Annotated in this window: 56 protein-coding genes (2 of these 56 only partly in view); 24 read left to right on the plus strand and 32 right to left on the minus strand. The window is 71.3% G+C overall.

The window, feature by feature from the left end:
• The 4 genes in view from FHR33_RS08965 to FHR33_RS08980 are tightly spaced (at most 10 nt apart) and all read right to left on the minus strand, a layout consistent with a single transcriptional unit that may run on beyond the window.
• Window positions 1-789, minus strand: partial view of a carbohydrate ABC transporter permease gene (locus tag FHR33_RS08965; RefSeq protein WP_183645495.1) — the 5' portion only. It extends 21 nt beyond the left edge of the window; 789 of the gene's 810 nt are visible here — the first part of the coding sequence; the start codon lies at window positions 787-789; its stop codon lies beyond the left edge, outside the window.
• The gene (locus FHR33_RS08970; protein ID WP_312895430.1) at window positions 786-1700 is read right to left on the minus strand and encodes a carbohydrate ABC transporter permease; all 915 of its coding nucleotides are present in this window, start codon (window positions 1698-1700) and stop codon (window positions 786-788) included. The genes FHR33_RS08965 and FHR33_RS08970 overlap by 4 nt, the downstream gene beginning before the upstream one ends.
• 10 nt (window positions 1701-1710) lie before the next feature.
• Entirely contained in the window at window positions 1711-3114 is a 1404-nt protein-coding gene (locus FHR33_RS08975) for an extracellular solute-binding protein (RefSeq protein WP_183645496.1), read from the minus strand.
• Between the two features lie 4 nt (window positions 3115-3118).
• On the minus strand, window positions 3119-4381 hold the full coding sequence (locus FHR33_RS08980; RefSeq protein ID WP_183645497.1) for a PfkB family carbohydrate kinase: 1263 nt from the start codon (window positions 4379-4381) through the stop codon (window positions 3119-3121).
• 131 nt (window positions 4382-4512) lie between these two features.
• On the opposite strand from FHR33_RS08980, the gene FHR33_RS08985 reads away from it, so the two are divergent.
• Entirely contained in the window at window positions 4513-5271 is a 759-nt protein-coding gene (locus FHR33_RS08985) for a DeoR/GlpR family DNA-binding transcription regulator (protein WP_183645498.1), read from the plus strand.
• Window positions 5272-5320: 49 nt separating this feature from the next.
• Window positions 5321-6673 (plus strand): 6-phospho-beta-glucosidase, encoded by a 1353-nt coding sequence (locus FHR33_RS08990; protein ID WP_183645499.1) that lies wholly within the window; start codon window positions 5321-5323, stop codon window positions 6671-6673.
• A 57-nt stretch (window positions 6674-6730) separates the two neighbouring features.
• Here the strand turns inward: FHR33_RS08990 and FHR33_RS08995 are convergent, their stop codons facing one another.
• A complete protein-coding gene (locus tag FHR33_RS08995; protein ID WP_183645500.1) occupies window positions 6731-8188 on the minus strand; it encodes a chymotrypsin family serine protease in 1458 nt (485 codons plus the stop codon).
• Between the two features lie 109 nt (window positions 8189-8297).
• Here FHR33_RS08995 and FHR33_RS09000 point away from each other — a divergent pair, with 109 nt between their 5' ends.
• From FHR33_RS09000 to FHR33_RS09030, 7 genes are all read left to right on the plus strand, one after another.
• A complete protein-coding gene (locus FHR33_RS09000) occupies window positions 8298-8960 on the plus strand; it encodes a hypothetical protein (RefSeq protein WP_183645501.1) in 663 nt (220 codons plus the stop codon).
• A gap of 89 nt (window positions 8961-9049) precedes the next feature.
• The gene (locus FHR33_RS09005) at window positions 9050-10750 is read left to right on the plus strand and encodes a serine/threonine protein kinase (RefSeq protein WP_183645502.1); all 1701 of its coding nucleotides are present in this window, start codon (window positions 9050-9052) and stop codon (window positions 10748-10750) included.
• 81 nt (window positions 10751-10831) lie between these two features.
• Complete coding sequence (locus FHR33_RS09010) at window positions 10832-12307, plus strand: SDR family oxidoreductase (protein ID WP_183645503.1); 1476 nt, start codon at window positions 10832-10834, stop codon at window positions 12305-12307.
• 65 nt (window positions 12308-12372) lie between these two features.
• Entirely contained in the window at window positions 12373-13290 is a 918-nt protein-coding gene (locus tag FHR33_RS09015; protein WP_183645504.1) for a MerR family transcriptional regulator, read from the plus strand.
• Window positions 13291-13375: 85 nt separating this feature from the next.
• Window positions 13376-13855 (plus strand): RNA polymerase sigma factor, encoded by a 480-nt coding sequence (locus FHR33_RS09020; protein ID WP_183645505.1) that lies wholly within the window; start codon window positions 13376-13378, stop codon window positions 13853-13855.
• Window positions 13852-14784, plus strand: coding sequence for a YbgA family protein (locus FHR33_RS09025; protein ID WP_183645506.1), 933 nt, complete (start codon window positions 13852-13854; stop codon window positions 14782-14784). The genes FHR33_RS09020 and FHR33_RS09025 overlap by 4 nt, the downstream gene beginning before the upstream one ends.
• A 51-nt stretch (window positions 14785-14835) precedes the next feature.
• Window positions 14836-15312: a TspO/MBR family protein gene (locus tag FHR33_RS09030; protein ID WP_183645507.1), complete on the plus strand. Its 477-nt coding sequence runs from the start codon at window positions 14836-14838 to the stop codon at window positions 15310-15312.
• Window positions 15313-15335: 23 nt separating this feature from the next.
• Here the strand turns inward: FHR33_RS09030 and FHR33_RS09035 are convergent, their stop codons facing one another.
• From FHR33_RS09035 to FHR33_RS09045, 3 genes are all read right to left on the minus strand, one after another.
• The gene (locus FHR33_RS09035) at window positions 15336-16064 is read right to left on the minus strand and encodes a hypothetical protein (RefSeq protein WP_183645508.1); all 729 of its coding nucleotides are present in this window, start codon (window positions 16062-16064) and stop codon (window positions 15336-15338) included.
• Between the two features lie 120 nt (window positions 16065-16184).
• Window positions 16185-17069, minus strand: a complete 885-nt coding sequence (locus tag FHR33_RS09040) for a hypothetical protein (protein ID WP_183645509.1) — start codon at window positions 17067-17069, stop codon at window positions 16185-16187.
• Window positions 17066-17398, minus strand: a complete 333-nt coding sequence (locus tag FHR33_RS09045; protein ID WP_183645510.1) for a PadR family transcriptional regulator — start codon at window positions 17396-17398, stop codon at window positions 17066-17068. Before FHR33_RS09045 ends, FHR33_RS09040 begins: the two co-directional genes overlap by 4 nt.
• Before the next feature lie 84 nt (window positions 17399-17482).
• On the opposite strand from FHR33_RS09045, the gene FHR33_RS09050 reads away from it, so the two are divergent.
• A complete protein-coding gene (locus FHR33_RS09050; RefSeq protein ID WP_183645511.1) occupies window positions 17483-18409 on the plus strand; it encodes a helix-turn-helix transcriptional regulator in 927 nt (308 codons plus the stop codon).
• 39 nt (window positions 18410-18448) lie between these two features.
• Here the strand turns inward: FHR33_RS09050 and FHR33_RS09055 are convergent, their stop codons facing one another.
• From FHR33_RS09055 to FHR33_RS09065, 3 genes are all read right to left on the minus strand, one after another.
• The gene (locus FHR33_RS09055) at window positions 18449-19195 is read right to left on the minus strand and encodes an NAD(P)H-dependent oxidoreductase (RefSeq protein WP_183645512.1); all 747 of its coding nucleotides are present in this window, start codon (window positions 19193-19195) and stop codon (window positions 18449-18451) included.
• Between the two features lie 304 nt (window positions 19196-19499).
• On the minus strand, window positions 19500-19793 hold the full coding sequence (locus FHR33_RS09060; protein ID WP_183659962.1) for a helix-turn-helix domain-containing protein: 294 nt from the start codon (window positions 19791-19793) through the stop codon (window positions 19500-19502).
• A gap of 713 nt (window positions 19794-20506) precedes the next feature.
• Window positions 20507-21067 (minus strand): LysE family translocator, encoded by a 561-nt coding sequence (locus FHR33_RS09065; RefSeq protein WP_221241025.1) that lies wholly within the window; start codon window positions 21065-21067, stop codon window positions 20507-20509.
• 219 nt (window positions 21068-21286) lie between these two features.
• Between FHR33_RS09065 and FHR33_RS09070 the strand changes: the two genes are divergently transcribed.
• On the plus strand, window positions 21287-23359 hold the full coding sequence (locus tag FHR33_RS09070; RefSeq protein ID WP_221241026.1) for a SpoIIE family protein phosphatase: 2073 nt from the start codon (window positions 21287-21289) through the stop codon (window positions 23357-23359).
• A gap of 153 nt (window positions 23360-23512) precedes the next feature.
• Here the strand turns inward: FHR33_RS09070 and FHR33_RS09075 are convergent, their stop codons facing one another.
• From FHR33_RS09075 to FHR33_RS09090, 4 genes are all read right to left on the minus strand, one after another.
• On the minus strand, window positions 23513-24526 hold the full coding sequence (locus tag FHR33_RS09075) for an SCO7460 family lipoprotein (RefSeq protein WP_183645514.1): 1014 nt from the start codon (window positions 24524-24526) through the stop codon (window positions 23513-23515).
• Between the two features lie 58 nt (window positions 24527-24584).
• Window positions 24585-24785: a mycothiol transferase gene (locus FHR33_RS51660; protein WP_221241668.1), complete on the minus strand. Its 201-nt coding sequence runs from the start codon at window positions 24783-24785 to the stop codon at window positions 24585-24587.
• The gene (locus FHR33_RS09085; protein WP_183659963.1) at window positions 24749-25129 is read right to left on the minus strand and encodes a VOC family protein; all 381 of its coding nucleotides are present in this window, start codon (window positions 25127-25129) and stop codon (window positions 24749-24751) included. Before FHR33_RS09085 ends, FHR33_RS51660 begins: the two co-directional genes overlap by 37 nt.
• Before the next feature lie 189 nt (window positions 25130-25318).
• Window positions 25319-25849: a CGNR zinc finger domain-containing protein gene (locus FHR33_RS09090; protein ID WP_312895431.1), complete on the minus strand. Its 531-nt coding sequence runs from the start codon at window positions 25847-25849 to the stop codon at window positions 25319-25321.
• Window positions 25850-25964: 115 nt separating this feature from the next.
• Here FHR33_RS09090 and FHR33_RS09095 point away from each other — a divergent pair, with 115 nt between their 5' ends.
• Window positions 25965-26843 carry an SCO6745 family protein gene (locus FHR33_RS09095; RefSeq protein WP_183645516.1) on the plus strand — a complete coding sequence of 293 codons (879 nt, stop codon included), beginning with the start codon at window positions 25965-25967 and terminating at the stop codon, window positions 26841-26843.
• Window positions 26840-27364, plus strand: a complete 525-nt coding sequence (locus tag FHR33_RS09100; RefSeq protein ID WP_183645517.1) for a GNAT family N-acetyltransferase — start codon at window positions 26840-26842, stop codon at window positions 27362-27364. Before FHR33_RS09095 ends, FHR33_RS09100 begins: the two co-directional genes overlap by 4 nt.
• Window positions 27365-27427: 63 nt before the next feature.
• Here FHR33_RS09100 and FHR33_RS09105 read toward each other — a convergent pair whose 3' ends face one another.
• Window positions 27428-27835, minus strand: a complete 408-nt coding sequence (locus tag FHR33_RS09105; protein ID WP_183645518.1) for a tautomerase family protein — start codon at window positions 27833-27835, stop codon at window positions 27428-27430.
• Window positions 27836-27949: 114 nt separating this feature from the next.
• On the opposite strand from FHR33_RS09105, the gene FHR33_RS09110 reads away from it, so the two are divergent.
• The gene (locus FHR33_RS09110) at window positions 27950-28627 is read left to right on the plus strand and encodes an HxlR-like winged helix-turn-helix transcriptional regulator (RefSeq protein ID WP_183645519.1); all 678 of its coding nucleotides are present in this window, start codon (window positions 27950-27952) and stop codon (window positions 28625-28627) included.
• A gap of 12 nt (window positions 28628-28639) precedes the next feature.
• Here the strand turns inward: FHR33_RS09110 and FHR33_RS09115 are convergent, their stop codons facing one another.
• Entirely contained in the window at window positions 28640-29212 is a 573-nt protein-coding gene (locus FHR33_RS09115) for a TetR/AcrR family transcriptional regulator (RefSeq protein ID WP_183645520.1), read from the minus strand.
• 84 nt (window positions 29213-29296) lie between these two features.
• Here FHR33_RS09115 and FHR33_RS09120 point away from each other — a divergent pair, with 84 nt between their 5' ends.
• Window positions 29297-29791, plus strand: a complete 495-nt coding sequence (locus FHR33_RS09120; protein ID WP_183645521.1) for an FBP domain-containing protein — start codon at window positions 29297-29299, stop codon at window positions 29789-29791.
• A 44-nt stretch (window positions 29792-29835) separates the two neighbouring features.
• On the opposite strand, the gene FHR33_RS09125 is transcribed toward FHR33_RS09120, so the two are convergent.
• Window positions 29836-33126, minus strand: a complete 3291-nt coding sequence (locus tag FHR33_RS09125; protein WP_183645522.1) for an AfsR/SARP family transcriptional regulator — start codon at window positions 33124-33126, stop codon at window positions 29836-29838.
• Window positions 33127-33212: 86 nt separating this feature from the next.
• On the opposite strand from FHR33_RS09125, the gene FHR33_RS09130 reads away from it, so the two are divergent.
• Entirely contained in the window at window positions 33213-34724 is a 1512-nt protein-coding gene (locus tag FHR33_RS09130) for an MFS transporter (protein WP_183645523.1), read from the plus strand.
• Between the two features lie 23 nt (window positions 34725-34747).
• Here FHR33_RS09130 and FHR33_RS09135 read toward each other — a convergent pair whose 3' ends face one another.
• Window positions 34748-35608 (minus strand): alpha/beta fold hydrolase, encoded by an 861-nt coding sequence (locus FHR33_RS09135; RefSeq protein WP_183645524.1) that lies wholly within the window; start codon window positions 35606-35608, stop codon window positions 34748-34750.
• Between the two features lie 29 nt (window positions 35609-35637).
• Entirely contained in the window at window positions 35638-36303 is a 666-nt protein-coding gene (locus tag FHR33_RS09140) for a DUF5919 domain-containing protein (protein WP_183645525.1), read from the minus strand.
• Window positions 36304-36380: 77 nt separating this feature from the next.
• Between FHR33_RS09140 and FHR33_RS09145 the strand changes: the two genes are divergently transcribed.
• Complete coding sequence (locus FHR33_RS09145; protein WP_183645526.1) at window positions 36381-37469, plus strand: phosphorylase family protein; 1089 nt, start codon at window positions 36381-36383, stop codon at window positions 37467-37469.
• Here the strand turns inward: FHR33_RS09145 and FHR33_RS09150 are convergent.
• Window positions 37457-37696, minus strand: coding sequence for a DUF397 domain-containing protein (locus FHR33_RS09150; protein ID WP_246451717.1), 240 nt, complete (start codon window positions 37694-37696; stop codon window positions 37457-37459). The two genes, FHR33_RS09145 and FHR33_RS09150, sit on opposite strands and share 13 nt — an antisense overlap.
• Window positions 37697-37813: 117 nt before the next feature.
• Here FHR33_RS09150 and FHR33_RS09155 point away from each other — a divergent pair, with 117 nt between their 5' ends.
• Entirely contained in the window at window positions 37814-38005 is a 192-nt protein-coding gene (locus FHR33_RS09155; protein ID WP_183645527.1) for a DUF397 domain-containing protein, read from the plus strand.
• Here FHR33_RS09155 and FHR33_RS52495 read toward each other — a convergent pair.
• The 4 genes from FHR33_RS52495 to FHR33_RS09175 all read right to left on the minus strand — a co-directional run bounded on the left by FHR33_RS52495 (window position 37991) and on the right by FHR33_RS09175 (window position 45077).
• Entirely contained in the window at window positions 37991-38365 is a 375-nt protein-coding gene (locus FHR33_RS52495; RefSeq protein ID WP_312895432.1) for a DUF397 domain-containing protein, read from the minus strand. The genes FHR33_RS09155 and FHR33_RS52495 overlap by 15 nt on opposite strands.
• Window positions 38316-42524, minus strand: coding sequence for an FxSxx-COOH system tetratricopeptide repeat protein (gene fxsT / locus FHR33_RS52500; protein WP_183645529.1), 4209 nt, complete (start codon window positions 42522-42524; stop codon window positions 38316-38318). Before fxsT (FHR33_RS52500) ends, FHR33_RS52495 begins: the two co-directional genes overlap by 50 nt.
• Window positions 42521-43570, minus strand: a complete 1050-nt coding sequence (locus tag FHR33_RS09170) for an AAA family ATPase (protein WP_183645530.1) — start codon at window positions 43568-43570, stop codon at window positions 42521-42523. Before FHR33_RS09170 ends, fxsT (FHR33_RS52500) begins: the two co-directional genes overlap by 4 nt.
• A 76-nt stretch (window positions 43571-43646) precedes the next feature.
• Window positions 43647-45077 carry a VMAP-C domain-containing protein gene (locus FHR33_RS09175; RefSeq protein ID WP_183645531.1) on the minus strand — a complete coding sequence of 477 codons (1431 nt, stop codon included), beginning with the start codon at window positions 45075-45077 and terminating at the stop codon, window positions 43647-43649.
• A gap of 259 nt (window positions 45078-45336) precedes the next feature.
• Here FHR33_RS09175 and FHR33_RS09180 point away from each other — a divergent pair, with 259 nt between their 5' ends.
• Window positions 45337-45588 (plus strand): hypothetical protein, encoded by a 252-nt coding sequence (locus FHR33_RS09180; protein ID WP_183645532.1) that lies wholly within the window; start codon window positions 45337-45339, stop codon window positions 45586-45588.
• Between the two features lie 6 nt (window positions 45589-45594).
• Here FHR33_RS09180 and FHR33_RS09185 read toward each other — a convergent pair whose 3' ends face one another.
• The 6 genes from FHR33_RS09185 to FHR33_RS09210 form a co-directional block, all read right to left on the minus strand.
• Window positions 45595-46044, minus strand: a complete 450-nt coding sequence (locus FHR33_RS09185) for an NUDIX domain-containing protein (protein WP_183645533.1) — start codon at window positions 46042-46044, stop codon at window positions 45595-45597.
• Window positions 46045-46111: 67 nt separating this feature from the next.
• Window positions 46112-46906 (minus strand): carbon-nitrogen hydrolase family protein, encoded by a 795-nt coding sequence (locus FHR33_RS09190; RefSeq protein WP_183645534.1) that lies wholly within the window; start codon window positions 46904-46906, stop codon window positions 46112-46114.
• A 118-nt stretch (window positions 46907-47024) separates the two neighbouring features.
• Window positions 47025-47267 (minus strand): RNA chaperone Hfq, encoded by a 243-nt coding sequence (locus tag FHR33_RS09195; protein WP_183645535.1) that lies wholly within the window; start codon window positions 47265-47267, stop codon window positions 47025-47027.
• Window positions 47267-47413: a hypothetical protein gene (locus FHR33_RS09200; RefSeq protein WP_183645536.1), complete on the minus strand. Its 147-nt coding sequence runs from the start codon at window positions 47411-47413 to the stop codon at window positions 47267-47269. Before FHR33_RS09200 ends, FHR33_RS09195 begins: the two co-directional genes overlap by 1 nt.
• A gap of 120 nt (window positions 47414-47533) precedes the next feature.
• Window positions 47534-47779 (minus strand): hypothetical protein, encoded by a 246-nt coding sequence (locus FHR33_RS09205; RefSeq protein WP_183645537.1) that lies wholly within the window; start codon window positions 47777-47779, stop codon window positions 47534-47536.
• Window positions 47780-47921: 142 nt separating this feature from the next.
• Window positions 47922-48551: a TetR/AcrR family transcriptional regulator gene (locus FHR33_RS09210; RefSeq protein WP_183645538.1), complete on the minus strand. Its 630-nt coding sequence runs from the start codon at window positions 48549-48551 to the stop codon at window positions 47922-47924.
• Window positions 48552-48665: 114 nt separating this feature from the next.
• Here FHR33_RS09210 and FHR33_RS09215 point away from each other — a divergent pair, with 114 nt between their 5' ends.
• From FHR33_RS09215 to FHR33_RS09235, 5 genes are read left to right on the plus strand one after another with little or no spacing between them, the layout of a single operon-like run.
• Window positions 48666-50204 (plus strand): acyl-CoA synthetase, encoded by a 1539-nt coding sequence (locus FHR33_RS09215; protein WP_183645539.1) that lies wholly within the window; start codon window positions 48666-48668, stop codon window positions 50202-50204.
• 10 nt (window positions 50205-50214) lie between these two features.
• A complete protein-coding gene (locus FHR33_RS09220; RefSeq protein WP_183645540.1) occupies window positions 50215-51396 on the plus strand; it encodes an acyl-CoA dehydrogenase family protein in 1182 nt (393 codons plus the stop codon).
• Window positions 51397-51402: 6 nt separating this feature from the next.
• Window positions 51403-52767 carry an MFS transporter gene (locus tag FHR33_RS09225; RefSeq protein ID WP_183645541.1) on the plus strand — a complete coding sequence of 455 codons (1365 nt, stop codon included), beginning with the start codon at window positions 51403-51405 and terminating at the stop codon, window positions 52765-52767.
• Window positions 52760-52897 carry a hypothetical protein gene (locus FHR33_RS09230; protein WP_183645542.1) on the plus strand — a complete coding sequence of 46 codons (138 nt, stop codon included), beginning with the start codon at window positions 52760-52762 and terminating at the stop codon, window positions 52895-52897. Before FHR33_RS09225 ends, FHR33_RS09230 begins: the two co-directional genes overlap by 8 nt.
• Complete coding sequence (locus FHR33_RS09235; RefSeq protein WP_183645543.1) at window positions 52894-53151, plus strand: hypothetical protein; 258 nt, start codon at window positions 52894-52896, stop codon at window positions 53149-53151. Before FHR33_RS09230 ends, FHR33_RS09235 begins: the two co-directional genes overlap by 4 nt.
• A gap of 588 nt (window positions 53152-53739) precedes the next feature.
• Here the strand turns inward: FHR33_RS09235 and fxsT (FHR33_RS09240) are convergent.
• Window positions 53740-55556 carry the 3' portion of an FxSxx-COOH system tetratricopeptide repeat protein gene (gene fxsT, locus FHR33_RS09240; protein ID WP_183645544.1) on the minus strand. It continues 940 nt past the right edge of the window, so only the last 1817 of its 2757 coding nucleotides appear in the window; the start codon falls outside the window, past its right edge; its stop codon occupies window positions 53740-53742.

The raw sequence follows: 55556 nt of genomic DNA on the forward strand, positions 1-55556 counted from the left end.
GAGCAGTCCGCGGATGAAGTGACGCTGGAGGAACAGATAGAAGATCACTACCGGGGTCGCCACGATGACCGATCCAGCCGCGAGGAGGGTGAAGCCCGCGGTGTACTGCCCCTGGAAGAAGGCCAGTCCCAGCGGCGCGGTCCGCAGCGACTCGCTCGTCACCATGATCAGCGGGATGAGGAACTCGTTCCACGTCCACATGAAGACCAGGACGGTCAGGGTGACGATGGCCGGCCTGGCCGGAGGCACCAGCACCTGCCACAGGATGCGCCACGTGGAGGCGCCGTCGATGCGGGCGGCCTCGACGATCGCGCGGCTGCTGGTGCGGAAGTAGGCCCGCATCCAGAAGGTGCCGAACGCCACCGACATCGCGACCTGCGGCAGCGCGATCGACCAGAACGTGTCCGTCAGGCCGAGACTGCGCAGGTCGAAGTAGAGCGGGACCGCGATGGCCTCGCTGGGCATCATGATCCCGAGCAGGAACAGGTAGAACAGCGCCGCCTGTCCCGGGAAGCGCATGGTGCCGAACGCGTAGCCGCTCAAGATCGACAGAACCACGCTGACGACCACGACGAACGACGACACCGCCAGGCTGGCGCGCAGGTAGGAGCCGAAGCGCCCGATCTCCCACGCCGCGGCGAAGTTGTCGAGGGGGCCGGATCCGGCGAAGCCGGGGCTGTCGTTGGGGCCGAGCGCGGCCGACAGGATCGTCACGATCGGGAACAGCGCGAACGCGGCGAACGCGGTCAGGATGAGGTAGTTGGCCAGGCGCTCGCCTCGGGAGATCACGAGACCTCCCTGTCGGCCACGCGGTTGATCACGAACGAGATCGCGAAGATGACGACGGTGAGGGTGACGCCGATGGCCGCCGCCGAGCCGACCTGGCCCAGCCCGAAGGCGCGGTGGTAGACCTCGTACGACGGCACGGAGGTGGAGTTGCCAGGACCGCCCCGCGTGGTGACGTACACCAGGTCGAACGTCCGCAGCGCGGCGATCACGGTCAGCGTCAGCGCGACCGCGATCTCCCCACGGACCGAAGGCAGCGTGACGGCGAGGAACTCCCGCAGCGCGCCGGCCCCGTCGAGCCGCGCGGCCTCGTACAGCTCCGGCGGGATGCGGCTCATCCCCGCCAGGAGCAGCACGGTCACCAGGCCGGTCTCGAACCAGGTGCCGACCACGCCGACCGCCGGCAGCGCGAAGGTGTGGTCGCCCAGCCAGCCCCTGGTGAGCGAGTCGAGCCCGAGCGCGCCGAGCAGGCCGTTGAGCGTGCCGTCGGGGGCGTACACGCGCCGCCAGGCGACGGCCACCACGACCATGGCCACCACCTGCGGCAGGAACACCACCGTCCGGAAGAAGCCGAGCCCGCGCACCTTGGCGTGGTTGAGTATCGCCGCCAGCGTCAGCCCGATGACGAGCGGCCCCACGGCGTAGAACAGGACGAGGACAAGGGCGTGGCCGAAGGCGGCCCGCAGCCCCTCGTCCTCGACGATCGCGACGTAGTTGTCCAGCCCCGCCCAGGTGCCGAGGCTCAGCCCGTCCCAGTCGAACAGCGACAGGTGCACCGCGCGGCCGATCGGATAGAGCAGGAACACCGCGTAGACGGCGAAGGCGGGCAGCAGGTAGAGGAAGGCGACCCGCCGGGGCTCGCCGGGAGGATGGCCTGCCCGCGCCCTCACCGAGGACGAACGGGTGCGGATCACCTCGCTCCCCTCATCCGTTGCTCTCGACGAAGGTCTTGTAGTCCTTCTCCAGGGTGGCGAGGAAGTCCTGCGGCGCCGACTTCTTGGCCAGCAGATCCTGCAGCGCCGCGCCCAGCGTGTCGGCGAAGGTCGGGGTGGCGTAGTCGAGGTAGGGCACCAGGCCGTTCTCCTTGGCCGCGGTGCCGAACGCGGTGAACATGTCCTGCTGAGGGCCCTGCTTCACCTTCTGCTGCTCGGTGTCGGCGATCGGCAGCAGGCCGTTGGCCGTGAGCACCTTCATGGCGTCGGCGTTGGTGATGAAGTCGATGTAGGCCGCCGCCGCGTCGGGGTTAGGGCTCTTGGCCGTGATGGCGAACGGCAGGCCGGTGCCGCCTGTCGCGACGGGCCCGGGGGCCGACCCCGTGCCGGGCGGCAGGACGAAGCCCAGGTCCTTGCCCATGACCTTCTCCAGGTCGGCGATCAGCCAGCTGCCCCCGATCAGGAAGACGCCCTCGCCCTTGCCGAACGCCTGCCAGGAGGCGTCGTAGCCCTGGCCGTTGAAGCCCTTGTTGAAGTAGCCCTTGTCGACCCAGCCGACGATCTGCTCGGCGGCCCTGGTGTTCTCCGGCGTGGTCCACGAGGCGCCCTTGCGGCCGAAGCCCAGCGTGGTGATCTGGTCGGCGGGGACGTGCCGTCCCTGCACGGTGCCGAAGACGTGGACGCCGGGCCACTTGTCGAGGTTGCCCAGCTGCAGCGGCACCTCGCCCGCGGCCTTGGCCTTGGCGAGCGCGGCCTCGAACTCCTCCCAGGTCTTCGGCGGCCGCAGACCCAGCTCGGACAGCTTGGCGGCGTTGTACAGGATGCCGACGACCTCGCCGACCTGCGGCAGGCCGTAGATGTTGCCCTGGCCGAAGACCTTGCCGTCGGCGCTGTAGCTGACGTACTGCAGGACCGACTGCGAGTAGCGCTTCTTCCACCCGTAGGCCTCGGCGTAGGCGTCCAGCGGGCGCAGGTGGCCCGCCTTCACGAACGCGCCCATCTGCGGCCTGCCGTTGTTGGCCTGCACCACGTCGGGCGGCTCGTTCCCGCTCAGCGCGAGGCGCAGCGTGGTGTTGAGGTCGTCGAAGGAGCGGGAGACCCGCTTGATCGTGATGTTGGGGTACTTCGCCTCGAAGGCGGCGTTGAGCTGCTTCATCTGGGCGGCCTGCCCGCCGCGTACCTCCTGGTCCCAGATCGTGAGCGTCACGTCGCCGAGGGCCGCGGCGTCGGTGCGCACCGCCGAGGCGCTCGGCTGCGCCGGGGAGGCCGCGGGCGGGGCCGAGGATCCGGGCGCGCACGCGGCCGCGGCGAGTGCCACGACACCGGCGGCGAGTACGGCGCGCGTCCCTGCGCCGCGCGTGTTCCGCGTCCGGACCTCTCGCGTCGAGGCGATCATGGTGTCACTCCTTCTGGGCGGGCACGCGAGGCGACTCGGGGCCTTCGGGCTCGTCGGGACCGGCGGGCGCTCCCTCGGAGGCGGCCGCGGAGCCGGCGCGTGGTTCGCGCGTGGTGGTGTCCCCTGATGCCTCCCCTGACACCAGGGGCGCCATCTCCAGGTCGGCGTGCCTGGCGATGGTGGCGGCGGCCCTGCGCACCGCGCCCACGGGAACCGTGGGCACCAGCCTGTCGAGGAAGGCGTACCTGCGGGCCACCGAGTCGGCGTACGCGCCGCCGTGGCCGGCCTGCGCCCGCACCTCGTGCCACCAGTCGGCGATGTCCCCCCATCCCGGCGCGGCCAGCGATCCGCCGAACTGCTGGACGGCCAGCGCCGCGCAGAGCCCTGCGAAGGCCAGCCGGTCGGCCAGCGGCCAGCGGCACAGGGTGCCGAGCACGAAGCCCGCGCCGAAGACGTCGCCCGCGCCGGTCGGATCGAGCGCCGTGACGCGTGGAGCGGGGACGTACGCCTCCTCTCCGGTGATGGAGTCGATGGCCATGGCGCCGTTGGCGCCGTCGGTGACCACCGCGAGGGGCACCCTGTCGGCGATGGCGTACAGCGCGTCGCGAGGGTTGTCGGTGCCGGTGTAGGCCGTGGCCTCGACCGCGTTGGGCATGAACGCGTGGCAGGCGGAGAGCTGTTCGAGGAGCGCGGGCGACCAGGCGCCCGACGGGTCCCAGCCCACGTCGGCGAAGATCAGCGCGCCGTCGCGGTGCGCCAGCTCGGCCCAGGAGCTCGCGCCGGGGACGCCGAGCGGCTCCTCGGCCGAGAGCGCCACGATCACCGCCCTGGAGCGCGGCGGCGATCCGATCATCTCCGACGCCGACATGGGGGCGGCGTGGCCGTGGGTGACCATGCTGCGGTCGCGGTCGACGGCCATGGAGACCGTGACAGGCGAGTGCCACTGCTCGAAGCGTCGCGATCTCGACAGGTCGACCGCTTCCTGCTCGGCCAGCGTGCGCCAGCAGAAGTCGCCGTAGTCGTCGTCGCCGAACGCGGCGGCCAGCGAGGTGCGCAGGCCGAGCCTGCTGGTGGCGATGGCGAGGTTGGCGATGCCGCCGGGGCACGATCCCATGCCCTCGGCCCAGATCTCGGTTCCCGCGGCGGGCATGGCGGGCAGTCCTGTGAAGACGATGTCGAGGAAGACGGTGCCCGCCAAGAAGACGTCGAACTGCGGCCCCTCGGGGGTGCGCTGGTCGGCCAGAGGGTCGTACGCCTGGACAGACACGGGAAGAGTCCTCCTCGACAGATCGAGTTGTGCGCAATCTTGCACGATTCGCCGCGCATATCAAGTACTCTGTGCGGGCATTTGCTGAATGATGCTCACTGATGCACGCAAATGACTGATAGGATCCGACCGTGCTTCAGCACCTCAGGCATGCGGAGATCATGCGGCGGGTCCGCCTCTCGGGTGCCACCAGCGTGCGCGACCTCGCCAGGCAGCTCGGTGTGAGCCCGTCGACCATTCGCAGAGACCTCGAGGTGCTCGACCGCGACGGCACGCTGAGGCGCGTGCGCGGTGGCGCGCTCGCCGAGGTCGACGCCGACGACTCCATGCCCTTCGCCGAGGTGGCGGCGCTCGACGAGCGGGACAAGGAGGCCGTGGCCGACCGTGCCGCGCAGGTCGTGCGCGACGGCGACGTGGTCCTGCTCGACATCGGCACGACGACGATGCGCCTGGCCCGTAGGCTCCGTGGCCGCCGCGTCACCGTGGTCACCTCCAGCCTCGCCGTCCTCGACGTGCTGCGCGCCGACCCCGCGGTCGAGCTGCTGCTGCTCGGCGGCATGCTGCGCCGGCCGTACCACTCGCTGGTGGGGGTGCTGACCGAGGAGGCGCTGGGCCAGGTCTGCGCCGACAGGGTCTTCCTGGGCGCGAGCGGCGTGCGCCCCGACGGCCAGCTCGTCGACACCACCCTGGCCGAGGTGCCGCTGAAGCGCGCCATGATCGCGGCGGCCGGGCAGGTGGTGCTCCTGGTCGACCGGCAGAAGTTCCCCGGCACCGGCGCTCTGCGGGTGTGCGGCCCCGAGGACATCGACATGATCGTCACCAACGAGGGCGCCGACGAGACGACGCTGCGCAACTGCGCGGCGGCGGGCGCGGAGGTGCTGCTCGCGTGACGGACGCCCGGCGGGCCGGAACGGAGGTGTTGCAGGTGAGGGAGGCGCGATGAAACTGGCCGTGGTCGGAGGCGGAGGGTTCAGGGTCCCGCTCGTGTACGGCGCGCTGCTGCGCGACACCGCCAAGCCGCGCGTGGAGGAGGTGGTGCTGCACGACGTGTCGGCCGAGCGGCTGGCGGCCATCAGGAACGTGCTGGACCAGCTCGCCGAGGGACACGACAGGGCGCCCGAGGTGCGCACCACCACCGACCTCGACGTCGCGCTGCGCGACGCCGACTTCGTCTTCTCCGCGGTCCGCGTCGGGGGCCTGGCCGGCCGCACCGCCGACGAGCGGGTGGCGCTGGAGCTCGGCCTGCTCGGCCAGGAGACCACCGGGCCAGGCGGCATCGCCTTCGGCCTGCGCACCGTCCCCGTGGCCGTGCGCCTGGCCGAGCGGGTGGCCGCCGTCGCGCCGAGGGCCTGGGTCATCAACTTCACCAACCCGGCCGGCATGATCACCGAGGCGATGCGGAGCGTGCTCGGCGACCGCGTGGTCGGCATCTGCGATTCGCCGATCGGGCTGATCAGGCGGGCCGCCGCCGCTCTCGGGCTCGACCCCGCGCTCGTCTCGCCCGACTACGTGGGGCTCAACCACCTCGGATGGCTGCGGGGGCTCACCTACCAGGGCCGCGACGTGCTGCCTGGACTGCTCGCCGACGACGCGGCGCTGCGGCAGGTCGAGGAGGCCCGCATCTTCGGCGACGACTGGGTGCGCACCCTGGGGGCGCTGCCCAACGAGTACCTCTACTACTACTACTTCACCCGCGAGTCCGTCGCCGCGATCGACGGCGCGGGGCGCACCAGGGGCGAGTCCCTTCTCGAGCAGCAGAGCCGCTTCTACGCCGCCGTGCGGGAGCGTCCCCTGCAGGCCCTCGCCGAGTGGGGTAGGGCGCGCAGGGAGCGCGACGCGACGTACATGGCCGAGACCCGCCAGAGCACCGACGCCGGCGAGCGCGAGGCCGCCGACCTGGAGGCGGGCGGGTACGAGGGCATCGCGCTCGCCCTCATGGCCGCCATCGCCAGGGGTGAGCCCTCCACGATGATCCTCAACGTCCGCAACGGCAGCGCGGTGCCCGGCCTGCCCTCGGAGGCGGTGGTCGAGATCCCGTGCGCGGTGAACGGCTCGGGCGTCAGGCCGCTGGCCACCCGCCCGCTCCCCGGCCGCCTCCTGGGGCTGGTGCAGCAGGTCAAGGCCGTCGAGCAGACCACCATCGAGGCCGCGCTGACCGGCTCGGCCCGCCTGGCCGTCGAGGCGTTCGCCCTGCACCCGCTGGTCGACTCGGTCGGCACGGCGCGCAGGCTGCTCGACGGCTACCGCGCCCGCATCCCCGAACTGGCCGCCGTCATCCCGGGCTCCTCGTAGCGCCCGGCCTCGAGGAGCACGGGGGGAGGGCGAGTCGCCGCCCTCCCTCCGTCCTCGTCAGCTGGTGGCGATGACGCCGGGGAAGCCGTAGTAGGCCTCGTAGACGTCGGTGAAGTACTCACGGCAGGGGTCGAGCGCGCCGCCCCAGCCGTCGGAGCCGCCACCGCCGCCGCCGCTGTGGACGCCCTTGGCCACCACCTTGCCCGCCGAGTTGACGGTGTAGACGGGACCGCCGGAGTCGCCGCCCCTGGTGCACTGACCCTGCTTGTAGCCCCTGGTCATGTTCCTGGCGTACTGGCCGCCGCTGTAGCGCACGTTGATCTTCAGGGCGTTGACCTTCCAGCCGCACAGCTCGCCCGCCGTGCTGCCGCCCGTGCAGTACTGGTCGCCGTAGCCGGGGCGGCGCGACCACATGCCCGCCACCGCCCTGCTGCTGCCCGAGGTGCTGTTGCCGACGTAGATGCGGGCGGCGCTCTTCTTGCTGCCGCTCAGCCTGATCAGCGACAGGTCGCCGCGGTAGGTGGACTGGCCGTCGATGTAGACGGTGCCCGTGCTGTTGTTCCAGGTGTCCTTGACCACGCTGCCCTGGTACTCGGAGAGCGTGGAGACCGAGCCGTTGAGCGAGGTGCAGTGGCCGGCGGTGATCATGGCCTGGTAGCCGCTGTAGCGCCAGGAGAAGGCGTTGGTGCAGGAGCCCACGCTGGTGCTGATGCGGGCGCCGCCGTAGAAGCCGCCGACGCTCGTGTCGTTCCACCTGGCCTGCGCGCCGTCGAACCCTTCGTCGGGCACCTGCCTCACCACGACGGCGTCCGCGCCGTAGCGCGTGGCCAGCGCGACGCGGAAGGCCTCCGAGGCGTCGGAGGACTCCACGATGACCCGGTTCTGCTCGGCCTGGATCAGGGCCGCGCTCACCTTCTCGACGCCGGGAAGCACGCCGGGAGAGATCGCGACGATCTCGTCCTTGATGGCGTTCAGCCGGTTCACGCTGTACTTGACCAGCTTCACCTTGGGCTGGACCGTCCAGGTTTCACCCGCGTCCGCGGTGGGCGCGAGGCTCTGCCGGGCGCTCTTGTCGGCGGCCGACAGCTGCTCCTCGGGGGCCGGCGCCTGGGCGGCGATGCCTGCCTCCGGCGGCACCGACTCCTTCTCCTCGGGCGGAGGGACGTTCGAGGGGTCGCCCGTGCCGTCCTCGGGGGGAGTCATCTGGGGCGGCAGCGCGATGAGCGCGCCCGCCTCCGCCTGGGCCTCCGCCGCCGTCACCGGCGCGACGATCGTTCCGTAGCTGATGTACGGCGGGCCGTACACGTCGGGCTTCTCCGCGGCGCGCCGCTCAGCCTCCTTGAAGGCGTGGCTCAGCTTGTAGTCGGGGGGCGTCACCTGCGCGTAGGGGTCCTCGGTGATCACCGGAACCGGAGGCACGGGCTCGGCCTGGACCGCCGGCGACGGCACGGCGACGAGCGTCGCGGTGAGCAGGCAGCCCGCCAGTGCGGCGCGCCTGAATAACGTGGGGGGCAAGGAGTTCTCTTCTCGTGTGGGGGGTCATGATCAAGAACCCGCTCAGTGAACCACAGAAGATCACGACATTTCATGCTTCGTCGGAGGATTCCCCGCGCATACTGGGACCGTGCCGCTGATCCGACGGTCCGCTCCCCCGACCTCGCCGGGCCTGGTCGTGGCGGCGCTGACGGCAGGGGCGGCCGGGCTGGCGCTCGGGGTCGTCGCCGGCCTCCTGCACGACCAGGGCGACCTGCTGCTGGAGTCGTTGTTCTTCCGCTTCGCCCTGTTCATCGGCGCGGTGGCGTGCGGGCGGGCGGCCCGTACGGCCTCGCAGGCGGTCGTGAGCGGGCTGGCACTGGCCGTCGGAGCCTACGCCGCCGGGACGGCGACCGACCTGCTGCGCGGAGCGCCGCCGCCGTACGAGCTGATCCCGCTCGACCCCGTGGCAGGCGCCGCGCACGTCCTGTGGGTGGTCGCGCTTCCCCTGGCCGGTGTGCTGCTGGCCCATCTGACCCGGCGCGAAGGACCTGCGGGGGACCTGGCGGCCGCCGTCCTGGTTCAGGGGCAGTCGTTCCCCGCCGCGCTCGCGCTGCTGCCCTCGGGTGAGGAGGGCTGCTGCGTTGCGGTGGAGGCGGCCCATCCGGGACAGGACTGGGCGAGCCTGGCCCTCGCGGTGGCGCTGGTGGTGCTGCTTCGGCCGACCCTGTCAGGGCGCCTGCGTGCGCTGCTGGGCGGCGTCGTGCTGACGGCGCTGCTGGTGGGCGGGGCGTCGACGACGGGCTGGGCGTGAACCCACGAGGCCTGGCCCCTGCCGCCTTGCGCCGATGTGGATCTTCCCGACTATTGTGATCTCCGTCTGTTGGAGGGGGAAGGCTGAGGATGGCGGTGGGCGGAGCCGAGGACTCTCTCGGAAGCCGGTACGTCCTTCTGGACGAGATCGGCGCCGGTGCGATGGGAACGGTCTGGAGGGGGCGGCACCGCGACAGCGGGGAGATCGTGGCGGTGAAGCTGCTGCGTGACAGCCTCTCCGGCGACCACGAGCTCGTCCTGCGGTTCGTGCAGGAGCGCAACGTGATGAAGTCACTGCGCCATCCGCACATCGTCGCAGTGCGCGACTTCGTCATCGAGGGCGAGCGCCTCGCTCTGGTGATGGACTTCGTCGAAGGGGGCGATCTGCGTACGCTCCTCCAGCGGCAGGGCACGCTGCCCCCCGCGCAGGCGGCGCGGCTGATGGCCCAGGTCGCCGACGCGCTGGCCGCGGCGCACGCCCTGGACGTCGTGCACCGCGACGTCAAGCCGGGCAACGTCCTGATCGACAGGGCCACCGGGCAGGTACGGCTGACCGACTTCGGCGTGGCCCGCATCGTCCATGGCCCTGGGCTGACCCAGACCACCTCGGTCATCGGCACGCCCACGTACCTGTCCCCCGAGGTCGCCGACGGCAGCGCGCCCACGGCGGCGGTGGACGTGTACGCCCTGGGCCTGATCCTGTACGAGCTGCTCGCCGGGCGTCCGCCGTTCGTCGGCGACCATCCGATGGCCCTGCTCAGGCAGCATGCGACGGCCGCGCCCAGGCGACTGCCAGGCATGCCCGACGTCCTGTGGCCTGTCATCGCGGCGTGCACCGCCAAGGATCCTGCTCGGCGTCCGGCCGCCGCGCAGGTGGCGGCGGCGCTGCGCCAGGCGGCGCCTTCGCTGGCGGCCATGCCTGCGCTGCCTGCCGTCGCCAGAGGAGAGGCGCCCTCCGTCACGTCCGAGCCCCTGTCCGCGACGGGCCCCGTCCCTGCGCCCGAGACCGTGGCCTCGGGCCGGCGCCGGTGGCCCAGGCAGCGGCTGGCCGTCGTCGCGGCGGCCGCGGTGGCGCTGGTGCTCAGTGCGGCGGCCGTGGCCGTCGTGGCGCCGTGGCGGGCGCCCGACGCGGGGGCGTCGCCCAGTCTGGCCGTCGCGTCGGCCGTGTCGACCCCGCAGGACCCCAGCCCTCCGCTGCCGGCGGTCGGCACGGAGGTCGGCACGGCGAAGAGCACGCCCCCGCAGTCGCCGAAGGAGCGGACGGTGCGCAGGCGTCCGCAGGAGGCGACCGTCTCCGAACAGCCCGAGCGACCGGCCACGGCCAAGCAGCCCGTGCCGCGCGTCACGACCCCGCGACCCCGGCGCACGACGGAGGAGCCGGTCGAGCCGCCGCGCGAGAGCAGGCAGGACGACATCCCGGCCGAGGAGACGGAGCCGAACTGGCGCTGCCGTTCGTGGATCACCACGGGAACCGGCACGGACACGGAGATGTCGCCCTGCATGGCCGTGGTGGGCGAGGTCCTGCACGTCAAGGGGCGGATCAGGGGGTCCACCTCGGTCTCCTCGGACATCCACGTGCAGCTGTTCAACACCGACGCCGACGCCAACGTCTCCCAGCCCTTCATCTGCTCGGGTGTCTCCCCCTCGAGCGAGGGCGAGATCGTCACCTGCGGCCCCTTCACCACCACGGCGGCGCGTACCGGGGCCAAGCTCGACGTGCGCCAGCGGTGGAAGAGAACGGGCACGGCCACCTTCGGCGGCGGCGCGGAGAGCCCCTACACCGTCTGGTGAGGGCCGTCCCGGCCGGTGGGGCCTGTCCAAGAAGCGGCAAAGGGGGGCGAGGCGCCCTTCCCGCCGGGTAGGGGCAGCGGCATGGCTCGATGTCTGGTCACCGGCGCGACCGGCTATCTCGGCGGACGGCTCGTGCCCGAACTGCTCGCGGCCGGGCACGACGTCCGCTGCATGGTGCGGTCGGCGGGACGGCTGCGCGACCTGCCGTGGGCCGCGCAGGCCGAGATCGCCGAGGCGGACGCGCGCGACCCCGAGCGCACCGGCGCGGCGCTGCGGGACATCGACGTCGCCTACTACCTGATCCACGGCATGAGCGGAGGACGGGGTTTCGCCGAGGCCGACAGGCAGGCCGCGCACACGTTCGCCGCGGCGGCCGGGCGGGCGGGCGTGCGCCGGATCGTCTACCTCGGCGGGCTCACGCCGGGCGCGTCCGAGGGACACGACCTGTCCGCGCACATGAGCTCGAGGGCGGAGGTCGGCGAGATCTTCCTGTCGTCGGGCGTGCCGAGCGTGGTGCTCGGAGCGGCGGTGATCATCGGCTCCGGGTCGGCCTCCTTCGAGATGCTGCGCTACCTGACCGAGCGGCTGCCGGTGATGACGACGCCGCGCTGGGTGCGCAGCCGTACCCAGCCCATCGCCGTCCGCGACGTGCTGCGCTACCTGGTCGCATGGGCGGGCATCCCGGAGGAGGTCAACAGGGCCTTCGACATCGGCGGGCCCGACGTGCTGAGCTACGCCGAGATGATGCGGCGCTACGCGGCCGTCGCGGGGCTGCCGCCACGGCTGATCATTCCGGTGCCGCTGCTGAGCCCGAGGCTGTCGAGCCTCTGGGTGGGACTGGTCACGCCGGTGCCCGCCGCCATCGCACGTCCCCTCGTGGAGTCGCTGCGGACTCAGGCCGTCTGCGCCGAACACGACATCGCCCGGTACGTCGCCGACCCGCAGGGCGGCCTGATCGGCTTCGACCTGGCCGTCTCGCTGGCCCTGCAGAGGATCAAGGAAGCCGACGTCGTGACCAGGTGGTCGTCGGCGAGCCTGCCCGGCGCGCCGAGCGACCCGCTGCCCACCGATCCCGACTGGGCGGGCGGCAGCCTCTACATCGATCGGCGCACCGCCACCGTCGCCGCGGGCCCCGAGGAGCTGTGGCGGGTCATCGAGGGGATCGGCGGCGAGAACGGCTGGTACTCCCTGCCCATGGCGTGGAAGATCCGCGGCGCGCTCGACAGGCTGGTCGGCGGCGTCGGTCTGCGCCGCGGCCGCCGCGACCCCCTGCGCCTGCGCGTGGGTGACTCCATCGACTTCTGGCGGGTCGAGGAGCTCGAGCGGGGGCGCCTGCTGCGCCTGCGGGCGGAGATGCGCCTGCCCGGTCTGGCCTGGCTGGAGCTGAGCCAGAGCGTCGAGGACGGCCGGACCGTCTACCGCCAGCGAGCCGTCTTCCATCCCCACGGACTGCTCGGGCACCTCTACTGGTGGGCGATCTACCCCTTCCATGGCCTGATCTTCGGCAGGATGCCGAGGAACGTGGCGGCCGCCGCCCGTCGCGGCAGCTCGCGGTAGCGGGGCTCGACGGTCGCGGTGCAACTTCGCGGGCCTGGAATCCGAAAGAATGACCGGGGGGTGGCATGGACGACCTGAGCGAGGAGGAGGCGGGCTACGGCATCGGCGCCGTCGCCCGGCGACTCGGCGTGCCCGCCCCCACCCTCCGCACCTGGAACCTGCGCTACGGCATCGGCCCCAGCAGGCGCAGCCCGGGCGGCCACCGGCGTTACGACGCGGGTGACCTGCGCCGCCTGGAGGAGATGAACCGGCTGATCCACGCGGGAGTCGCCCCCGCGGAGGCCGCGCGAGAGGCGCTGAGACTGCGCCCCTCCGAGACAGGCCGCGACGGCGGGACCGGGGACGGCGGCCCCGACGGCGGCCTCGACGTCCGTGCGCCGGTCCGTCAGGTGCCGTCGCCGGCGATGCTGGCGCGGGCGGCGAGCGTGCTCGACTCCCCCACCGTCGCCGACGGCGTGCGCGCCGCGCTCGACCGGTACGGCGTGCGGTGGACCTGGCACCAGCTCGTGTTGCCGGTCTTCGAGGCGATCACGCGCAAGGACCTGGGCATCGACGTCGAGCACCTGTTCTCCAACCAGGTCCTGGCCGCGCTGCACCCGCTCGTCGAGCCGCCGAGACAGGACACGCCTGCCCGTCCTGTGCTGCTGGCCTGCGCCGAGGACGAGCAGCACAGCCTGCCGATCTACGCGCTGGCGGCCGTCCTGACCGTCGAGCGGGCGGTGCAGACCAGGGTGCTCGGCGCCCGTACCCCCTACTCCGCGCTGGCCGACGCGATGCGCCGCCTCGGTCCCGCGGTGGTCTTCGTGTGGTCGCAGCAGGACTCCACCGGCGATCCCGCCCCGCTGGCCGCGCTGCCGTCGCTGCGCCCCACCGTCCGCGTCGTCGTCGGCGGTCCCGGCTGGTGGGACGGCCTGCCGAGGGGCGTCACCAGGGTGTCCACGCTCGACGCGGCGGTCTCCCAGGTCATGCACGCACTGGCCTGATCTCCCTTGTCTTGGTTGCACGCCTTCGCGCGGCCGAGTATGAATAGGTTTTGAATAAGTTATCTTCGAGTGGGAGGGGATCGCGATGGAGGAGTTCAGCGAGAGCTATCGAGCGCACGCCGCTTCCGTGCGCGCCTACCTGCGGCGGCTGGTGCCCGTGCAGGACCTCGACGACGTGCTGCAGGTCGTCTTCACCGAGGCCTGGCGTTCCCGGCAGCGCTTCGACCCCGACCGGAGCATGCGCGCCTGGCTGCTCGGCATCGCCCACAAGCGGGGCGTCGACCACCTGCGCGCCCGCGCCGCGCCCACCGTGTCGCTGGACGTCGTCGGCGACCCTCCAGGACACGACGGCCGCATCGACGACCAGGCGCTGGCCGACCGCGACCAGCTCCGCAGGGCGCTGGCCGAACTGCCCGCGCCGCAACGCCAGGCGATCGAGCTGGCCTACTACGGCGACCTGAGCCAACGGGAGATCGCCGAGCGGCTGCACGTGCCGCTGGGCACCGTCAAGGCAAGGACCGCCCGCGGCCTGCACCGCCTGTCCGCCCTGCTGGCCGCGGCATGATCCGCCCACGCGTGGCCGCGTCGAGCTGCCTGCTCGGCGAGCTGGTGCGCTTCAACGGCGGCCACAGCCGCGACCGCTTCCTGAGCGGCGCGCTCGACGCCCATGTCGACTGGGTGCGGATCTGCCCCGAGATGGAGGCGGGCCTCGGCTCGCCGCGCGAGACGCTCCGCCTGGAGTCCTCGGCGGCGGGGCCTCGCCTGATGACCCGCAAGACCCGCCTCGACCTCACCGACCGCATGACCGCCCTGGCGACCGAGCGCGCCGCGGGCCTCGACGTCGACGGCTACGTGTTCAAGGCCAAGAGCCCCAGCTGCGGCATCCACGGCATCCCGTCCACCGGAGGCGACCGCAGGAACAGGGGCGTCTTCGCCGGGGTCGTGATGGACGCCCACCCGCTGCTGCCCGTCGAGGACGAGGGCCGGCTCCACGACGCGCTGATCCGCGAGACCTTCGTCGAGCGGATCTTCGCCCACGCCAGGCTGCGCGCCCTGTTCGCGACCGGCTGGACGCCACGCGACCTCGTCGCCTTCCACGCCAGGCACAAGATGCAGCTGCTCGCCCACGACCCGGCCGGCTATCGCGAGGCGGGCCGCGTGGTGGCCCGCGCGGGCGCGCGCCCGCGCGGGGAGCTGGCCGCCGACTACACCCGGGTGTTCTGCACGACCCTCGCCAGGAAGGCCGGTGTCGGCCGCAACGTCAACGTGCTCCACCACTGCCTCGGCATGATCAACCTGGACGCCGCGCGCAAGGCGGACCTGGTCGAGGTGATCGCCTCCTACCAGGCGGGGCAGGTCGCGCTCAGTGTCCCTGCCACCCTCCTGCGCCACCACGCGCGCGGAGAGGGCGCCGGCTACGTGAGCGACCAGACCTACTTCGCGCCGTACCCCGAGGATCTCGGGCTCCGCAACCACGTCCTGGCACCCGCCTGAGCCGAACCCGGTGTCCCACCCCGCTCCGAAGTCGATGGAGAAGAACATCTCATGAGCGTCACCCTTCCTCCCGCCCGCCACTGGGCCGCCCTGCCGATGTTCGTCCTCGCCGTCGCCCTGGTGGCCGTCGCGGGCTCGCTGTCGTCGGCCAGCACGGGCAGCCAGTACATCGCCCTGGCCAAACCCACCTTCGCGCCGTCGCCGTGGCTGTTCGGCCCGGTCTGGACGATCCTCTACTGCCTGATCGCCGTCGCCGGCTGGCTGGCGTGGTCGGCGCGCGGCTGGACCCCCGCGCTGGGCGTCTACACCGCGCAGCTGCTGCTGAACGCGGTCTGGACGCCGCTGTTCTTCACCGCCGACCAGTACGGCCTCGCCTTCGCCGACATCAGCCTGCTGTGGCTGCTGATCGTGGCCAACGTCGTGCTGTTCTGGCCGATCCGGCGCGCCGCGGCGCTGCTGCTGCTGCCCTACCTGCTGTGGGTGACCTACGCCGCGGCGCTGAACCTCGCCATCTGGCAGCTCAACTGACGCGCTCCTCCCACTTCGGGTCGTCACAGGCCCATGAGCGGGCCGTACTCGTTCATCACCCTGGCGTCGATCGCGGCCTGCCTGGGCGCGTACCGGGCGTAGAACTCCTTGCCGCACTCCAGGTCGTCCAGCGCCGCCTTGATCTCCCGCTCGAGGTACGGCCTGGCCTGCGCGGGTGAGAGGGTCGGACCGTAGTGGACGCCCGGCTTAGGGTTGTCGAACTCCTTGGCGCCCAGCTTGTCGGACTCCTTCAGGATCTCATCGTGCCCTCTCCTGGCCAGGTCGGTCGGCCTGGTGGAGGAGACCTTGTAGCCCTTGACCGTGAGGCAGTCGGCGAAGCCTGCCGCCAGGCTCACCAGCTCGGGGTCCCCGTCGATCTCGGTGGCCGCTAGCCTGGCCGAGGCCGCGTTGAGCTGCTCGGCCGCGTCCGTCGTCGAGCTCGCCTCCTTGCCGAGCACCTCCTTGGCCGCCTTGCGGAAGCAGCCGCTCTCCACCTTCCTGTAGGCGGCGAGCTGGGAAGGGTTGAGCTTCATCATGATCGCGTTGTTCGGGTTCTCGACCACGGCGTCGACCCCTCCTGCCAGGCGATCCCTGGGGTAGACGTGGCGCGAGAAGATCCCGAAGCCGTACTTCTGCCGGTACGCCTTCATGCTGTCGTAGCCGGACAGATCAGGCCTGTCCTCACGGGGAAGCACGAAGGGCACGTACTTGAAGCCGCCCTGCTTCATGCAGTCGGCCTTGATCTGCTCCATTCGGGGTCGCGGGTCCTGGCCCCTGCTCGGAGAGGGGGCGGCGGCCTGTTCGGCCGCGCATCCCGAGATCAGGGCAAGCGAAAGCAACCACGTGACACGACGCATAGGGGGAACTCCCGATCAGTCGATCGCGCGCGTGCGCGCGCCGTACGGCACCACGGCCGTGAGAAGGGTGAGCAAGGCCAGCACGCCCCAGTAGGCCAGGTCCTGGCGCGACTGGTGGAGCAGGTGCTCGCCGAAGGCGGCCGAGGTGGCCGCCAGGTAGAGCGCGGCGGCCAGCGCCCAGCGCAGGTCGCCGGTCAGACGTCCGGCCCACACGGCTCCTGCCAGCACCGCGGCCTCGGCCGTCACGCGCAGCAGGGGTCCTGGGGCGGCGTCGGTCAGCGCCATCCAGGCGGGGTCCGCGCCCGCCACCAGCAGGGCGGCGGGCGCCCACCACAGGGATCTGCGCCGCAGCGACCCTCCGCGCCAGGCGAGGATCCCCAGCCCCGCGACGTTCAGCACGGGGCCGGCGGCGGCGCCGAGGAGGCCGCTGTAGCCGTAAAGGGAATGGTCGAGCAGGAATCCAGGTTCGACGGGCAGCAGGGTGGCGTCGAGGAAGACGGCGCCGGTGCCGATCGCTCCCATCTTGACGGCGGTCAGTGACGCCAGCGGAAGGGCGAGGCGGGCCCGGCCGAGGACGACGAGTGCGAGCGTGAGGGCCGACAGCGCCAGCCATCCGGGGACGGCGGCGGCGTAGGGCAGCAGGGTGGCCAGGTGGGCCGCGCTCAGTGCGGTGACGCCCAGGTGCAGCCCGTCCGTCCAGGCAGGGCCGCGGGCCGCCTGCCAGGCCCGTTCGCGCACCCCGTTGACGAGTAGTCCCGCTGCCTCCTTGAGTGGAGGCGTGGTACGCGCAGGGTCGGTGTGGCCGAGCAGGATGTCGAGGAGTTCCTCGCCGTAGGCCGAGCGGTAGGAGCGCGGGTAGGCCCGCATCAGCCGCCGGTAGCGCCGTTCCAGAGGGGTCACGCCGTGCCCAGGTCGGGCCTGGCTCTGACCAGCCCCGCGGCGTGGTGCATCCGTTCGGCCTCCGCGGCGGCGAGGGCCTTGCCGCTGTCGGTGATGCGGAAGTAGCGGCGGTTGCGGCCCTGGACGACCTCTTCGCGGTCGACGGCCAGGATCCCCTGCGCGGTCAGGCGTTCCAGGATGCCGTAGAGGGTGCTGATCGACGGCCTGACCCGCTGGCGGGAGAGCTCGGTGACCTTCCCGACGATGGCGTGGCCGTGCAGCGGGCCGTCGAGCAGCGCGGCGAGCACGAAGTACATCGGCTCGCTGACTTCGGTTGATCTTCGCGGCATGCCGGACAAGATACTCCGTTCAACGGAATCCAGGCAAGTCCGTAGGAGCATGGATAATGAAGTCGTTTCTGACGGGAGGTGGCGTTGAATCTGGCCAGCCTCGGGCTGACCGCGGAGCAGGAGCGGGTCTACCGATACTTCCTGCGAGTCCCTCACGCCGATCTCGATGCCGCCGCCGAGGAACTCGGTGTCCACCACCTGTCCGCCGTGGTCGACAGGCTCAAGACGCTGGGCATCATCGACATCAGCCTGGCCTCGGTCTCGCCCGCGAAAGCCGTCGACCTGCTCATCAGACGCCGCGTGGAGCAGACCTCACGCGAGCTCAACCAGCTCAGCGCCGCCTGGGACATCGTGCGCGACCTCGCCGAGGAGCAGCGCAGCGGGCGCCCGGTCGAGCTCGTCGAGCGGATCGAGGGCGTGGAGAACGTCAACCGGCGCATCCGCGAGTTCTCCTCCGCCAAGGAGGTCATGAACATAGCGAACGTGGTGAGAGCCCTGCCGCCCGACGACGAGAAGGTGCGGCGCTTTCGCAAGAGGCTCTCCGCGGGGCTGGTGAGCAGGACCCTTGTCTCCGAGAAGGCGCTGAGCGTTCCTGGCTGGCTGGAGTCCGCGCGCGAGGGGCACGCCCTGGGGGACCTGTGCCGCGTGAGCCCCGAGTGGAGCAGGCAGGTGCTCATCATCAGCAGGTCGGTCGCCTTCGTGCAGATCGACCCCGCCGACAGGACGGTCGGAGCCCTGCTGATCCGCCAGCCCGGCACGGTGGCCATCCTCGTCGACATGTTCGAGGGCATGTGGGCTCGCGCGCGCGAGCTGAACGAGCCGGAGCTGACCCCCATCGAACGGCAGGTGCTCCAGTCGCTCGCCCTGCACGACAAGGACGAGACCGCGGCGCGCGCGCTGAACATCTCCGTGCGCAAGTTCCGCACCCACGTGGCCGAGCTGATGGAGCGCCTCGGCGCCGGCAACAGGTTCCAGGCCGCCCTGCTCGCCAAGGAGCGCGGCTGGCTGTAACCGGAGCCCGGCCGTCCGGCGGCTGAGGGGCCGCCGACCTCAGAAGGGCTCGGACGCGACAGGCTCGGAGGCCACGGACCCAGACACGACGGGACCCGACACTGCAGGGCCCGACACTGCAGGGCCCGACACTGCAGGGCCCGACACTGCAGGGCCCGACACTGCAGGGCCCGACACGACAGGCCCCGACACCACGCGCTCGGCTTCGGTGCTCGTGAGGGTGGCCTGGTGGGCGACCCTGTGGGCGGCCTTGGTCGCCCTGGCCTCGCGGGCCATGGCGCACACCGCTCGCAGCGCGGGGCGCAGCCTGTCGCGCGCCAACGGATCGGCGAGCCTGCCGATGATGTCGAACTGCCGGATGCCGGGGCGTACCGGCAGGTCGGCGCGGTGCACGATCGCGCCGCCAGAGGTGAGCAGGCGGTGCAGTTTCGTCTGCGTCCACATCGCCTCGTGAGGGCCCACGCAGGAGGTGACCACCGCGGCAGGCTTGCCCACGAGGGCGCCGCCCGCCATGGGCGACGACGCCCAGCCGAGCGCGTGTGCCAGTTGGGGCGGCAGGAGGCTGTGCTCCGGAGCGACGATCACCAGCGCGTCGGCCGCGACCAGCGTCCGGCACAGCTCGGCGGCCTCGGCCGGCAGCCGGCCTCGGCGCAGCGGGGGCATGGCTTCGAGCCCGTCCCATACGTCGATGTCCGCCGGTTCGGGCAGCTCCAGCGCCACCGCCTCCAACAGGCGGTGGACATACGACCGCCGAAGGAAGACGCCCGCGATTCCTACGATCTTCATCCTGTCCCGTTCGTGCGCCCGCATGGTGTTGAGCCGGTGGTTCCCTGGCCCAGCCGATGAGGAACGCCCGAGCGGGTATCGACTCCGCCGGGAACGGCAATGATGCGGCAAGCCGACGACTCCCCGCCGGTGCCTGCCCCGAGCAGGCAGCAGACGGCTCGGAGCCTCAGCAGGAGGACGGCGGCGCCGCGCGGTCCGGACCCACGGTCCGGGCCGCGCGGCGCCGGCCGCCTGAGTCAGCGCGTAGGGAGGGGGCCACCGCTCGCGGTGGCGCGTTCATCACCTGCGCCGCCTCCGACGACCGTCACCGTGGCGGCTCGGGCTCACCGGCGGATCGCTGGGCGGCGCGGGCCTGCTGCAGTTCGGTGTTGATGCGCAACGCTTCGGCCAGCTGGTCCTCGAGGATGATGATGCGGCAGGCCGCCTCCAGGGCAGTGCCCTGGTCGACCAGCTCGCGCGCTCTGGCCGCCAGACGGAGCTGGTAGCGCGAGTAGCGGCGATGGCCGCCTTCGGAGCGTCGCGGCTCGATCAGCTTGGCGCTGCCCAGAGCCCGGAGGAAAGCGGGGGTGACACCCAGCATCTCCGCGGCCCGGCCCATGCTGTACGCGGGATAGTCCTCGTCGTCGAACTTGTCACCGAACGCGGCACGGGATGTGCCGCCGATGCCGGTTGAGGACTCCTCGGGCCTGCCGCCCGACGCCTTCACTGCTTGATCCATAAAACCTTCCCACACGCCGACGTGGGCCCCGGCGCCATGCGCCGGGGCCCAAAATGAGGTTAAACACCATCTACCGGCCAGTTGGCCGATTTATCTTTTTCCGCCTCGACGCCCACTGCGGGCGAGGACGCGGGGATCGCGGATGTGTGACCGTAGACCACCGTCCTGTCTGTGGAACTGCGGTACCCGCGCGGCGCAACCGACCGCGGCGGGCGATCCCAATGGCGTTCAACGCTCCCTTCTCTATCCCTGCATCTGTTCGACTTCATCCGGCAGCGCGCCCACGCGCCAGAGCCCCTTGCGTCCTACTCGGCCCCGACACGTCCGGCCTTCTGCCCACTTCCTACCTCTACGACAGCGCGTCCACGTTCCGGAGCCCTAACCACTGCCTTGCCCCAGAACGTCCGACCTTCTGTCACCTCTGCGTCAATCCACTGCCAACTGCACTCGTCCACGCTCGTCCGGGCAGGTCGTCGTCCTGCTACCTTCTGCCCTCGTGGATCCGTCCCTTGCGATGTCAGAAACATTAGCGCGATCAACCATGGATGTCTACTCCCGCCACTACAGGTTTTTGAAGGTGCGGGAATGAGGGTTCAGCCGGGATCAGCGGTCGACGGCCAGCCGCACGCCGAGGCCGATGAACAGGCCTCCCGTCGCGACGCCGACGCGACGGCGTGCCGGTGACGCAGCCACCCCCCGATGCGCCCGGCCAGCACCCCGACCGTGCCGTCCACCACGAACTCCAGCAGGATCAGGATGGTGCCGAGGATCGCGAACTGCAGCCAGACCTGGCCCAGCCGGGGGTCGACGAACTGCGGGAGGAAGGCGATGGTGAAGGTGACCATCTTCGGGTTCAGCAGGTTGGTCACCATGCCGCTGGTGAAGGCCCTGCGTCCCGACATCCTGCCCTCCCCCGCTACGGGCAGCTCGCTCTCGACGCCCTTGCGCTGCCGGATCATCTGCACGCCGAGGTAGACCAGGTAGACGGCCCCGAGGACGCGTACCACCGTGAAGGCCAGCGGCACCGCCTCGAAGAGCGCCGCCAGCCCCGCCGCCGCCACGGCGACGTGGACGGCCTCGCTCGTGGCCACCCCTGCGGTGGCGAGCAGTCCCGCCCGCGGGCCACCCCGCATTCCGCACCCGAGCGTGTCCACGCCGGAGACACTCCTCGCGGCACACCCCGCCTCGCCGTCGGCCGGTCATACTGTTGCCGTAACTTGACGCGGCGGGCCCGGGGGACGCTCGCCCCGCCGTATCCGCCTCCACCCGCGGGTTCCGCGAGGCATCCAGGGGTGTCCGGGCCACCGCTGCGGGCCTGTGGCTGCGGGACTCGCGGTGAGACCATGGAGGGACCCGTCGCGGAGGGAGCGCGCGTGGTCGATCCGTTCGGTCATCAACCCGGGGGGCCTTCCCCGCCGGGCGGGCTGCTCGACGTGCTGAACGTCGCGGCCGTGGTGGTGGACGCCGGAGGCCGCATCGTGCTGTGGAGCCCGCATGCCGAGCAGTTGTTCGGCTACTCCGCGCGAGAGGCGCTCGGCCAGTACGCCGGCAGGCTCCTGGTCGATCCCGAACACCTGAACCTGGTCATGGAGCTGTTCGACGAGGTGATGCGGAGCGGACGGCCGTGGGTCGGCGTCTTCCCCGTGCGGGTCAAGGACGGCTCCATCCGCCGGATCGAGTTCCGCAACATGCGCCTCCAGGACGACAGGCACAACCTGTACGCGCTCGCGCTGGCCACCGATCAGGCCACCCTGCGCCAGGTGGAGACCGATCTGGCGCTGTCGGACAAGCTGATCGACCAGTCCCCGATCGGGCTGGCCGTCCTGGACACCGACCTGCGTTACGTCATGGTCAACTCGGCGTTGGAGCGCATCAACGGCCGGTCGGCCGCTGAGCACCTCGGCAGGCACGTGCACGAGGTCCTGGTCTTCGTCGACGCCACGGCCGTCGAGGCCGCGATGCGCCAGGTCCTGGCCAGCGGCGTCCCCCTGATCGACATGTACGAGATCGACCTGCGCAACAGGGGGATCGCGTGGTCGACCTCCTACTACCGTCTGGAGGACACCGCCGGTCACGTGCTGGGGGTGGCGGTCTCGGTCGTGGACGTCACCGAACGCCACAGGGCGGCCGTCGAGGCGGCAGGCGCCCGGCGCAGGCTGGCGATGGTCGCCGAGGCGACCGTCCGCATCGGCACCACGCTCGACCTGCAGCGGACGGCGCGCGAACTGGCCGAGGTGGTCGTGCCCGACCTCGCCGACCTGGCCACCGTGGACGTCCTGGAGGAGATCCTGACCAACGGGCACGCCGAACCGCAGGCCGGCCACCCCGCTCGCTTCCGCGCGCTGGCGGTGGTCTCGGCCTACCCCACCGAGGCCATCGGCGCCGCCGACCCCGTCGACGAGGTGGTGACCTACGAGGCCGACCGGCTGGCCACCCGATGCGTGACGTCGGCCGCTCCGATCCTGGTCGAACACGTGGAGGGCGCCGCCCTGCATGACATCGCCAGGGACGCCGGCGCCGCCGCCCACCTCGCCGGGGCCGGGGTGCACTCCTACCTGGCGGTGCCGCTGATCGCCCGCGGCGAGGTCCTCGGCGTGCTGTGCATGGTGCGGGCCCGCAACCCGACCCCGTTCGACGGCGAGGACCTCGTGCTGGCCACCGAACTGGCCGCGCGGGCGGCGGTGTGCGTCGACAACGCCAGGCTGTACCGCAACGAGCGGAACACCGCGCTCACCCTGCAGCGGAGCCTGCTCCCCCATCCGCCGCCCTACCGGCCCGGGCTGAAGATCGCCTATCGCTACCTGCCCGCGGGAGCGGGCAACGAGGTCGGCGGCGACTGGTTCGACGTCATCCCGCTGGCCGACGGCAAGACCGCGCTCGTCGTGGGCGACGTGATGGGCAGCGGCATCGCCGCCGCGGCCACCATGGGCCAGCTGCGCACCGCGACCTCCACGCTGGCCGCGCTCGATCTCGACCCCGACGAGGTGCTGCGCCACCTCGACGACATCGCCGCGGGCCTGAGCCGTCCCTTCGTCACCTGCGTCTACGCCGTCTGCGACCCTGCGCACGGGCAGTGCCGCATCTCCACGGCCGGTCACCTGCCCCCGGTGTTCGTCCCCGCCGACGGCGTCGCCGAGCTCGTGGACATCCCTCCTGGCGCGCCGCTGGGGGTCGGCGGCGTCGACTTCACCACGGTCACGCTCCCCCTGACCCAGGACAGCCTGCTGGTCCTCTACACCGACGGCCTGGTCGAGACCAGGAACGACCCCATCCACCAGCGGCTCGACACCCTTCGCAGGCTGCTGGACGGCCCGCGCCGCCCGCTGGAGGAGACCTGCGACGTGCTCCTCCACGCGCTGCGCCCACCCGACGGCAGCGACGACGTCGTCCTGCTCGTCGCCAACCTCCGCCCCTGCCCCTCGGAGCGCCCGCCTGCGTCCGGGTGAGCGGCGCCCGTCACTGCGGTGTCGCCGTGACGCTCACCCCGCCCGCTGGTGGACGGCCACGGGTCACCGTTCCTGGGCGGCGCCGTCGATCGTCGCCGTCAACCGGACCTGGACGGTCACCGTCTTCTCACCGCGCGGCCGCGGCCCGCCCCGTCACCCGGTCCCCTGTCCCCCGTCGGCGTCGTCCGGCAGCCGGAGAGTGCCCTTCTCGTCCCGCACGTCCTCGATCACCTGGAGCCTGCCCACCGGGTTGCCCTGCGGGTCCACCGTCACGGCGACCACCTGGTCACCGTGGCACACCTCCCCCTTGGGCTGTCCCTCGCAGAACAGGACGTGTCCGGACTGCCGGTCCACCGTGCCGGGCACCAGCCGCCACACGCCGACGACCCTGCCCACGCTCGCCCCAGGGCGGTTGGCCCGCAGCCAGCCCGCCACCGCGGCCTGGACCTTCTTGTCGAAGGCCTGCCGCTCGGCGAAGGGCCGGAAGATCCGCGCGGTCACCTCCGGCGGCTCCGACGGATCCTCGGGGACGGCGTAGCCGGCGACGAACCGTGATCTCTCTGACAGCGCCGCGAGCAGCTTGCTCTCCGTCATCCTGAGCAGGGTCGGCTGCCCCGGCTCGCCCCGGGGACGCTTCCCTGCGACCACGGGCTCGACCAGGTTGACGGAGAGGCCGCCCCGGCCGTCACGAACCTTCGCCCACTCCTGGACGCACTCGCCGACATCTGCCAGCAGGGCCTTGACGTTGGCGTTCGTCGGCGCGGCCTCGATCCAGACCTCGTTCAGCGACCAGTTCGCCGCGATGATGGGGTGCCTGCACCGCTGGAAGGCGGTCGCCAGGTGCCGCCAGGCCGTTCCCAGCGACTTGCCCTTGTCCACGGCCTCTGCCAGCTTCCGCTCGCAGGGTTGCCGCTCGCAGGTGCCGGCGTCGGCGTCGACGCGTAACCGGACCACGGCGTCGGGGTCGCCGCTCAGCGAGAAGACGACCTCCGAGCCGGAGGTCTCGGGGAACAGATTGCGGGCGGTGACGACCGTCAGCTGCCCGGGGAACTGCTTGGCGGCCAGTTCCTCCGCCCTGCGGCGGTCGTCACCTGTGCCGAGCGCGCACCCTCCGGCCGCCAGCGCCAGGACGGCCAGCCCGGCGGTCCACCGTCCCGCGTTCGCCACGAGCGCTCCCTTGAAGATCGAGACCGATGACGACAACGATAAGCGAGCTGTCGGCCCGTCACTCCCCTGTCGCGCCGTCGATGAGCTGCCTGGCGACGTCGAGGTGGCCGACGTGCCGCGCGTACTCCTGGAGCAGGTGGAACAGGATCCGCCCGAGCGCCGGAGCCTGCCGTGCCGTCTGGAATCGACCGCCGAGGCGGGCCGATTCGCAGAGCCTCCCGCTCAGGGCTTGCCGCTCAGCTGCCGGCGCAGCAGGCAGAACTCGTTGCCCTCAGGGTCGGCGAGCACGTGCCAGGACTCCTCACCCGTCTGCCCCACGTCGGCGGGCCTGGCGCCGATCTTCAGCAGCCGGTCCAGTTCAGCGGCCTGGTCCCGGTCGGTGGGGTTCACGTCGATGTGCAGAGGGAGCTTGCCCGACTTCGGAGTGTCCGTCGGATTGAACACGATGGTCGGCTGAAGGCCGCCGGATCCCTCCTCCGGGCCGATCTCGACGCTGCCGTCGCCGCGGTCGAGCACCACGTAGCCGAGCACTTCGCACCAGAAAGCCGCAAGCCGCTCAGGGTCGCGGCTGTCGAGCACCAGTTCGCTGATTCGACATGCCATGAGCTCGCCGTACCCGCCCGGCATCCCGCCACTCCTGACGGTCGCCCCGAGCGACACCCTGACCAGGCAGACCGCCATCCGCGCACGGCCTCCCGTCCATGGCGCCTTGAAGATCAGACGCACTCGATCGGCCCTGAAAGAGACGTTCACGGCTCGGCGCGCACGGCCAGGGGAACACCAGGCGTCGGCTCAGGCCGTCTCCGCCGCTCGGCGCGCGCGGTAGGCGCTGGCCTTGGCTCGGTTCTGGCAGGACAGGCCGCAGAACCTTCGGGAGGCGTTCCGCGTGGTGTCGAAGAAGACCGACTCGCAGCCCCCCGCCTCGCAGGATCGGAGTCTGGCGGCCTGGCCCACGCCGATGACCATGGCCAGGGCGGTGCCCGCGTCGGAGGTCCAGGCGTCGACCAGGTCGGCGTCGGCACGGTGGAAGGCCAGGACGGGCTGTCCGTCGGGGTGGCCGTGCAGGTTGGGTACGGCGGCGTGCCGTACCAGCAGCTGATTGAGACCCTCGGCCCTGGACTCGATCCTCTCCTCCGGGTCGAAGACGGGCCGCAGCCGCAGCGCGACGACCGCGAGCCTGTCGGCGTCGGAGTCCGTGAGCGACTGGCTCTGGGGCAGCCCGGCGGTGGCGAGCGCCTGCTGGATGGCCTCACGGCGGTCCTGTCCCGTGGCCGGCGACACGACGTCCCGCCCGCGCGCCCGTGAGATGGCCAGCTCGTTCACCAGGAGCACGGCCCGCCGGACGTGCCGCTCAACGTAACTGTCTATTTGGGCTTGACCAGTGATTCGCCAGGCTTCTATAGTCACTGTCATATTCTATCTAGACAGTGAGGCAACAATGTCGGAGTACGCGGGTCTCTCTCGCAGGATGTGGCACCAGATCGAACCGGTGCACGCCCTGCTGTACTTCTCACCCCAGGCGTTCGACGAGGCGTCGGGGCTTGGTTACGACATCGAGTCGCGCTGGCCGAGCTACTTCGCCTGGCGCTGGGCGCCGCTCGGCACCCCCGGCGCGCGGCTGGTCACCGCCACCGCCTACAGCTTCAGCCCGGCCATGGTCGCTGAACACGTTCCGGCGATCTGGGCGACGGCCGCCCCGGAGAAGGTGCTCGACGCCCGGCTTTCGGCGGTGGACCGCACCTACCGCGCCCTGCTCGGCGACAGGCTCGACAGCCCCGACCTCGCCGAGGCCGCCGAGCTGGCCAGGCGGGCGGCGGAGAGCGTGAAGGTGGCGCACCGGCCGCTGGCCGCGGCCAATCTGGACCTGCCCTGGCCCGAGGAGGCGCACCTGGTGCTCTGGCAGGCGTACACGATCCTGCGCGAGCATCGCGGCGACGGGCACCTGGCGGCTCTGCTGTCCGCCGGTCTCGACGGCTGCGAGGCGCTCGTCTCCTTCGCCGCGATCGGCGCGGCCCCGGCGGCGAACTTCGCGGGGCGCGGCTGGAGCGAGCAGGAGTGGGCGGCGGCAAGCGACCGGCTGTCCGCGCGCGGACTGCTCGACGACGAAGGGCAGGCGACCGAAGAGGGGCGGCGACTCCGTGACCAGGTCGAGCGGATGACCGACGAACTGGCGGCGGGCCCGTGGCGTGCGCTCGGGGCCGAGCGCGCCGAACGGCTGGCCCAGCTGAGCCTGCCCCTGCTGGGCGCCGCCTTCGAGTCCGGCCTGCTGCCGATGACCAGCACCCTGGGCATCGGCAAGGTGCAGGCGCCCGCATGACACTCGATGTGCTGACCGGCGAGCAGACGCTCCTGAGGCGGGCCGAGTTGGTGAGCGTCTACCGTGAGGCGTTCACCGGCCCGCCGTGGCACGAGAGCGAGGAGGCGGTCGGGGCCTTCCACGACCGGCTCACCGCCGACGCCGGACGAGCGGGCTTCCGCGCCGTCCTGGCCACCGGAGATGCGGGGCCCTGCGGATTCGGCACGGCCTGGCCGACCACCTCGCCGTTCCCCACCGAGCGCAGCTACGGCAAGGTGCTCGCGGCGCTCGGCCAGGACGGGACGGCCCACCACCTCGTCGGCGCGCTGGAGGTGGACGAACTGGCGGTCGCGCCGCACGCGCGCGGGCAGGGCCTGGCCGGTCGCATCCTCGACCTGCTGTGCGATCAGCGTCGCAGCTGGCTGCTGACCTCCCCGAAGGCCCCTGACGCCATCCGGCTGTACGAGCGCTCCGGCTGGCGAAGGGTCGTCGACGATCCCGAGGTGGTGGTGTTCGTCAAGCCAGGTCAGGCAAGCCCTTGAGCGTGGTGAAGCGACGCGGTGGAGCCGCCGCCGAGGCGGGGTGGCGACGGCGACGGTCCCCGGTCAGCCGTTCAGCTCCGCCATGGCTTCGACGATGTCAGCGTTGTCGGACTGCAGGCGCCCCGCCCAGCCCGCGTTCTCGAGCGGGTAGTGGTTCATGAGGATCAGTGTCTCCTCGGTGTTCGCGATGCCGTCGTATGCCTCGGCGATCGCGGTGTGGATCTTGGCTGCCATCCGCCTCTTCGCGTCGAGGCTGGCCAATTCGGGTGCTTCGAGGAAACACAGGGGCCGGATCGGCTCCGCGGCGAGACGCCCGTCCTGGGCGACCTGGTCGGGCGCGTACTCGCGCAGCCAGATCCTGACGTCGGGAATGTGGTAGGCCGCGTCGATCGCCGCGGTGATCTCCTTCATCATCTTCTGCTTGGCCTCGGACCGGACTCCGGTGGGAGCCTCGATGAAGAACTGGGGCATGGCAACGGTCTCCTGTTCAGCGGGTCATCAACCGACAGTCGGACAGTACAACTAAAGAGTCGGGAAAAACAACCAACTAGATGTCCTTCCCGACTCTCGAGTAGGCTCGTCGGTGTGGCGGGCAGGCGGAAGTACGACGACGGGTGCGCGGTGGCGCACGGACTCGACCTGATCGGCGAGCGGTGGGCGCTCCTGGTCGTTCGCGAGCTGCTCCTCGGCCCGAAGCGCTTCACCGACCTGCGCGCGGGGATACCGGGAGCGAGCGCGGACATGCTGACCCAGCGCCTGCGCGAACTGTCCGAGTCGGGCGTCGTCCGGCGGCGCAGGCTCGCCCCGCCCGCCGGCTCCTGGGTGTACGAGCTGACCGCGTGGGGTGCGGAACTGGAGCCGATCGTCACGCGGCTCGGCCGGTGGAGCAGCCGCTCACCGAGGCTGCGGCGCGACGCCGCGATCGGCGTCGACTCCCTCGTCCTGTCCCTCAAGGCGCTGTTCGACCCCGAGGCCGCGCAGGGGTTCGACGCGGTCGTGGCGCTCAGGCTCGGCGAGGACCGCTTCCTGGTCGAGATCGCCGGCGGGCGGCTGGGGATCGCGCGAGGGCAGACCGAGCGGGCCGACGCGACGATCGCGGCCGATCCCGACACCCTGAGCGCGCTGTTGTACGGAGACCTGCCCGTCGCGGACGCCGTGCGGGCAGGCCACCTGGTGCTCGACGACCCAGGGGGCCTGGTCGAGCGGTTCCTCCGCCTGTTCCCCCTGCCGGAGCCGGCCGCCCTGCCGAACGACGCGGGGTGACCCTCGTAGGCGCTACGAGGCAGGAGGCCAGTTCCTGAGGAGGGCGTCGAGCGCGTCCATGGCGCTGGACCAGGAGGCGTCCACCTCACGCGCGTGGTGGCGGAAGCCGCCGGCCGTCTCCAGGCTCACGTATCCGAAGAAGGCGCTGTGCAGCAGCCGCACCGCGTCCGTCTGGGCGGGCTCCCGCAGCTCGTAGCCGCGCAGGATCGCCCGCGTCAGCTCGGAGTGCCGTCGCGCCGCGCTGGCGGCCGCCGTCTCCGGGTCGAGCTCCATGCGCATGGCCGCGTACCTGCCGGGATGCTCCTTCGCGTAGTCCCTGTAGGCGTTCGCGAAGGCCACCAGGGCGTCCTTGCCCGCACGGCCCGCCAGCGCGGCGGCGGCCCTGTCGGCGAGCTCCGCCAGGGCGAACACCGCCACCCTGACCTTCAACTCGTGCGCGTTCTTGACGTGTGAGTACAGGCTCGCGTCCTTGACGCCGAAGCCGCGCGCGAGCGCCGAGACGGTCACGTTCTCGAAGCCGACCTCGTCGGCCAGGTCCGCCGCCGCCTCGGTCAGGCGTGCGGCGGTCACCCCCGCGCGTGTCATGCGTCACCCTTCGCGTTTCCTAGAGCTTCTAGGATCCTACTTAATCAGTCGCGACATTGCTCTAGGAAGGGTAGTTTCGTGGCCATGAGAGAGGTTACCGAGCGCGACATCCGCGCGTCATTCGTCAACTGCACCAAGGGGGAGGCGAAGCGTCTGGCCGTCCCCAAGGACCTGGCCGCGCTGCCGTGGGAGGACCTGGACTTCCTCGGGTGGCGGGATCCGGGCGCGCCGGAGCGGGCCTACCTGGTCACCGAGTCCGGCGACGGGTTCGTGGGCGTGGCGCTGCGGCTGGCCTCTCCCCATGCCGGTCACGTACGGCGCAGCATGTGCTCGTTGTGCCTGACCATGCACACGGGGGACGGCGTCTCGCTGATGACCGCGCGCAGAGCGGGCAAGAGCGGGCAGCAGGGCAACTCGGTCGGCGCCTACATCTGCACCGACCTGGCCTGCTCGCTCTACCTGCGAGGCAAGAAGGAGATCGGGCTCGGCGGGCGGCTGCACGAGTCGCTCACGCTGGAGGAGCAGATCGAGAGGACGGCGGGCAACCTGGCCGGGTTCCTGGACAAGGTGGTCGCGTGACGACGTCGAACGAGCCCGCGGTGCCCTGCTCGTAACCGCGGCGGCTACACCGGCCGCGTCGCGGCCTCGGGCAGGACGTCGGGCCTGCGCCGGGCACCGCGCTCGAAGGCAGCGGTGCAAGCCCGCTCACCGAGGGCGAGCCTGACCGTCCGCGTGATGCGGTCCACGTCGCCGCGCTCACCGGGCGGCAGCGGCGCGGACACCGACCGCCTGGCCTGCGCGGCGGTGCCGAGGAGCTCGGCGGCGAGCCTGTGCCGTCCCGCCAGCGCGTGCGCGCCGGCGAGCCCTTCCAGGGCCAGCGCGAGAGCGCGGACGTCGCGCGTCTCCCGCGCGGCGGCATGACCCTCCAGATGTACGGCGAGCGCGGCGTCGGCCTGCCCGCGCAGCTCGTGCACGAACCCGAGCTCGGCCAGGGTCAGCGCGATGCCCGGCTGGTAGCCGATGGCCTGGTTCGCGGCGAGTACCCGGCGCGCGTGCGCCTCGGCGACGTCCAGCCGCCCCTGCCGTCGAGCGCCGAGCGCCAGCCCGAACTCGGCGAACTGGACGGCCGGCATGCTGGACTGCTCGGTCGCGAGCCGAAGCGCCTGGGTGTGCAGCCGCTCGGCCGCCTCGTGATCGCCCGTGAGCAGGGCGATCCGGCCCAGGCCTGACAGGCGCTGGGACACCTCGGTCCACAGGCCGAGCTCCTCGGCGATGCGCAGCCCCTCGCTGTTGAGCCTGCCCGCCCGCGGATAGTCGCCCTCGATCTCCGCCGCCGTCGTGAGGCTGTCGATGGCCTGCAACCTGCCCCACTGGTCGCCGAGTTCCTCGAAGAGGGCGTGGCTGCGCTCGCCGTCGCGCCGGAGGGCGGCGAGGTCGCCGCGGAGCATCGCCTGGGTGGCCCGCGCGCTGAGCGCGGCGGCCACGCCCCACCGGTCGCCGAGCTCGGTGCACTCGCGCAGAGCGCGGGCGACCAGATGCTCGCTGTCGCTCATGCCGGTCCCCGCGAAGAGGGTGGAGCCGAGGAACAACCGGGCTCTGGCGGCGGCCCTGGGATCGTCGAGTCCGTCGAGCAGGTCGAGGACGGGTCCGAGCGGACGCCTCACGCCCTCGACGAGCAGCTCGAAGGCCGCCTGCCAGGCCAGGGCCACGGTGTGCGCGCGTTCAAGGGAGTCGTCCCCGTGCGGCGGGCCGGGAGCGGGCAGCGCCAGGGCCGCGGCGAACGCTCGGCGGCCCTCGCCCAGCCTGCCGCGCAGCACCCAGTACCACGCCAGCGCGTTGACCAGCCGTAGCGCCAGGCCGGTGGCGTGCAGGCGCACGGCGCGCTCGAGCGCCACCCGGAGGTTGGCCGCCTCGCTGTCCAGCCTGCGCAGCCACTGCCCCTGCTCGTGTCCGCGCAGCCGAGACTCGGCCTGTTCGGCGAGCTCGACGTAGTGGTGAGCGTGCAGCAGATGAACGCGATCGCGCTCGCCTGCCTCGTCGAGCCGTTCGGCGGCGTAGGCGGCGATCGACTCCAGCAGCCGGTAGCGGGGGCCGGGCCCGACGGCGACGAGCGACCGGTCGACCAGCCGGCCCACTATCTCGGCCACCTCAGCCGCCTCCCAGCCGGGTGACGCGCTCACCGCTTCGGCTGCCCGCAGGCCGCAGCCGTCGGCATGAACCGACAGCCGGCGCAGCACGGCCCGTTCGGGCTCGGACAGCAGCGCCCAGCTCCAGTCGATCACGGCGCGAAGGGTGCGCTGCCTGGCGGGGGCTCCGCGCCGCCCCGCCGTCAGGACGCTGAACCTTCCACCGGCCTGCTCGGCCCACTCCGGATCCCACGCCCCCAGCCGACGGGCCAGCTCCATGATCCCGAGGGTGCGCACCCGGGCCGCGGCCAGCTCCAGCGCCAGCGGCAGCCCGTCGAGGCGGCGGCAGACGGCGGCGACGACCTCGGCGTCGCCCGGCTCGAGGACGAACTCCGGCGCCGCCGCCCGCGCCCTGGCGACGAAGAGCTCCACGGCGGCCGCCCGGCGGAGGTCGTCGAAGCCGGACCGGGCGTCCGGCAGCTCCAGCGGAGGCACCACCGTGAGGTGCTCGCCCGCGATGGCGAGAGGCTCCCTGCTCGTGGCCAGCAGCCGCAGGCCGGGGGCCGTGGCCAGAAGTCGCTCCACCAGCTCGGCCGCCGCGTCGATCACGTGCTCGCAGTTGTCGAGCACCAGCAGCGCGCGCCGGCCGCGCAACGCGTCGGCGAGCGCGCCGACGGCGGATGCGGCAGGCACCTCACGACCGCCGAAACCCGGTACCCGGACGTCACGGACGCCCAGCGCGGCGGCGGTCACCTCGGCCAGCGTCGCCGCGGAGGCGGCCGGGCTCACCCCGGCCAGCTCCACGAGCCAGGCGCCGTCGGCGAACTCCTCCGCCGCCTGGCGAGCGGTCTCCACGGCCAGTCTCGTCTTGCCCACCCCGCCGGGGCCTGTGAGTGTCACCAGGCGGGTGGACGCCATCAGGTCGCGTGTCTCACGCAGCGCGTCGGAGCGGCCGATCAGGTCGTCCACCGGTGCGGGAAGGTTCGTCCGCGGCCGCTCCTGCAGCACGGCGGTGTCGCGGCTCACGACCGCCGCGTGAAGGAGGGGATCCTGACGCAGGATCGCCTCGTGCAACGCGGTCAGCTCAGGGCCTGGATCGAGGCCGAGGTCGTCCGACAGCCGGGCGCGCAGGCCGGCGTAGGCCGCCAGCGCCTCGCTCTGCCGTCCTGACAGGTACAGGGCCCTCATGTGCGCGGCGCGCAGGCGCTCGCGCAGCGGATGCCGCGAGACCAGGTCACCCAGCTCCGCGGCCAGCGAGCCGTGCTCGCCCAGCGCCAGGCGTACGTGCGCGTGCTCCTCCATGGCCGTCAGGCGTTCCTCCTCCAGCCTGGCGATCGCAGGCTGGGCGAAGGACGCGTCGGCGAAGTCGGCGAGCGCGGGCCCGCGCCACAGCGCCAGCGCCTGCGCGAACAGGCTCGCCGCCTGGGCCGGATCTCCCCCTGCCTGCCTGGCCCGCAGGACAAGCCGGCGGAACCGGTGGGCGTCGAACGCCTCGGGGTCGGCCAGCAGCCGGTAGCCGGCGGGGCCGTACTCCAGCAGGCGCCTGCCTCCCTGCTCGGCCCGCTCCAGGGCGTTGCGCAGGCGGGAGACCTTCAGCTGCAGCGCGCCGGCCGGATGCGCGGGCAGGCGCTCGCCCCAGAGGTCGTCGATCAACCGATCAGGCGAGAGCGGCCCGCCGTCGTGGGCGAGCAGGTCGGCCAGCAGCGCCCTGACCCTGGACTCGCGGATGGCGACGAGGTCACCACCCTCGGTCCAGACGGCGAGCGGCCCCAGCACCCCGAAACGCACCCCGGACACGATAGCCGACGACGGCGGAGGGACAGCCGGGCGACAGCGGCCACGGGCACCGTGGGGCTCCTGAGAGAGGAGACACCATGTCATCGAACCGCGCCCGGCTGCGAGACTGGCTGGGACTGGCCGTCCTCGCACTGCCGACGATCTTGACCTCCATGGACGCGACCGTGCTGTACCTGGCGCTGCCTCACCTGAGCGCCGAGCTGCGACCCGACGCCACCGAGACCCTGTGGATCATCGACGTCTACGGCTTCATGATCGCCGGCTTCCTGATCGCGATGGGTTCGCTCGGTGACCGGATCGGCCGCAGGAGACTGCTCATGCTGGGCGCGGCCGCGTTCGGCGTGGCCTCGGTGGCCGCCGCGTACGCCCCGTCCGCCGAGCTGCTGATCGCCGCGCGGGCGCTGCTCGGAGTGGCGGGCGCCACCCTGATGCCGTCGACGCTGGCGTTGATCAGCAACATGTTCAAGGACGCCAGACAGCGGGGGCTGGCGATCGGCGTGTGGGCGACCTCCCTCTCCGTGGGGCTGGCCGCCGGTCCGCTGATCGGCGGCCTGCTGCTGGAGTGGTTCTGGTGGGGATCGGCGTTCCTCGTCAACGTGCCGGTCATGGCGTTGCTGCTGCTGGCGGGCCCGCTGCTGCTGCCGGAGTACCGTGATCGCGCCGCCGGAGGCGTGGACCCCGCGAGCGTCGCGCTGTCGCTGGCCGCCGTGCTGCCGGTCGTCTACGGCCTCAAGCAGCTCGCCGAGGGCGGTCCGGCGGTGGCGCCGGTTCTCGCGCTGGTGCTCGGCTCGGTGATGGGTGTCCTGTTCGTACGGCGGCAGCACCGCCTCGCCGATCCGCTGCTGGACCCGCGCCTGTTCGCAGGACGCGGATTCACCGTCGCCCTGGTGATCCTCCTGATCGGTCTGGTCACCATCGGCGGCACGTACCTGTTCGTCACGCAGTACGTGCAGACGGTGGCGAACCTGTCGCCCTTCGAGGCGGGCCTGTGGCTGCTGCCCGCCGCGCTCGTGATGATCGTCACCTCGATGCTGGCGCCGATCCTCGTGCGCCGCGTTCGCCCCGCGCACGTCGTGGCGGTCGCGCTGGCCGTCTCGGCGCTCGGCTACGGGCTGCTGGCCGTGGCGGGAAGCCTGCCCCTGGTGGTGGCCGGATTCGTCGTCGTGTACGCCGGCGTCGGCCCGATGATGGCGCTCGGGACCGACCTGGTCGTGGGAGCGGCGGCTCCCGACAGGGCCGGCGCGGCCGCCGCGCTGTCGGAGACGAGCATGGAGCTGGGCGTGGCGCTCGGCGTGGCCACCCTGGGGACCGTCGGGACGGCGATCTTCCGTGCCGCGGGTGCCGGCGCGACGCTGGAGGAGGCGATGGCGGCGGCCCGGAGCCTACCGGGGGCGGCGGGTCAGGAGCTGATGGAGGCCACCAGGGCCGCGTTCGGGGCCGGGTTCGGCGCGGTCGCCGCGATCAGCGCCATCCTGGCCGCGGGGCTGGCTGTGCTGGCGGCGACGGCGCTCAGGCACCTGCCCCCCACCGAGGCCACGCCGCCGGCCGGGCGGCAGGACGCCGTGACGGCGGGCCGTCCTGGCGCGTAGGCGGTGGCAGGGGCGCCGTCGAGTCAGCCCTTCAGGAAGAGCCGCAGCCTGGCGGCCAGCTGGTCAGGGGCCTCCTCCGCCATGTGGTGCCCGCTCTCGATCGGGCCGCCGTCCACGTTCTCCGCCCAGCCCCGCCAGACGGCGAGCACGTCGCCGTAGAGATCCTCCATGTCGTCCCCTGTCGCCCAGAGCGCGAGGAGGGGACAGGCGATCGTGCGGCCGGCGGCGCGGTCGGCGTCGTCGGCGGCCCGGTCGAGGCCCAGCCCCGCCCGGTAGTCCTCGCACATGGCGTGGACGGTCTCCGGATCGTGGAGCGCCGCGCGCAGGTCGTCGTACGCCTCCTGCCCCATCACCTCGGGGGTGAGGCCGTACCAGGCGTCCGGGTCGGCGTTGATCACCCGCTCGGCGGGCTTGGCCGTCTGGCCGAGGAAGAACCAGTGCCACCAGGCGCTCGCGAAACCCGCGTCGCAGCGCGCGAGCGCCTCACCGATCGGCACCACGTCGAGCACGGCGACGTGGGTCACGGCCTCGGGATGGTCCAGTCCCAGGCGCTGGGCCACGTAGGCGCCGCGGTCGTGGCCGACGACGGCGAAGCGCTCGTGGCCGAGGGCCCGCATCAACCGGACGCAGTCGCCTGCCATGGCCCGCTTGGAGTAGGGCTCGTGGTCAGGGGTGCTGGGCGGCTTGGACGACTGGCCGTAGCCGCGCAGGTCGGGGCAGACGACGGTGAAGTCGGCGGCGAGCAGCGGGGCGACACGGTGCCAGGTGGCGTGGGCGCGGGGATGCCCGTGCAGGAGCAGCACGGGGGCGCCTGATCCGCCGTGCCGTACCCGCAGCCTGGCTTCGCCCACGTCGACGTGCTCGTCGATGAAATCCTCGAACATCCTCTCCGCCGTTCCCCCGAACGGCCCTGCTACTCGCGGAGCTCCGGCGGAGCCCCGGCCCCCGCCTGCCACAACCCGTCGAACAGGCGCAGCAGGTAGTCGTACATCGCGCTGCCGTTCCTGAAGACCAGACACGGTGAATTGCGCCCGTGGGTCTCCTGCAGGTACGGGGTGAAGTACGCCAGCCGGTCGGTGAGGATGACCCGGCAGTTGTGCGGCGCGTCGAACAGCCGTAACTCCACCGAGGCGTTCTTCGTGGCCACCGCCGAGACGTAGTCGATGTTCGCCGAGACCTGCTTGGCCAGCAGCCCGCTCTCGATCCCCGGATCCAGGCGGCGCACCTCGTCCTCCCTCGCCCGCAGCCACCCTCCCGCGTCCGCGGGGTCGGGAAGCAGGACGCGGGTCGACTCCAGGCGCGGGTTGCCCGGCCGCCAGGCCTCCTGGAAGCTGTCGCGGGCCAGCTCGTTGCCGCGTCCCGTGAGCACCTTGATCCAGCGGGCCGCTCGAAGGTCGGCCGCCAGGTCGGCGTTGGCCGCCGACTGCTTGGGATAGGAGCGCAGCACGCCCACCCCCGACATCCGCGACAGCAGGCGAAGGAGCAGCCGTCGCGGCCAGGACAGGCCGAACCAGCCTGCCGCGACCGTGAGCACGGTCGCGATCAATGAGCTGACGACCCCGATGACCAGTTCCTGCATGTCGCTCCCTCGCCCGCCGCCGGTTCCCAGGACATATCGTGATCTGCCGCGCCGTACCAGGTCTAGGGTGGGACCTTATGATCGGCGTCATCACCGCCCTGCCCGTGGAGTCGGTCGCCCTCCTGCACGTGCTGGGTGAGGTGCGGAAGGTCCGGGCGCCTGCCGGTGACACCAACCAGTACGTGCGGGCCGAGCTGCCGTGCGGCCCTGTGGTGACCACCGTGCTGACCACCACGGGCAACAGCGCGGCCGCCCACGCGTGCGCGCATCTGGTGCGCAGCTTCCCCGGGGTCGAGACCGTGATCATGTGCGGGATCGCGCTGGGCGTGCCCAGGCCCGGCGACCCCGAGCGGGACGTCCGGCTCGGTGACGTCGTGGTGGGCAGCGCCGGCGTGGTCCATTACAGCCATGTCAGGGTGACCGACGAGGGCGTCAGGACCAGAGGCGCGACACTGGTGGCGGCGCCCCGGCTGCTGCGCGGGGTGAACGAGCTGCGTGCGGCGTCGTTGCGCGGCCGGCACCCCTGGCGCGAGCGGGCCAGCCCGCCGCCCTCGCCGCTGTACGCGCGTCCGCCGTCGGAGCGCGACTGGCAGGTCTTCCACGGCAGGATCGGCAGCGGCGACGAGCTGCTGCGCAGCGCGCGGCGCAGGGACGAGCTCGCGCGGCGGGAGGATCTGCTGGCCATCGAGATGGAGGCGGCGGGCGTGGCCGTCGGCGCGGCGCTCGACGGCCGCGACTGCCTGGCGGTGCGGGGCGTCAGCGACTATGGCGACGCCGCCAAGTCCGACCTGTGGCACCCGGCCGCGTCGCTGGCGGCCGCCGCGTACGTACGGGCTCTGCTGGACGTGCTGCCCCCTTCCTCCTCGCCTGCGAGCACGCAGCACCGCCCGCTTTCGCTCCTGGACCTCGTGACGGCGATGGAACGAGTCTCGTCGTTGCAGACCCCGCAGGACCGCGACGAGGTCCTGCGGCTGCTCGGCCCGCCCGTGGAGGGGTTGGTGAAGCGTGACACGCGGACGCGCCACGCCCTGCTGAGCCTGGCGAGCGTCTGCGGCACCTACCCCACGGGACTGGCCGACCTGCTGGAGGTTCTGGAGCGGCTGGAGGGCCCGGACTCCTCCCCCTTACGCGCTCTGGCGGAGGCGATCGAGCACTACCGCCCCTGACCGTCGTAGTCGAACTCGCCGTCGAGGGCGCCGGCGACGAAGGCGTCCCATTCGGCGTGGGTGAAGACCAGGATCGCGCTGTCCTTGTCGCCGCCGTTGCGCATAAGGATATTTTCCCCAACGAAGGCGATTTCCACCGGATCCTCAATTGTCTGCCCGGCTTCGCTCCTCATCCATACAACAGACGAAAGGTCGAAATCTGCCGCTTTCGGCTTGCTTGGCAACATAGTCGCATCTTATGACAAAGATCCTGATTTATATGGAAATGCCATGCCGGCAACCGGCACACTTTCTCTCTGTAGAGTAGCCGGGTAATCACGTTCCAGAGTTACGGAGGGAGCAACATGCACGACGCACCCGCATGGCGCAAGAGCAGCTACAGCACCGAACAGGAGTTCGGCACCTGTGTCGAAGTGGCGGAGCTCGGCGACCGGATGGGGGTCCGCGACTCCAAGAACCCCGGCGGCCCGCACCTCAGCTTCTCCCGTGAAGCCTGGGCCGCCTTCGTGGGCTCGATCGGCTCACGCCCCATCTGAGCGGAGGGGGCGCTGTGGCGGCGCCCCGTCCTTTACCGGCTCGAACTGCCCCCGTCTGATCCCCTCGATAAAGGCCCGCCACGAACCTAACGACACCAGAAGATAGGGGCCGGGATCCTTGCTGTCCCTGATCGCGCAGCCGTTGCCGAGATGGGCGACGCTCACGCACCCACCGCCTGTCCCATCGCTCCACGTGCTTTTACGCCAGGGGAACTCAGCACTCTCACTCACGTCGCAATACTCCCGGGTTCTTTGTGGAACCTGTTGGCAACGGGACCACGCTGTCCGCTTTTGGCTCTTACAGCACCCGCTACACGGAGATTGGGTAGATATCGCAGTTTGCCCGCTTTCCTTGGCCACGAGACTTGATCGCGGGATGGTCTTCGCCCAGCACCCGCCGGTAGCCGGCCAGCGTCTCCGACAGCAGCGTGGCCGCCTCCGCCTCCCTGCCGACCGCCTGTAGGTCCATGCTGAGATTGAACGCGCAGGCCAGCGCGGTCGGATGGTCGGCGCCCTGTCCCTCACGCAGTTGTTCGAGGGTGCGCCGGTCCAGCTCCAGCGCCTGCTCGTGCTCGCCCAGCTCGTACAGGTCGCTGGCGTAGTTGATCGCGCAGATGAGCGTGCGGGGATGCTCGGCCCCCAGCAGCCTGGTGAGGTCCTCCAAGGCCTGGCGATCCAGATCCCTCGCCTCCTCCACCCGGCCCATCAGCCGCAGCCCGACCGCGACGTTGACCGCCGCGGTGGGCGAGTTGGCGTGGTCGGGCCCGAAGATCTCCTCGTAGAGCTGCTTGGCCCGCAGGCCGAGCTCGACCGACTGCGTCAGGTCGCCGATGTGGCGCAGGTTGATCGCGTGGTTGAGGGTGATGGCCACCGTGGTCTGGGCCTTCTCGCCGTAGCGGGCCCTGAACAGCGACATCGCCTCCTCCGAGAGCTTGAGCGCCTCGTCCTGCCTGCCCGCCTTGCGGCTCATCACCGACAGCAGCCCGATGGCGTCCATGGTGCCGGGGTGGGAGTTCTGGAAGCGGCGGCGCATCTCGTTGGTGTGGATCTCCTGGAGATTGCGCGCCTCCAGGTAGTGGCCGCACTCCATGATGTCGACCGTCAGAGCGACGCGCGAGCTGATGGTGCTGAGGTTGTCGGGCCCGAGCACCTCCTGCTTCCTGCGGTAGGTGTCCTCGTCCAGCTCCCGGGCCCTGACGGGGTCGCCGGTCAGCCGGTAGTCGATGGCCAGCAGGTGGGCCTGTTCGAGGGTGAGCGGGTCGTCGGGGCCGAAGCGGCGGCGCAGCGTCTCGTACGCCTGGCGGTCGATCTCCAGCGCCTCGTCGAAGCGGCCCAGGTAGCGCAGGTCCGCGCCCAGATAGCCCTGCGCCTCCAGCGTGCGCTCATGGTCGGGGCCGAGCCTGTCGCGCAGCGCGTCACGCGCGTGCAGGTGGTGGCGGTAGGCCGCATGGAAGTCGGCGAACAGGCGCAGCGCGCGCCCCAGACGCAGCTCGGCGGCGAGCGTGGCGTCGTGCTCGGGCCCCAGGTTCTCGCTCCAGGTGTCGACGGCGCGTTGCGCCATCGAGATGAAGCCGTTGTGGTCGCCCCACAGATAGAGGAAGTCGATGAGGTTGAGGAAGAGCTCCCTGGCCCACGGGTCGGTGCACTCCTCCAGCTTGGAGGCGAAGACGTGCGGGAAGAGCGCGTGGTACTCCGGCCAGCGCGCCCGGTTGCCCGGCGCCTTGGGGTCGGCGTTGGCCAGCATCAGATGGCCGCAGTGGCGGAACAGCATCCGGTCGTCGTCCGACAGCTGGCTGGTCACCACGCGCTGCACCAGCCGGTGCAGCGAGATGGTGTTGTCGCGGTAGTTCAGCTTGGCGAGCGCGTACTGGTTGATCGCACGGGTGGTACGGCTGAGCGCGATCGGGTCGCGCAGCGCCTGCAGCAGCTCGGGCGGCCCCTCCATGTCGCGGCTGCTGGTCAGCAGCGACCTCGGGATCGGCTCGGGCGCGAGGAAGGCGCACACCTGCAGGAGCTGCAGGGCCGCGGGGTGGCTCTCCCTCAGCCGGTCGAAGGAGACGTTCCAGGCCGCCGCCACCGGCACCTCGGCGCCCTCGACCTGTAGCAGTTCGGTGCTGTGCTCGTCGAAGAGCTGGAGGTACTCCGAGGTCGGCATGCCCGTCTCCGACAGCCAGACCGCGGCCTGCTCGATCGCCAGCGGCAGGTCGCCCAGACGGCTGGAGATCTCGTCGGCGTCCTGGTCGCTCAGCTCGGGCCCGCGCAGGCGCAGCAGCTCGCGGCTCTCCTCGCGGGTGAAGACGTCGACCTCGAGCGGAGCGGCGTAGGAGAACCAGTCGCGCGAACGGGAGGTCACCATGATCTTCCCCGGACCGTTGGTCGGGAAGAACTTCCTGATCTCGTCCACGTTCTCGGCGTTGTCGAAGACCAGCAGCCAGTCGGCGTAGGGGCGGCCCAGCCGCAGGGCCTCCTTCACCGCGGGAACGGCCACGTTCGGCTCGGTGACGTTCAGGTCGAGGTGGACGGCCAGGTCCACGAAGGCCTGGCGCACCATGGTCAGCCGTTCGGAGGGTATCCACCAGATGAGGTCGTACTTGTCCTGATGGCGATAGCAGTACTCAATGGCGATCTGCGACTTGCCCACGCCGCCCAGGCCGTGCAGCGCCTCGGGAAGCACCGCCGTGGTCCCCGCCGACAACCGCTCGTGCAGCAGCGCCAGCATCTCCTCGCGGCCGGTGAAGCTCACGTTCTTCTGCGGGACGTTCCACACCGGCGTCGGCTCGTGGGACTCACGCTTGGCTGCCAGCGGTACGGCGCTCATGTTGATGGTTACTCCAAACGGGTCAGGCGGCGATGGATCTTTTACGACATGCGGGTAGACGGTGTCCTCAGGGCGAGGAAGATCGCGGCTGGAGGCGTGCCCCGCCAGCGCCGGCTCACTCGTGCCTTCATGGCCACGAAAGGCATCCCTGATCCGCCGCGCGGGCACGGTGTAGCGCCCTGCCATCGCCTCCAGGGCCGACACGGTGGGCTCGACGAGTGGTGACAGCTCGCGCGGCAGGTCGGGCACGGACGCGCTGCCCGGCGAGACGATCATGTCGCGCAGACCGCGTAACTCGTCCACCTCCTGGCCCAGGTGGTCGACGACCGCGACCAGCACCTCGGCCGTCTCCGAACGCCTGCCGGCCTGCAACAGCTCCGCCCGCACCCCCGGCACGAAGTCGTACGGCACGCTGAGCGGCGTCTCCCCTGAGTCCGCCCGCCGGATCAGATCGCTGCCCAGGACCTCGGCCAGGTGCGCGTCGCTGGCATGGGGCACCAGCTTGCGCTGCACCAGCCGCATCACCGACATGGTCAGCGGCGCGGCGGCCAGGTGCACGGCCAGCTCGAAGGCGACAGGCGAGACGCCCATGCGGAACCGCCAGACCCGCTCCTCGGCCGAGGCGTCCTCCTCCGGCTCCCGCGACTCATGGTCGGTCTCGGCGGAGGAGCAGGCCAGAACCCCGCAGGACCAGCGGGCGCGGCTGCCCATGACGAACTCGGCCCAGCCCTTCACCTGACCGGCCGCCGTCCCGATGACCGGCACCGGCACCATTCCCGGCGGCACGGCCGAGCCGTACTCGACGGCGGCGGCGGCGGGCTTGGTGTTGCGCAGCTCGGCCCGCTCCGGCGCGATGCCCGTGCGCCGCCACAGCCGCGCGGGCAGCAGATGAACCACGACCACCGCGTTGTTCTCACCCCAGCGAGCCAGCATCCTGTGGGCGGCCCCGGTGTGCCAGGCGTCGCCGATGCCGTCGGTGAGGACGACGATGAGCCTGCGCCCGGTACGGCCCGGCAGCGCCAGCGCCGAGGCGGGGGTCGCGGGAGCATCGGCTCGCCCTGTGCGCAGCCTCAGCTCGGACTCCCGTTCCACGTCGGCGTCGAGGAGATGCGTCCGGATCACCCGAAAGGCCGCGACGTCGGTGAAGGCCGCCGCGAACCTGTTGGCGGCGGCCCTGTGCAGGATCGCGAAGCGGCCGTCGTCGATCACCACGTCGAGTTCGAGCAGGCGCTCCCTCGCGGGCGCGAACACCGGCAGCCAGAGGTCGTCGCCCGCCGCCTGTTCGGCCGTGGCCTCCTCGTCGACCTCGGCCGCGCCGTGCGGTGACTCGACCAGCCGCCGGAAGGCGCGCATGGCCTGACTGACCGCGCGACGTCGCCTGGGTTCGGAGACGGTGAGGTCGGCCCGCTCGCCGACCACCTCATGGACCGCCGGCTCCAGCGTCACCGCGAACGGCATGCCGGAGCCCGCGGCCTCGCCCCCGGTCACGTCGGTGTCGGCGCCCTGCGCCGGCGGCGCCTGGTGGCCGGGCGGCGCCTCGGCGGGTCCTGGCGGGTCCTGCCTGGCTCGGCTGGGAGCTGACGGCAGCTCCCCCGTCCGGCCCGCGACGGCATGGGCGGCGAGCCAGAGAAGGTCGGCGGCCTCCTGCCAGTGCGGCGCGCCCTCGCGGCCGAGTGGCGATTGACCTGCCGACCTGCTCACCCCACGCCTGCCTCGTCAAGCCGTCGTAGCACCACGTCGAGCACCTGTTTGTAGAACTGCTCGCTCCAGCCGTCCTGGCCGGTGATGACCAGGTGCAGCGCGTTGAGGAGCTGGTCGGCGGCCACGGAGTTGCGCGTGCGGTAGTCGAGGAACTCCTGGATGATCCGGTCCTTGTACGGCTCGGCGTCCTGGCCGAAGTGCGCCACGACCAGCTCGGCCAGCCGTTCGGCGCTGGGCTCCGGCATCTCGAGCCTGATGCACCTGCGCAGGAAGGCGGGAGGGAACTCGCGCTCTCCGTTGCTGGTGATGACGATGAAGGGGAAGGCCCTGCAGGTCACGGCGCCCTCGCTGATCGCGGCGGTCCGGCCCGCGTCGGCGGTGTGGACGACCTCGGGCCGCCCCGAGCGGGCCCGGAACAGCTCCCTGATCTGGAAGCCGCCCTCCTCCACGACGTCGAGCAGGTCGTTGGCGAGGTCGGCGTCGCCCTTGTCGAACTCGTCGATCAGCAGCACCCGCGGCAGCTCGTAGGGCAGCAGCGCCGTTCCCAGCGGCCCGAGCTGAACGTACTTGCCGATGCTCGGCTCGCTGCCGGCCACCCGCGCGTCCTGGACCCGGGCGACCGCGTCGTAGTCGTACAGTCCGGAGCGCAGGGTGCTGCGGCTGTTGACGGGCCAGCGCAGGACGGGGCCGAGGTGCAGCTCTCGGCTCACCTGGTAGGCCAGGGTGGACTTGCCCACGCCGGGCGGCCCCGTGACCAGCAGCGGACGACGCAGGCAGAGCGCGGCGTTGACCGCGATGACCTCCTGCGGGTCGGGCCTGCGCACGGGAAGCGTGTCGACCCTGCCGAGCCTGCGGTCGAGCTCCTCGAGGTCTTCCGCCGGAGGGTCGATCACCTGGCCGCCGGTGAAGGTACGCCAGGGGGGTGGCGCCGGCAGGGCGTGCCGCAGGGAGATGTCCTGTAGCGGCCGTCCCGTGCCTCGGTAGAGGAGCCACCCCTGGGGGATGGCTGCGAACTCACCGTCCCCATGTGGTGTTTCCACGCTCATCTGTGGATGTTTCCTCACTCGGATACACGGCGCGGCGCATGAAATTGGGCTCTTCTGAAGCATCCCCTTGATTAATCTACCGCGCAACCCTGAGATGCGGGACAGGCGGAATTGGCCTGTCGGGATCGTCCCAAAGGAGGGCGACGCTCTCACAAGCCGCTGAACTGCGCAATTGAAGGATGCTCTCCGGGAGTTTCTTGAGTTTGACCGGTTGGACGACGTCGTGGACAATCTCCCGAAATTCGACATTCGATGCTACATCGCGACACCAGAGGACAATCGGCAGTCCGGCGTCGATAGCGGCCTCCAGTTGGGCACGCCCCAGCGGATGGTCGGGCGGCGCCGAAAGCACGCAGGCCACCAGGTGACAACCCCGTATCAGGTCGTCGTGCACGGCGCCGAGTTCGGCCTCCTCCAGCGGGATCACATGGGTGCCGCCCTCGCCCCGCATGAACCTGTCCCACCTGTCGCGCCAGTGCCGGTGGCGGTGGCGCGGGCGCAGGCGCGCGTCGCTGCGCAGCACCACCTCGTAGTCCTGGCCGAGCGCGCGCGGCGGCAGGTTCTGGCTGATCTGGCGGGGCCAGCGATCCACGGCCAGATTGACCAGATCGGGCGCGAGCATGAACTCCAGCAGCAAGGGGCCGCCGGACGTCCACTCCTCCTCCGCCTTCAGGACCAGTTCCACCACGTAGTCCCCGAGCCGGGCGGAGGGCAGCTCGACGTCCTCGCCGCGTACCGGGCTCCAGCGCGACTGGTCGGCCTGTGTCCAGTGCGTGACGCGATGCGGGTCGGTGCCGTCGTCGGGCACGGGCGACCTGTCGATCTCGACGATGAGGCAGACCGGCAGGTCGGTACGGGTCTGGAAGGGCGGCGGCTGGCGCAACAGGAGTTCCAGTTCGGTCGCGGCCACGTCGTCGAGCTCCCGCAGCAGGTCCCGCTGGCGGTAGAGCCATCTGCCCAGCTCGTCCTTCAGCTCGGGGTCGTTCGCCGGTTCCTGGTGCACCAGCCGTCCCCGCAGCAGCGCCACGAAGCGCAGGTGCGGCGCCAGCCAGCCGGGCCTGCCGTTGACGTCGAGCAGGAACTCGAACATCTCCCACGCGCTGGTCAGCCCCACCGGGCAGACGGCGCCCTTGCCCTCGGTGACCACCTGGTAGAGGGCGCGCAGGTCGCCGGCCTCGCAGCGCCTGAGCAACTCCTCGATCCGCCGCTCGTCCTCCGGCTCGAGGAGGCTGTCGGCCAGTCCTGCGAGCCTCCTGATCTGCTCCACCTGCGGGAGCCCCGCGGCGAAGAACTCGACCGCCCGCACCAGGGCGCCGCGCGCCTGCTCGCTCGCCAGGCAGTGCAGGGCGATGTTGAGGAAATGCACCTTCCGCTTGGCGGAGTAGGGGACGTCGAGCCCGGCCGAGCCCATCTCGGCGACTACCGCGTCGACCAGATCGGCGGGTTCCAGCTGAGGTATCGAGGCAAGCACTCTGGCGACCGCCATGTGATCGCCGAGATTCGCCACGCTTCTCCCCCGCTGCGCACCTTCACCGATTAAATTGCCGTGATTCTACTAAATCGCACAAGCATTTCCACTAGTGGTCAAGACAATCCCCGCCAACGGCCGTCTGATCGGCGCAGCAAGCCGGTGACCAGCATCCTTCGAACTGGGACAACTCACCCATAACCAACAGCCCGGGTCAGGGCCGCCCCATCCGGCTCTGGCCTGGTCGCATTACCTGTCGTATTTTTACGGCAAGAGAAGCCATCCAGGGAGTACGTCTATGGACAGCGCGGACGGCCGGGTCCTTCTCATCATTGTGATCGCGATGGTCCTCTTCGTCGTCGGACGCCGATTTCAGCGCGCGCTCGACACCTGGCGAGGATGGGGAAAGGCGGTCAAGGACGCCGCGGCCGCGGCGGGAAGGGTGCCGGACGCCAAATCGGCGGCTTGGGCGGCGCTCTGGAGCATGGTCCTGGTCGGCGGGGTGACAGTCGTCCTGATCGCCCTGGCGGTGAACGGGATCAGGGCGTAGGACGCTTCACGCCTCCTGCCACGCGCGGAAGAGCTTGATGCTCTCGGCGAGCTGCGAGTGCAGAGGGGACGGCAACGCGTCGGGAGAGAACCAGCCCAGCTCGTCGAACTTGTGCGGTTCGCCGATGGCGGCCTCGGCGGGGTCGACCCTGACCGCGAAGATCACCGCGACCCAGTGAGAGGCGGGCTCCTCCCTCAGGACGTTGCGCACGCCGATGGTCTCGATCTCCAGCGGACGGGTCACGTACTCCTCGGCCACCTCCCTGGCGACGGCCGCCTCGAACGACTCCCCGTACTCCAGAGCTCCCGCGCCGCAGTCCCAGGTGCCGGGCTCGTCCCGCGCGCCGGTGCCGCGTCGGGCCAGGAGCACCCGGCCACGGCCGTCGTGGCAGAGGAAGACGCAGGAGACGCTGGGCGTCCTGCGCACCTGGTCGGCGCCGGGCCGCTGGTCGCTCATGGGGATGATCCTTCCGCTTCTCAAGAGGTGGCGCCGCGGCTCGGGGAGCTCCGCCGAGCCCGCGCCGTCACCTGCCGGTCACTGCTCCACGCGGATACCCGGCCAGGGCGTCCTTGTCTCTCAACGCCTGGAGCTCGCCGCGCGACAGGGCCGTGGTGAACAGGCCGGGCTCGGTGCCCGCCTCGGTCAGCCTCCTGCCGTCCGGGTGCCAGGCTCCGCTGCCGCCGCACGAGCGCCACCCCGGCCCCGTGCCCGCGTGATTGGCTACGACGGAGAACATGCGGTGGTCCATGGCCCTGGCCGCGAAGTGGATGTCCATGCGCCGCGCCTCCTCCTGTGTGTAGAGGGCGGACGCGGCGTACACCTCGGCGCCGTCGCGGGCCGCGTCCTCGGCGTGCGCGGGAATGCCGGCGTCGAGGCAGAGAGCCAGGGCGACGCGCCAGCCGTCGACGTCGAGGAGTTGGCCCTTGCCCGCGGGCCGGAACAGGTCTCGCTCCTGGCCGTGCAGGTTCCGCTTGCCGTGGACGAGCATCTCCGCGTCAGGGCGCAGCACCAGGGAGGCGATCCAGGGCGTGCCGTCCGGCCAGCGGTAGGCCGCGCCCACCACCGCGGTCACCCCGGCTTCCTGGACGGCCTTGCGGACGACGTCGAGCCGCGGATCGTTCTCCGTCACCCAGCAGGACGGGTCGGCGAAGAGGCCGAGGTCGTAGCCCACCAGCGAGAGCTGGGGGAACATCAGCAGCTTCGCCCCCGCATCGGCGGCGCCGCGTACCACCGCGGCCGCCGACAGGGCGTTCGCCTCCACATCCCCCGGCGTCGCGGAAAGCTGGGCGACCGAGACGACCAACGACTCTGAGGGCATGCCTGGCATCGTATCGGCCGTGATCTCGTCACCGTCCTCCGGCTCCCCCTGCGTCTACCGGGCCGCGCCAGGGCACGTGGTGAAGCCGATCGGGCCCTTGCGAGGGCAGGGCGTCGGCCTATTCGTGCCGATGGACCGTGACGGCCTGCACGGCAGACAGGGCGATCGTGTGCACGGGGGATTCGTGGGCCGACACCGTGGAACCGTGCGCGTACTCGTCGAGGACGACGACCTCGTTCACGTCGTCGACCTCGACGACCACGCCCTTGAGGGACTGGCCGCCGTACAGGTGCACGGTTACCCGCTGGCGGGTGCCTTTGACCTCGGACAGCAGGTCACGCCACACCGTCGGAGCGCTCATTACTCCTCCTCGCCCAGCCTCAGCCGCTCGGCCACGGTCATCTCGTACGCCACTTCGGGGACGTGGATCGGCGGAGTGCGCCGCGCCACGTCGGCGCCTCCCGCGCGGGAGGCGATCACCCGGGTAGGTGGATGGGAGGATGACATCTCCTCCAGTCTCCCATGTCAGGCGTGACAGGACATGGAATCGTCGAGCGGGCCGGATGCCTGTCCCTGCGCCGTTCGTGGGGTCGAGGCGGCTCGTGCCGGGCGAGGCCCGTCCTGCGCCTATTCGGTCAGGCTGTCGAGCAGCCTCGCCCAGAACGCCGCCAGTTCGTCGCCCGTGTACCGGCGGTAGTGGATGCGGTCGACGCCTCGGTAGACGGTGACTTCCATGTACGGCTCGGCGGCGTCGTCGAACGAGGTGTAGAAGCTCGGCCAGTCGTCGGGCCCGGACGTCCAGTCGGGGAAGGCGAGACGTGCGGCGTGTTCCCGCAGCACTCTCAGCCAGCGCTCCTCCCCCGAGGCGTCCATACTCCACGATGGCAGGGTGGGAGTCATGAGCGGGCAAAACGCCTGTTGATCTCATTGAGGGGTCGGACTCGCCGCCACGGACCGCCCAGCCGAGTCGACGCGGTCAGGTGGTGGGGCTGGGCCGGGAGGTAGGACCTGGGTCTCAGTCCGGGCTGCCCTCTCCCGACGCCGTGGGTGGTTCACCGTCGAAGCCGTTGGCCCAGTACCTTCCGCGCAGCGACAGCTCCAGCAGCATGTGGGTCACCGCTTCGGCCGACAGCGGCTGAGGCTCGGCCTCCAGCCACCAGCGCAGCACGGCGACCTGCTCGCCGACCCATGCCCTGGCCAGCACGTCGATGTCGATGCGGGGAGTCACCTCCATGGCGCGGGCCCGATGCCCGAACACCATCGCGGCGGCGGCGCTGCGCGCTTCCATGAACTCCCGCAGGGCGCGGCCGTCGCCCTCACCTCGCAGGATGACGCGGTAGGCGTCGCGTTCCTCCGCGGCGTGGCGGAACATCTCCAGGATCGGCTTGCCGCTGAAACCGACCGAAGGCGCTCGCAGCAGCGGCTCCAGACGGCTGTCCAGCTCGGCCTGCAGGTCGGCGACGATCTGGCTGAGCAGCGCGTCCTTGTCCGTGTAGTGGCTGTAGAACGTCGCCCGCCCCAGATCGGCGCGCTCGGTGATGTCCTCCACCGTGATACCGGCATACCCGCGCTCGAGCACCAGGGCCACGAGCGCGTCACGCAGTAGGCGGCGGGTGCGCCGCGTGCGGCGATCTTCCTGCGGCATCTGGCCCCTCTCCAATGGTCAACAGGTCGCAGTCTATCCACCCATTGACGTGGTGCATGTTTTTAAACATGCTGTCCACTATTAATCACAGAGACCAGGATTGGGGATCGCCACGTGAATCTGGGCAGCTATCTCAGCCGGAGCAGCATGTTCTGGCCCGACCGTGAGGCGCTGGTCTGCGGGGAGCGCCGATGGACCTACCGGCAGCTGGAGGCGGTCACGAACCGGCTGGCCTCCGCCCTGCTGGCTCGCGGGGTCGCTCCTGGGCAGGCCGTGGCGACGTTCGCAGGCAACAGCGATCAGGTGGTCGTCACGGAGATGGCCCTGTACAAGGGCGCGTTCCTCAGGGTGCCCATCAACGCCAGGCTCGCCACAGAGGAGATCGAGCACATCCTGACCGACGCGGCCGTCCGCGTGTTGTTCACCGACGCGCCCCGCGCCGAGCCGGCCAGAGCGGCGGCCGGGCGCAGCGCCACGGACTGCTTGGTGATCGACTGCGACCGCGACCTCGCGGACCTGCTGGCCGAGGGTTCGGACGAGCCGGTGGCCATCGACGTGGACGAGCACGACCCGGCCGTGCTCAACTTCACCTCCGGCTCCACCGGCAAGCTCAAGGCCGCCGTCCAGACCCAGGGCAATCGGCTGGCCAACATGCGCAAGCTCCTGATGAACCCGGACGGCGCTCCCTCGACCGAGGAGCGCTACCTCGCGGCCGGCCCCATCACCCACGCCACCGGCATGGGCATTCTCGCCGCCCTGTCACGCGGTGCGACCGTCGTGGTCCTGCCGCAATGGGACGCGGGGGAGTTCCTGCGCACCATCGAGGCCGAGCGCATCACCTCGACGTTCCTCGTGCCGATCATGCTGAACATGGTCCTGGCGGACGCGGCGATCACCGCGACCGACCTGTCCAGTCTGGAGAGGCTGGCCGTCGGCGGCGCACCGGTGTCCCCGCAGCGGCTGCGCCAGGCGGTGGAGGCGTTCGGGCCGGTCATCATGCAGGGCTACGGGCTGGGCGAGACGACCAGCGGCGTCACGGTCCTCACCAGGCAGGACGTCCTGACGGGCACCACCACCGACCCCGAGCTGCTGCTGTCGTGCGGCAGGGCGATGTTCGACACGGAGGTCCGCGTCGTCGACGGCGAAGGCCGGCCGGTACCCGCCGGCGTGCACGGCGAGGTGGTGGTGCGCGGTCCCGACTGCGTCCGGGAGTACTGGAACGAGCCCGAACTGTCCGCCGAGACCTTCCGCGACGGGTGGGTTCACACCGGCGACGTCGGCTACCTGCGTGAGGACGGCTACCTGTTCATCGTCGACCGCAAGAAGGACATGATCATTTCAGGCGGCTTCAACGTCTACAGCAGCGAGGTCGAAGCCGTTCTGTACGAGCACCCCGACGTGGCCGAGGCCTGCGTCGTGGGCGTCCCGGACGAGAAGTGGGGCGAGGCCGTCAAGGCCGTGGTGATCCCCCGTCCCGGCGCCGAGGTGAGCGCTGAGGCGCTCATCGACTTCTGCGGCGAGCGCCTGTCACGCGTCAAGAAGCCCAAGTCAGTCGAGTTCGTCGCGGACCTGCCGATCAACCGCAACGGCAAGATCGACCGCCGCGCCGTACGAGAGCCCTACTGGAGCGACACCGCTCGGAACGTGCACTGAGGAGCAACCGATGCCTTTCACCCTGACCCCCACCTACGACGAGAACCCGCGCCTGCGGGAGCTCGTCACCAGGCTTCGCGACTACCTCGACGGAGAGCTCGCCGACTACGAGGCCAAGCTCGGCCTCACCCATGAGTCCCGCTACACCAGAGACGTGCTCGAGCCAGTCTGGCGGCGTAGCCGCGAGCTCGGTTTCTACGGCATCCACCTGCCGCCGGAGCATGGCGGACAGGGGCTCAGCTTCACCGAGCTGGGCGCGTTGAAGGAGGAGGTCGGCGCTTCGGGACGGGTCCTCCAGCTCAGCGTGCTCGGCGACATGGGCGGGCCGCTGCGCGCGGGCTCCATCCTCCGGTACGCCACCAGGGAGCAGCTCGACAGGTACCTGCTCCCGGTCATCCGAGCCGAGCGGGCGTGCTGTTTCTCGCTCACCGAGACCGGCGCGGGCTCCGACGTACGGGCCATGACCACGACGGCGACGCCGGACGGAGAGGGGTGGCGCATCACGGGCCACAAGGTGTTCTCCTCGGCGGGACCGTTCGCGGACTTCTCCGTGCTGATCGCCAGAGTGGCCGGCTCCGACGCCTACGCCGCGTTCCTTGTCGACCTCGACTCGCCTGGCTGCACCGTCCGCGACGCGGAGACTCCCATGTCAGGCCAGCACATCGAGAGCGACATCATCCTCGACGACTGCTACGTAGGCCCCGGCCAGCTCCTCGGTGAGGTCGGCGACGGGCTGCGCATCGGACTGGGACGCGTCACGGCCAACCGGCTCCTGCACTGCCCCACCGTCCTCGGCCTGACTCGGCGCGCGCTCGCCCTCACCCTGGACTTCGCCAGGACGAGGGAGGTCTTCGGCGGTCCTCTCGCCGCTCTGCAGTCCATCCAGCACAAGGTCGCGGACATGGCCACCGGCTACTACGCGGCGCGAAGCATGACCTATGACGGGCTGGCCGCGCTCGACGCGGGCGGCAGGCCGCGCGCCGAGGCCTTCATGAGCAAGCTCTTCGTCGCCGAGACGGCCTTCCGCATCGCCGACGAGGCGGTCCAGATTCACGGCAAGGCCGGTCTGGTCCGCGGCTCGGAGGTGGAGTGGCTGTTCCGGAGCCTGCGCATGTTCCGCGTCCTCACCGGGTCCTCCGAGATCCAGAAGAACGCCATCGCCCACCAGTTGTTCCTCGGCGAGCGGAACTGAGCGCGCGTGGACACCGTCACCGCCAGAACGCTGGGAGATCGCCTCGACCGGCTCCCGCTCACGTCCTTCCATCGCAAGCTGGTCCTGGCCCTGGCCGGCATGATCCTCTTCGAATGGGTGGAGACCCATTCGTTCGCCTACGTCCTTCCTGTGCTGCGGACCCAGTGGCAGGCCCCCATCTCCGCCTTCGCCGCCGTGGCGGCCGTGAGCTCGCTGGGCGCCTTCAGCGGGGGTGTCCTCGGCGGATACCTGGCCGACAGGCTGGGTCGCCGGCGCAGCATGCTGATCTTCAGCACGGTCTACTGCGTGGCGGCGGTGCTGTGCACGCTGGTGCAGTCACCCGGCCAGCTCATGGCCGCTCGCACGCTCACCTTCTTCGGCGCGCAGGGCACCGCGGTCGTCGCCATCGTGACCCTGTCGGAGTTCGTGCCCGCCGCGATGCGCGGGCGCCTGCAGACCTACAAGGTCGTCGTGGGGTCGCTCGGCATCCCGCTCGCCGCCTGGCTGGGCTACTTCCTGATCCCGCAGTGGCCCGCGGGCTGGCGCCTGCTGTTCGGCATCGGAATCCTCGGCGCCGTCTTCACCGTACTGGTGTGGCGGTGGGTACCGGAGAGCCCGCGCTGGCTGCTGGCGCACGGGCAGGCGGCCCGTGCTCACGAGGTGGTCTGCGAGATCGAGCGCCAGTGCGGCGTGAACCCGGCCGAAGCCCGCACGGACTCGGACGCCCAGCCCGCGGCGCCGCCCGCCCGCGTCGCCGAGCTGCTGAGCGGTTCCAACAGGGGCCGGTTCCTCCTGGCCTCGCTCATGTGGGTCACCGGACTGCTCGCCTACTCCGCCTTCACCACCTGGACGCCCACCCTGCTGGCGGAGAACGGCCTCCAGCTCGACGACACCCTGCTGCTCTCCGCGACGCTGGCCTCCATGGCCCCGGTGGGCGCGCTGCTGGCCATCCCCCTCATCGACCGATGGGACCGGCGCAAGACCCAGCTCGCCATCGGCACGCTGCTCGCCCTCGTGCTCCTCATGTTCAGCGTCGCCAGGGCGCCTTGGGCCATCCTCGTCTTCGGCTGCCTGGTCAGCCTGCTCTTCCAGATGGCGGTGCCGTTCCTCCAGGTCTACTCGGCGGAGATCTTCCCCACCCGCGTACGGGCGCTGGGCGCCGGCACGGCCAACGCGCTGTCACGCGTCGTCAACTTCTCAGGGCCTTTGCTGGTCACCGCTATCTACGCCGGCCTCGGCTACACCGCCGTCTTCGTCTTCCTGGCGATCCTGGGCGTCATGGGCGGCTGCCTGGCCATCCTGTTCGGGCCACGGACGACGGGCGTGAGCCTGGAGACCGTCGCAGCCGGCAAGGAGGACGGCCATGCGTGACGACGCGTGGAAGCGGGTCGGCCCCGCCGAGCACTTCGATCTCGCCGAGCTGGACCCCACCTCGCCCACGGCCGTGACCTGCCCGCTCTCGAGGTGGGGCACGAACGAAGCGCACGCGAGCTCGTGGTGAGGGCGCAGGCCGGCGGCCCCGCCACCACGGTCAGGCTCGCCACCGCGCGGAACCGTGGCACGGACTGGCGCTCGGCGACCTGGTCCATGACCGGGCTGCACCGCGAGGCCGACGGGACGTACGCGGGCCGGATCCCGCTTCCGCCGGACGAGAACCTCGCCTGGTACGTCGAGGTCCAGAGCGGCGACCCCGCCGACCCGGGCTTCGTCAGCAACGCGGTGAAAATCGAGCCGGCCTGTCCGCCAGGCGAGTAAGGCGTGCTCTGCGGCTGTCCGCGAGAGCGGCCCCGGCGTCTCGTCCGAACGAGACGCCGGGGCCTTGGTGACCCATCAGGTTGGTGTGCTCCGCCGGCAGCCTCGGCGATGCGCCGGTTCCAGCCGACTCCCGAACGGCAGCGGCGGAGGACTGGACACGTCTCGCGCTCGATCACTCCGAATCGGCACCACCCCGTGGGCCAGGGCGCGAGAGCGGCGTGCGGCCAAGGCGGCCGCCGCCGCCCGGACGCTGCCGGAGCGGGTGTCACCGAGGCAACTGGCACGGGAGGTCCGCAAGTTCGAGCTCCCGGTCGTGCCACGGCTGGGATACAGCCAGCAGGACGTCGACGACCTCGTCAGCCGGATCGTCGCAGGCCTCGAAGGAAAGGGGCCCGCCGTAGACCGGAGGGAGATCGTCTCGTTCCTGTCCAGCCCGACTCTGAGCTCGCCCGGATACGACTCATCGTCCGCCAGAGTCTTCCTGACGAATCTCTTCGGCTTGATGGGCAGAATCTAGGACCAGGTGACGACGTCTTCGAACGGGCCTCGGCTCACGAGATCACCCAGGGAGGCCGCCGTTCCTGTAGGTCATCCCGAGCCCCAGATCCTGGCCCTGAGCATGGTGATGAGACCCTCTTTCCGCTGTGCCTGCTTCCTCCAGTAGGCGAGCTGGCGCCTGGTGTCCGCGGTGTGGGGGTGCGCGGCGCCGAGCACCCGTTCGCGACTGGGCAGCAGGTCGCGAAGCTGGTCGCGGGCAGCGATCGCGTCTCCCGCCTCACCCGTCCAGCGGGCGAGGTCGTGCCGGACGGTCAGGGTGTCGGGATGCTCGGCACCCAGGACGCGCTCGCGGACGGGCAGCAGGTCGCGAAGCTGGTCGCGAGCGCCGACCGCGTCCCCCGCCCGCCCCGTCCAGCGGGCGAGGGTATGCCTGATGGTCAGGGTGTACGGATGCTCAGGGCCCTGGACCCGCTCGCGGACGGGCAGCAGGTCGCGAAGCTGGTCGCGGGCAGCGGCCGCGTCCCCCGCCTCACCCGTCCACCAGGCGAGGTCATGCCGGACGGTCAGGGTGTCGGGATGTTCAGGACCCTGGACCCGCTGACGGATGGGCAGCAGCTCGTGGAACTGGTCGCGAGCGCCGACGGGGTCCCCCGCGTCTCCCGTCCAGCGGGCAAGGGTATGCCGGGCGGCCAGGGTGTCCGGATGCTCGGGGCCCAGGACGCGCTGACGGATGGGCAGGAGCTCGCGGAACTGGTCGCGGGCAGCGACCGCGTCCCCCGCTCGCCCCGTCCAGTGGGCGAGGGTGTGCCGGGTGGTCAGGGTGTCGGGATGCTCAGAGCCCTGGACCCGCTCGTGGATGGGCAGCAGGTCGCGAAGCTGGTCGCGGGCAGCGGCCGCGTCTCCTGCTCGCCCTGTCCAATGGGCGAGTTCATGCCGGGTGGTCAGGGTGTCGGGGTGGTCGGCACCCAGGACGCGCTCGCGGACGGGCAGCAGGTCGCGAAGCTGGTCGCGAGCAGCGGCCGCGTCCCCCGCATCCCCTGTCCAGCGGGCGCGGGTGTGCCGGGCGACCAAGGTGTCAGGGTGTTCCGGGCCAAGACTGGCGGTGAGGTGTTCGGTGATCTCTTGAGACAGGAGCACCGCAGTGCGGTAGTCGCCGCTTAGACCCAGGTAGCGCGCGGTGCTCCGCAGTCCGGGCGAGTCCGCCGGCAGGACGGCGCGAACGTGGGAGAGCAGCTGTGCGAACCGCGGCCAATCGGGCGGGAATGCCGGGTCGTGGTCAGAGATCGCGCTCTCCAGTAGAGCGGCGGCCTTCTCATACCAGCGCTCCCGTTGCCTCGTGGAGAGCTGGTCGAGGGTGATGGCCTGGACCAGTCGATGGATCGAGATCATGCCGTTGGCCGGTCGGCCTACGAGGCTGTAGCGGCGCAACGCGGTGACGGCGGCGTTCACAGCCAGCTCGCCGTACGGCAGCTCGTTCGGGCCGTCGTCACCCGTCGGGTCGATCTCGTCGAGCAGGAGCTGATAAGGGATCGCGTCCGGGGCGTAGCACGACAGCAACCGCAACAACGCGACTGCGTGTGGGTCGGTGTCGGCCAGCTGGGCGGAGGCCAGCTGCCAGGTGGAGGCGACCCGCTCGCGGTAGCCCCACGGCTGCCCCTGGGTCAACACCTGGGCTCGTTGTGTGCGGAGCAGGTTCAGGTAGGCGTCTGGGCTGATGCCGGTTTCCGACAGGTAGGCACCGGCCTGTTCCAGCGCCAGTGGCAGCGCCCCCAGCTCCTTGACAATCTCGGCGGCGCTGGCGGCGTCGTCGTGGCCGGTGCGTTCCAGGAGGAACGCCGTAGCCGCTTCGATGGAGAGCACGGGCAGTTCCAGGCTGTGTCGGGAGGGCCAGGCGCTCGCGCGGCTGG

Origin of the sequence: Nonomuraea dietziae (genome assembly GCF_014195505.1) — a bacterium.
Classification (GTDB): Bacteria; Actinomycetota; Actinomycetes; order Streptosporangiales; family Streptosporangiaceae; genus Nonomuraea; species Nonomuraea roseola.

What these genes read in the sequence shown, in the direction of transcription:
- FHR33_RS08975 (WP_183645496.1), bottom strand. Translation starts at nt 3,114, where the DNA reads ATGATCGCCTCGACGCGAGAGGTCCGGACGCGGAACACGCGCGGCGCA.
- FHR33_RS08990 (WP_183645499.1), top strand. Translation starts at nt 5,321, where the DNA reads ATGAAACTGGCCGTGGTCGGAGGCGGAGGGTTCAGGGTCCCGCTCGTG.
- FHR33_RS09005 (WP_183645502.1), top strand. Translation starts at nt 9,050, where the DNA reads ATGGCGGTGGGCGGAGCCGAGGACTCTCTCGGAAGCCGGTACGTCCTT.
- FHR33_RS09010 (WP_183645503.1), top strand. Translation starts at nt 10,832, where the DNA reads ATGGCTCGATGTCTGGTCACCGGCGCGACCGGCTATCTCGGCGGACGG.
- FHR33_RS09015 (WP_183645504.1), top strand. Translation starts at nt 12,373, where the DNA reads ATGGACGACCTGAGCGAGGAGGAGGCGGGCTACGGCATCGGCGCCGTC.
- FHR33_RS09020 (WP_183645505.1), top strand. Translation starts at nt 13,376, where the DNA reads ATGGAGGAGTTCAGCGAGAGCTATCGAGCGCACGCCGCTTCCGTGCGC.
- FHR33_RS09025 (WP_183645506.1), top strand. Translation starts at nt 13,852, where the DNA reads ATGATCCGCCCACGCGTGGCCGCGTCGAGCTGCCTGCTCGGCGAGCTG.
- FHR33_RS09030 (WP_183645507.1), top strand. Translation starts at nt 14,836, where the DNA reads ATGAGCGTCACCCTTCCTCCCGCCCGCCACTGGGCCGCCCTGCCGATG.
- FHR33_RS09035 (WP_183645508.1), bottom strand. Translation starts at nt 16,064, where the DNA reads ATGGAGCAGATCAAGGCCGACTGCATGAAGCAGGGCGGCTTCAAGTAC.
- FHR33_RS09045 (WP_183645510.1), bottom strand. Translation starts at nt 17,398, where the DNA reads ATGCCGCGAAGATCAACCGAAGTCAGCGAGCCGATGTACTTCGTGCTC.
- FHR33_RS09055 (WP_183645512.1), bottom strand. Translation starts at nt 19,195, where the DNA reads ATGAAGATCGTAGGAATCGCGGGCGTCTTCCTTCGGCGGTCGTATGTC.
- FHR33_RS09060 (WP_183659962.1), bottom strand. Translation starts at nt 19,793, where the DNA reads ATGGGCCGGGCCGCGGAGATGCTGGGTGTCACCCCCGCTTTCCTCCGG.
- FHR33_RS09085 (WP_183659963.1), bottom strand. Translation starts at nt 25,129, where the DNA reads ATGGCATGTCGAATCAGCGAACTGGTGCTCGACAGCCGCGACCCTGAG.
- FHR33_RS09095 (WP_183645516.1), top strand. Translation starts at nt 25,965, where the DNA reads ATGTCGGAGTACGCGGGTCTCTCTCGCAGGATGTGGCACCAGATCGAA.
- FHR33_RS09100 (WP_183645517.1), top strand. Translation starts at nt 26,840, where the DNA reads ATGACACTCGATGTGCTGACCGGCGAGCAGACGCTCCTGAGGCGGGCC.
- FHR33_RS09105 (WP_183645518.1), bottom strand. Translation starts at nt 27,835, where the DNA reads ATGCCCCAGTTCTTCATCGAGGCTCCCACCGGAGTCCGGTCCGAGGCC.
- FHR33_RS09115 (WP_183645520.1), bottom strand. Translation starts at nt 29,212, where the DNA reads ATGACACGCGCGGGGGTGACCGCCGCACGCCTGACCGAGGCGGCGGCG.
- FHR33_RS09120 (WP_183645521.1), top strand. Translation starts at nt 29,297, where the DNA reads ATGAGAGAGGTTACCGAGCGCGACATCCGCGCGTCATTCGTCAACTGC.
- FHR33_RS09130 (WP_183645523.1), top strand. Translation starts at nt 33,213, where the DNA reads ATGTCATCGAACCGCGCCCGGCTGCGAGACTGGCTGGGACTGGCCGTC.
- FHR33_RS09135 (WP_183645524.1), bottom strand. Translation starts at nt 35,608, where the DNA reads ATGTTCGAGGATTTCATCGACGAGCACGTCGACGTGGGCGAAGCCAGG.
- FHR33_RS09140 (WP_183645525.1), bottom strand. Translation starts at nt 36,303, where the DNA reads ATGCAGGAACTGGTCATCGGGGTCGTCAGCTCATTGATCGCGACCGTG.
- FHR33_RS09145 (WP_183645526.1), top strand. Translation starts at nt 36,381, where the DNA reads ATGATCGGCGTCATCACCGCCCTGCCCGTGGAGTCGGTCGCCCTCCTG.
- FHR33_RS09150 (WP_246451717.1), bottom strand. Translation starts at nt 37,696, where the DNA reads ATGTTGCCAAGCAAGCCGAAAGCGGCAGATTTCGACCTTTCGTCTGTT.
- FHR33_RS09155 (WP_183645527.1), top strand. Translation starts at nt 37,814, where the DNA reads ATGCACGACGCACCCGCATGGCGCAAGAGCAGCTACAGCACCGAACAG.
- FHR33_RS09170 (WP_183645530.1), bottom strand. Translation starts at nt 43,570, where the DNA reads ATGAGCGTGGAAACACCACATGGGGACGGTGAGTTCGCAGCCATCCCC.
- FHR33_RS09180 (WP_183645532.1), top strand. Translation starts at nt 45,337, where the DNA reads ATGGACAGCGCGGACGGCCGGGTCCTTCTCATCATTGTGATCGCGATG.
- FHR33_RS09185 (WP_183645533.1), bottom strand. Translation starts at nt 46,044, where the DNA reads ATGAGCGACCAGCGGCCCGGCGCCGACCAGGTGCGCAGGACGCCCAGC.
- FHR33_RS09190 (WP_183645534.1), bottom strand. Translation starts at nt 46,906, where the DNA reads ATGCCCTCAGAGTCGTTGGTCGTCTCGGTCGCCCAGCTTTCCGCGACG.
- FHR33_RS09195 (WP_183645535.1), bottom strand. Translation starts at nt 47,267, where the DNA reads ATGAGCGCTCCGACGGTGTGGCGTGACCTGCTGTCCGAGGTCAAAGGC.
- FHR33_RS09200 (WP_183645536.1), bottom strand. Translation starts at nt 47,413, where the DNA reads ATGTCATCCTCCCATCCACCTACCCGGGTGATCGCCTCCCGCGCGGGA.
- FHR33_RS09205 (WP_183645537.1), bottom strand. Translation starts at nt 47,779, where the DNA reads ATGGACGCCTCGGGGGAGGAGCGCTGGCTGAGAGTGCTGCGGGAACAC.
- FHR33_RS09210 (WP_183645538.1), bottom strand. Translation starts at nt 48,551, where the DNA reads ATGCCGCAGGAAGATCGCCGCACGCGGCGCACCCGCCGCCTACTGCGT.
- FHR33_RS09220 (WP_183645540.1), top strand. Translation starts at nt 50,215, where the DNA reads ATGCCTTTCACCCTGACCCCCACCTACGACGAGAACCCGCGCCTGCGG.
- FHR33_RS09230 (WP_183645542.1), top strand. Translation starts at nt 52,760, where the DNA reads ATGCGTGACGACGCGTGGAAGCGGGTCGGCCCCGCCGAGCACTTCGAT.